This is a genomic window from Kitasatospora sp. NPDC091276 (assembly GCF_040684355.1).
GTDB lineage: Bacteria > Actinomycetota > Actinomycetes > Streptomycetales > Streptomycetaceae > Kitasatospora.
This window is the reverse complement of sequence record NZ_JBFBFU010000005.1, coordinates 283,498-338,573: the sequence shown is the minus strand read 5'-3', so window position 1 is coordinate 338,573 and position 55,076 is coordinate 283,498. Positions and strand designations below refer to the sequence as shown.

General features: G+C 72.1%; 53 protein-coding genes and 2 tRNA genes (2 of these 55 only partly in view). 22 read left to right on the top strand and 33 right to left on the bottom strand.

Annotated elements, in window-relative coordinates; genetic code table 11:
• Both AB0O19_RS09115 and AB0O19_RS09110 read right to left on the bottom strand, forming a co-directional pair.
• A protein-coding gene (locus AB0O19_RS09115; protein WP_363618827.1) for a cellulase family glycosylhydrolase crosses the window boundary here: on the bottom strand, positions 1-1,199 show its 5' portion. The gene continues 250 nt to the left of window position 1, outside the view; the window shows 1,199 of its 1,449 coding nt (coding positions 1-1,199); it begins with the start codon at positions 1,197-1,199; its stop codon lies off the left edge, out of view.
• 85 nt (positions 1,200-1,284) lie between these two features.
• Positions 1,285-1,917 (bottom strand): TetR/AcrR family transcriptional regulator, encoded by a 633-nt coding sequence (locus tag AB0O19_RS09110; protein WP_363618826.1) that lies wholly within the window; start codon positions 1,915-1,917, stop codon positions 1,285-1,287.
• Positions 1,918-2,044: 127 nt separating this feature from the next.
• Between AB0O19_RS09110 and AB0O19_RS09105 the strand changes: the two genes are divergently transcribed.
• Positions 2,045-3,271, top strand: a complete 1,227-nt coding sequence (locus tag AB0O19_RS09105; RefSeq protein ID WP_363588595.1) for an acyl-CoA dehydrogenase family protein — start codon at positions 2,045-2,047, stop codon at positions 3,269-3,271.
• Positions 3,272-3,340: 69 nt separating this feature from the next.
• Here the strand turns inward: AB0O19_RS09105 and AB0O19_RS09100 are convergent, their stop codons facing one another.
• The 3 genes from AB0O19_RS09100 to AB0O19_RS09090 form a co-directional block, all read right to left on the bottom strand.
• The gene (locus AB0O19_RS09100; protein WP_063349403.1) at positions 3,341-3,943 is read right to left on the bottom strand and encodes a hypothetical protein; all 603 of its coding nucleotides are present in this window, start codon (positions 3,941-3,943) and stop codon (positions 3,341-3,343) included.
• 241 nt (positions 3,944-4,184) lie between these two features.
• Positions 4,185-4,994: an enoyl-CoA hydratase/isomerase family protein gene (locus tag AB0O19_RS09095; protein ID WP_363618825.1), complete on the bottom strand. Its 810-nt coding sequence runs from the start codon at positions 4,992-4,994 to the stop codon at positions 4,185-4,187.
• A gap of 35 nt (positions 4,995-5,029) precedes the next feature.
• Entirely contained in the window at positions 5,030-5,719 is a 690-nt protein-coding gene (locus tag AB0O19_RS09090; protein ID WP_363618824.1) for a TetR family transcriptional regulator, read from the bottom strand.
• A 151-nt stretch (positions 5,720-5,870) separates the two neighbouring features.
• On the opposite strand from AB0O19_RS09090, the gene AB0O19_RS09085 reads away from it, so the two are divergent.
• Positions 5,871-7,355: an MFS transporter gene (locus AB0O19_RS09085; protein ID WP_363618822.1), complete on the top strand. Its 1,485-nt coding sequence runs from the start codon at positions 5,871-5,873 to the stop codon at positions 7,353-7,355.
• Between the two features lie 129 nt (positions 7,356-7,484).
• On the opposite strand, the gene AB0O19_RS09080 is transcribed toward AB0O19_RS09085, so the two are convergent.
• Positions 7,485-8,033, bottom strand: coding sequence for a GNAT family protein (locus AB0O19_RS09080; protein ID WP_363618821.1), 549 nt, complete (start codon positions 8,031-8,033; stop codon positions 7,485-7,487).
• Positions 8,034-8,124: 91 nt separating this feature from the next.
• Here AB0O19_RS09080 and AB0O19_RS09075 point away from each other — a divergent pair, with 91 nt between their 5' ends.
• Positions 8,125-8,742, top strand: a complete 618-nt coding sequence (locus AB0O19_RS09075) for a TetR/AcrR family transcriptional regulator (RefSeq protein ID WP_363618820.1) — start codon at positions 8,125-8,127, stop codon at positions 8,740-8,742.
• A gap of 336 nt (positions 8,743-9,078) precedes the next feature.
• Here AB0O19_RS09075 and AB0O19_RS09070 read toward each other — a convergent pair.
• Positions 9,079-9,154: transfer RNA gene (locus AB0O19_RS09070), tRNA-Arg, on the bottom strand.
• A gap of 643 nt (positions 9,155-9,797) precedes the next feature.
• On the opposite strand from AB0O19_RS09070, the gene AB0O19_RS09065 reads away from it, so the two are divergent.
• The 5 genes from AB0O19_RS09065 (at position 9,798) to AB0O19_RS09045 (ending at position 15,401) form a co-directional block, all read left to right on the top strand.
• The gene (locus tag AB0O19_RS09065; RefSeq protein WP_363618847.1) at positions 9,798-10,397 is read left to right on the top strand and encodes a single-stranded DNA-binding protein; all 600 of its coding nucleotides are present in this window, start codon (positions 9,798-9,800) and stop codon (positions 10,395-10,397) included.
• A gap of 353 nt (positions 10,398-10,750) precedes the next feature.
• The gene (locus AB0O19_RS09060) at positions 10,751-12,244 is read left to right on the top strand and encodes a Cys-Gln thioester bond-forming surface protein (RefSeq protein ID WP_363618819.1); all 1,494 of its coding nucleotides are present in this window, start codon (positions 10,751-10,753) and stop codon (positions 12,242-12,244) included.
• Between the two features lie 213 nt (positions 12,245-12,457).
• The gene (gene ettA / locus AB0O19_RS09055) at positions 12,458-14,122 is read left to right on the top strand and encodes an energy-dependent translational throttle protein EttA (protein ID WP_079135893.1); all 1,665 of its coding nucleotides are present in this window, start codon (positions 12,458-12,460) and stop codon (positions 14,120-14,122) included.
• 109 nt (positions 14,123-14,231) lie between these two features.
• Positions 14,232-14,675, top strand: a complete 444-nt coding sequence (locus AB0O19_RS09050) for a thioesterase family protein (protein WP_063349408.1) — start codon at positions 14,232-14,234, stop codon at positions 14,673-14,675.
• Between the two features lie 33 nt (positions 14,676-14,708).
• Positions 14,709-15,401, top strand: coding sequence for a hypothetical protein (locus AB0O19_RS09045; RefSeq protein WP_363588613.1), 693 nt, complete (start codon positions 14,709-14,711; stop codon positions 15,399-15,401).
• 48 nt (positions 15,402-15,449) lie between these two features.
• Here the strand turns inward: AB0O19_RS09045 and AB0O19_RS09040 are convergent, their stop codons facing one another.
• The 10 genes from AB0O19_RS09040 to AB0O19_RS08995 form a co-directional block, all read right to left on the bottom strand.
• Positions 15,450-15,854, bottom strand: coding sequence for a globin (locus AB0O19_RS09040; RefSeq protein ID WP_363618818.1), 405 nt, complete (start codon positions 15,852-15,854; stop codon positions 15,450-15,452).
• A gap of 98 nt (positions 15,855-15,952) precedes the next feature.
• Complete coding sequence (locus AB0O19_RS09035; RefSeq protein WP_363618817.1) at positions 15,953-17,101, bottom strand: ABC transporter permease; 1,149 nt, start codon at positions 17,099-17,101, stop codon at positions 15,953-15,955.
• Positions 17,098-18,015 (bottom strand): ABC transporter ATP-binding protein, encoded by a 918-nt coding sequence (locus AB0O19_RS09030; RefSeq protein ID WP_363618816.1) that lies wholly within the window; start codon positions 18,013-18,015, stop codon positions 17,098-17,100. The genes AB0O19_RS09035 and AB0O19_RS09030 overlap by 4 nt, the downstream gene beginning before the upstream one ends.
• Positions 18,016-18,158: 143 nt before the next feature.
• Positions 18,159-19,391 (bottom strand): FHA domain-containing protein, encoded by a 1,233-nt coding sequence (locus AB0O19_RS09025; protein WP_363618815.1) that lies wholly within the window; start codon positions 19,389-19,391, stop codon positions 18,159-18,161.
• A gap of 73 nt (positions 19,392-19,464) precedes the next feature.
• Positions 19,465-20,823, bottom strand: coding sequence for a VWA domain-containing protein (locus AB0O19_RS09020; protein ID WP_063349411.1), 1,359 nt, complete (start codon positions 20,821-20,823; stop codon positions 19,465-19,467).
• A 122-nt stretch (positions 20,824-20,945) separates the two neighbouring features.
• Positions 20,946-22,274, bottom strand: a complete 1,329-nt coding sequence (locus AB0O19_RS09015; protein WP_363618814.1) for a protein phosphatase 2C domain-containing protein — start codon at positions 22,272-22,274, stop codon at positions 20,946-20,948.
• Between the two features lie 3 nt (positions 22,275-22,277).
• A complete protein-coding gene (locus AB0O19_RS09010; RefSeq protein WP_363618813.1) occupies positions 22,278-24,869 on the bottom strand; it encodes a tetratricopeptide repeat protein in 2,592 nt (863 codons plus the stop codon).
• A 5-nt stretch (positions 24,870-24,874) separates the two neighbouring features.
• A complete protein-coding gene (locus AB0O19_RS09005) occupies positions 24,875-26,230 on the bottom strand; it encodes a hypothetical protein (RefSeq protein ID WP_363618812.1) in 1,356 nt (451 codons plus the stop codon).
• Between the two features lie 192 nt (positions 26,231-26,422).
• The gene (locus AB0O19_RS09000; RefSeq protein WP_363618811.1) at positions 26,423-27,397 is read right to left on the bottom strand and encodes a transporter substrate-binding domain-containing protein; all 975 of its coding nucleotides are present in this window, start codon (positions 27,395-27,397) and stop codon (positions 26,423-26,425) included.
• A 15-nt stretch (positions 27,398-27,412) separates the two neighbouring features.
• A complete protein-coding gene (locus AB0O19_RS08995) occupies positions 27,413-28,906 on the bottom strand; it encodes a hypothetical protein (RefSeq protein ID WP_363618810.1) in 1,494 nt (497 codons plus the stop codon).
• Positions 28,907-29,278: 372 nt separating this feature from the next.
• Here AB0O19_RS08995 and AB0O19_RS08990 point away from each other — a divergent pair, with 372 nt between their 5' ends.
• The gene (locus AB0O19_RS08990; protein WP_363618809.1) at positions 29,279-29,854 is read left to right on the top strand and encodes a nucleosidase; all 576 of its coding nucleotides are present in this window, start codon (positions 29,279-29,281) and stop codon (positions 29,852-29,854) included.
• A gap of 160 nt (positions 29,855-30,014) precedes the next feature.
• Here AB0O19_RS08990 and AB0O19_RS08985 read toward each other — a convergent pair whose 3' ends face one another.
• Positions 30,015-30,935 (bottom strand): sigma-70 family RNA polymerase sigma factor, encoded by a 921-nt coding sequence (locus tag AB0O19_RS08985; protein WP_363618808.1) that lies wholly within the window; start codon positions 30,933-30,935, stop codon positions 30,015-30,017.
• 168 nt (positions 30,936-31,103) lie between these two features.
• Here AB0O19_RS08985 and AB0O19_RS08980 point away from each other — a divergent pair, with 168 nt between their 5' ends.
• Complete coding sequence (locus AB0O19_RS08980; RefSeq protein ID WP_363618807.1) at positions 31,104-31,634, top strand: hypothetical protein; 531 nt, start codon at positions 31,104-31,106, stop codon at positions 31,632-31,634.
• A 146-nt stretch (positions 31,635-31,780) separates the two neighbouring features.
• Entirely contained in the window at positions 31,781-32,578 is a 798-nt protein-coding gene (locus AB0O19_RS08975; protein WP_363618806.1) for an SDR family oxidoreductase, read from the top strand.
• 126 nt (positions 32,579-32,704) lie between these two features.
• Here the strand turns inward: AB0O19_RS08975 and AB0O19_RS08970 are convergent, their stop codons facing one another.
• Complete coding sequence (locus tag AB0O19_RS08970) at positions 32,705-33,223, bottom strand: hypothetical protein (protein WP_363618805.1); 519 nt, start codon at positions 33,221-33,223, stop codon at positions 32,705-32,707.
• A 368-nt stretch (positions 33,224-33,591) separates the two neighbouring features.
• Here AB0O19_RS08970 and AB0O19_RS08965 point away from each other — a divergent pair, with 368 nt between their 5' ends.
• The gene (locus AB0O19_RS08965; RefSeq protein WP_363618804.1) at positions 33,592-34,053 is read left to right on the top strand and encodes a nuclear transport factor 2 family protein; all 462 of its coding nucleotides are present in this window, start codon (positions 33,592-33,594) and stop codon (positions 34,051-34,053) included.
• On the opposite strand, the gene AB0O19_RS08960 is transcribed toward AB0O19_RS08965, so the two are convergent.
• From AB0O19_RS08960 to AB0O19_RS08935, 6 genes are all read right to left on the bottom strand, one after another.
• Entirely contained in the window at positions 34,037-34,294 is a 258-nt protein-coding gene (locus AB0O19_RS08960; protein WP_363588636.1) for a hypothetical protein, read from the bottom strand. The genes AB0O19_RS08965 and AB0O19_RS08960 overlap by 17 nt on opposite strands.
• A gap of 170 nt (positions 34,295-34,464) precedes the next feature.
• Positions 34,465-35,610 (bottom strand): ATP-grasp peptide maturase system methyltransferase, encoded by a 1,146-nt coding sequence (gene tgmC, locus AB0O19_RS08955; RefSeq protein ID WP_363618803.1) that lies wholly within the window; start codon positions 35,608-35,610, stop codon positions 34,465-34,467.
• Entirely contained in the window at positions 35,607-36,572 is a 966-nt protein-coding gene (tgmB, locus tag AB0O19_RS08950; RefSeq protein ID WP_363618802.1) for an ATP-grasp ribosomal peptide maturase, read from the bottom strand. The genes tgmC and tgmB overlap by 4 nt, the downstream gene beginning before the upstream one ends.
• Positions 36,572-36,847 carry a putative ATP-grasp-modified RiPP gene (tgmA, locus tag AB0O19_RS08945; protein ID WP_363588642.1) on the bottom strand — a complete coding sequence of 92 codons (276 nt, stop codon included), beginning with the start codon at positions 36,845-36,847 and terminating at the stop codon, positions 36,572-36,574. Before tgmA ends, tgmB begins: the two co-directional genes overlap by 1 nt.
• A gap of 147 nt (positions 36,848-36,994) precedes the next feature.
• Positions 36,995-37,555 (bottom strand): hypothetical protein, encoded by a 561-nt coding sequence (locus AB0O19_RS08940; protein ID WP_363618801.1) that lies wholly within the window; start codon positions 37,553-37,555, stop codon positions 36,995-36,997.
• 13 nt (positions 37,556-37,568) lie between these two features.
• Entirely contained in the window at positions 37,569-38,015 is a 447-nt protein-coding gene (locus AB0O19_RS08935; protein WP_363618800.1) for an ATP-binding protein, read from the bottom strand.
• Positions 38,016-38,175: 160 nt separating this feature from the next.
• On the opposite strand from AB0O19_RS08935, the gene AB0O19_RS08930 reads away from it, so the two are divergent.
• From AB0O19_RS08930 to AB0O19_RS08905, 6 genes are all read left to right on the top strand, one after another.
• Complete coding sequence (locus tag AB0O19_RS08930; protein ID WP_363618799.1) at positions 38,176-39,126, top strand: helix-turn-helix transcriptional regulator; 951 nt, start codon at positions 38,176-38,178, stop codon at positions 39,124-39,126.
• Positions 39,086-39,220, top strand: coding sequence for a DUF397 domain-containing protein (locus AB0O19_RS08925; RefSeq protein ID WP_363618798.1), 135 nt, complete (start codon positions 39,086-39,088; stop codon positions 39,218-39,220). Before AB0O19_RS08930 ends, AB0O19_RS08925 begins: the two co-directional genes overlap by 41 nt.
• Positions 39,221-39,238: 18 nt before the next feature.
• Complete coding sequence (locus tag AB0O19_RS08920) at positions 39,239-39,490, top strand: DUF397 domain-containing protein (RefSeq protein ID WP_363618797.1); 252 nt, start codon at positions 39,239-39,241, stop codon at positions 39,488-39,490.
• Positions 39,491-39,511: 21 nt separating this feature from the next.
• Positions 39,512-39,760, top strand: coding sequence for a DUF397 domain-containing protein (locus AB0O19_RS08915; RefSeq protein WP_363618796.1), 249 nt, complete (start codon positions 39,512-39,514; stop codon positions 39,758-39,760).
• Positions 39,761-39,906: 146 nt separating this feature from the next.
• A complete protein-coding gene (locus AB0O19_RS08910) occupies positions 39,907-41,235 on the top strand; it encodes a hypothetical protein (RefSeq protein ID WP_363618795.1) in 1,329 nt (442 codons plus the stop codon).
• A gap of 62 nt (positions 41,236-41,297) precedes the next feature.
• Positions 41,298-41,381: transfer RNA gene (locus tag AB0O19_RS08905), tRNA-Leu, on the top strand.
• 241 nt (positions 41,382-41,622) lie between these two features.
• Here the strand turns inward: AB0O19_RS08905 and AB0O19_RS08900 are convergent.
• Positions 41,623-42,294 carry a TetR/AcrR family transcriptional regulator gene (locus AB0O19_RS08900; protein ID WP_363618794.1) on the bottom strand — a complete coding sequence of 224 codons (672 nt, stop codon included), beginning with the start codon at positions 42,292-42,294 and terminating at the stop codon, positions 41,623-41,625.
• Between the two features lie 140 nt (positions 42,295-42,434).
• On the opposite strand from AB0O19_RS08900, the gene AB0O19_RS08895 reads away from it, so the two are divergent.
• Positions 42,435-43,238, top strand: coding sequence for an alpha/beta hydrolase (locus AB0O19_RS08895; RefSeq protein WP_363618793.1), 804 nt, complete (start codon positions 42,435-42,437; stop codon positions 43,236-43,238).
• A gap of 317 nt (positions 43,239-43,555) precedes the next feature.
• Positions 43,556-44,350: an alpha/beta hydrolase gene (locus AB0O19_RS08890; RefSeq protein WP_363618792.1), complete on the top strand. Its 795-nt coding sequence runs from the start codon at positions 43,556-43,558 to the stop codon at positions 44,348-44,350.
• An 813-nt stretch (positions 44,351-45,163) separates the two neighbouring features.
• Here the strand turns inward: AB0O19_RS08890 and AB0O19_RS08885 are convergent.
• The gene (locus tag AB0O19_RS08885) at positions 45,164-46,399 is read right to left on the bottom strand and encodes a hypothetical protein (protein WP_363618791.1); all 1,236 of its coding nucleotides are present in this window, start codon (positions 46,397-46,399) and stop codon (positions 45,164-45,166) included.
• Between the two features lie 839 nt (positions 46,400-47,238).
• Between AB0O19_RS08885 and AB0O19_RS08880 the strand changes: the two genes are divergently transcribed.
• Positions 47,239-48,492 (top strand): serine hydrolase, encoded by a 1,254-nt coding sequence (locus AB0O19_RS08880; protein WP_363618790.1) that lies wholly within the window; start codon positions 47,239-47,241, stop codon positions 48,490-48,492.
• 445 nt (positions 48,493-48,937) lie between these two features.
• Here the strand turns inward: AB0O19_RS08880 and AB0O19_RS08875 are convergent, their stop codons facing one another.
• On the bottom strand, positions 48,938-49,591 hold the full coding sequence (locus AB0O19_RS08875; RefSeq protein ID WP_363618789.1) for a TetR/AcrR family transcriptional regulator: 654 nt from the start codon (positions 49,589-49,591) through the stop codon (positions 48,938-48,940).
• Positions 49,592-49,705: 114 nt separating this feature from the next.
• Between AB0O19_RS08875 and AB0O19_RS08870 the strand changes: the two genes are divergently transcribed.
• Positions 49,706-50,758 carry an alpha/beta hydrolase gene (locus AB0O19_RS08870; RefSeq protein WP_363618788.1) on the top strand — a complete coding sequence of 351 codons (1,053 nt, stop codon included), beginning with the start codon at positions 49,706-49,708 and terminating at the stop codon, positions 50,756-50,758.
• A gap of 149 nt (positions 50,759-50,907) precedes the next feature.
• Here AB0O19_RS08870 and AB0O19_RS08865 read toward each other — a convergent pair whose 3' ends face one another.
• The 5 genes from AB0O19_RS08865 to AB0O19_RS08845 form a co-directional block, all read right to left on the bottom strand.
• Positions 50,908-51,258, bottom strand: coding sequence for a hypothetical protein (locus tag AB0O19_RS08865; protein ID WP_363618787.1), 351 nt, complete (start codon positions 51,256-51,258; stop codon positions 50,908-50,910).
• Between the two features lie 185 nt (positions 51,259-51,443).
• On the bottom strand, positions 51,444-51,734 hold the full coding sequence (locus AB0O19_RS08860; protein ID WP_363618786.1) for a hypothetical protein: 291 nt from the start codon (positions 51,732-51,734) through the stop codon (positions 51,444-51,446).
• 187 nt (positions 51,735-51,921) lie between these two features.
• Positions 51,922-53,112: an alpha/beta hydrolase gene (locus AB0O19_RS08855; protein ID WP_363618785.1), complete on the bottom strand. Its 1,191-nt coding sequence runs from the start codon at positions 53,110-53,112 to the stop codon at positions 51,922-51,924.
• A gap of 767 nt (positions 53,113-53,879) precedes the next feature.
• Positions 53,880-54,716: a barstar family protein gene (locus AB0O19_RS08850; protein ID WP_363618784.1), complete on the bottom strand. Its 837-nt coding sequence runs from the start codon at positions 54,714-54,716 to the stop codon at positions 53,880-53,882.
• A 321-nt stretch (positions 54,717-55,037) separates the two neighbouring features.
• Positions 55,038-55,076 carry the 3' portion of an RHS repeat-associated core domain-containing protein gene (locus tag AB0O19_RS08845; RefSeq protein WP_363618783.1) on the bottom strand. 960 nt of this gene lie beyond the right edge of the window, so only the last 39 of its 999 coding nucleotides appear in the window; its start codon lies off the right edge, out of view — the gene reads right to left on this strand; it ends in the stop codon at positions 55,038-55,040.

Here is a 55,076-nt window from a genome sequence, read left to right as displayed (position 1 = left end):
GCCGGGTACGGGCCGAAGGCGGGCTCGTCGCCGGGGGCGGGGCGCCCGGCCGGGTCGAGCGCGCAGTAGCCGCCGGTGCCGCGGCACCAGTACCACATGGTCCAGCCCTCGGCGAAGCCGTCCATCGCGGCGATCTGCCGGCGGACCAGCAGGGTGTTGCCCGGCCTGCGGGAGTCGGGCGGGCCCCATTCGCCGACCAGGACGGGCAGGCGGTGGGCGGCGGGGTAGGCGGTGACGGCGGCGGTGTAGCGCTCGACGAAGCCGTCGGCCGGGTCCCAGTCGGCGCCGTTCTCGACCGCGGTGTCGTAGAAGTGCGGTGCGTAGCCGAGCCGGGGCGGGCCGGGGCGCGGGTCGTCGAAGCCGGGCAGCCGGGTGGGCACGCCCTGGCCGACCAGGACGGTGGGTTCGACGAGCAGCCAGGCGCGATGGTCGACCCGGCGCACGGCGGCGATCAGGCGGCGGTACATGTCGGCGAGCCGGCCCTGTTCGAGGGCGGCGGAGGCGGCGGCGAGCACGGCCGGGTCGCTCGGGTCGCCGTCCACCGGGCCGAACGGCTCGTTGAACAGGTCGTAGCCCAGCAGCGAGCGGTGGCCGCGCAGTTCGAGGGCGAGCCGGGTGTAGAAGTCGGCCTGCCAGGCGCGCAGGTCGGGGTCGTCGTAGAGGTGGCGGAAGGCGGCCTGGACGGCGGGCTGGAAGTAGCCGGCGAACCAGTCGTTCGGGTCGGGGGTGAACGGCAGGCCGTCGTCCCGGGTGGCCCAGGGCGGGATGCCGCGGTCGCCGCCGCCGAACGCCGGCCCGTAGACGTCCTGGTGCAGGTCGACCAGGGCGAGCAGGCCGTACCGGTCGGCCCAGCCGAGGAGTTGGCGCAGCCGGTGCAGTTCGGCCGGGTCGAGGCGGCCGCGGACGGGCTCCAGCCTGTTCCAGGAGACCGCCACCCGGATCAGGGTGAAGCCCTGTGCGGCCAGGGACTTGAGGTCGGCCTCGGTGGTCTCGGCGTACTTGTCGAGGTTGAAGCCGCGCAGTTGGAGGCGGCGGCCCTGGGCGTCGGTGAAGGCGGTGCGGCCGTCGGGGCCGGTGGCCGTCGCGGTGGGGAACCGCGCGGGCGGGCCGGTGTGCGCGGCGGCGGGGGTGGCGGGGGCCGCGGTGAGGGCCGTGGTGGCGGCGAGCAGCAGGGCGGCGGCGGTGCGGCGCAGGCGCATCGGGACCTCGTACGGCGCGGGGGTGGGGGCCCGATGATGCCCGCGGTGCCGCGTGTCGCACAAGGGCCTCGCGCGGAAGGGGAGTTCAGTCGGCGTCCGGGGTCGGGGCCGGGGTCGGGGCCGGGGTGGCGGGGGTGGGCAGGTCCGCGGCGGCGGCCAGGCGGCCCCAGAGCAGGTCGGCGAGCGCCTGCACCATGCGGGTGCGCGAGCAGGGTCTGGTCTCCAGCCACCAGTCGCCGGCCGCCAGCACCATGCCGGTGATGCCCCGGCCCCAGGCCTCGGCGAGCAGCTCGCGGTCCGCGCCGAGGTCGACCTGGCTCTGCACGGCCCGGGTGATCTCCGCGGCGATCTGGCGCAGCGCGGGGGCGAGCGCGGTGCCGGCGCCGCTCGGGTCGCCCGGTTCGGGGTGGGTGAGCAGCCGGTAGACCTGCGGGCGGGCCTCGATCCCGGCCAGGTAGGTGTCCAGGACGTGTTCGACCCGGTCGCGGCGCTCCAGCGGTGCGGCGAGGGCGGCCCGGACGGCGGCCAGCAGGCCGCCGGTGTGGCGCTCGGTGAGGGCTGTGATCAGGCCGTTCCGGTCGCCGAAGTGGCGGTAGAGGATCGGTTTGGTGATGCCGGCCTCGGCGGCGATGGCGTTCATGCTGGCGGTCGGGCCGTCCCGCTGGATGACCCGGTCGGCGGCGTTGAGCAGCTGCTCGCGGCGGGGCTCTCGGGACATGTGCTGCTCCTCGGGGTCGGGGTCTGACCGGGCGTTGACACCAGTTACCAATCAGTAGCAGACTCCGACGATGTTACCCGAGGTAACCCCCCTGGTCGGCCGTACCCCTTCTTCGGAGGCAAGCACCATGAGCAGCACGTTCTCGCTGGACCCGGGCGCGGACCAGCTCGCCGTACGCGACTGGCTGCACGGCTTCGCCGCCGACGTCGTCCGCCCCGCCGCGGCCGAGTGGGACGAGCGCGAGGAGACCCCCTGGCCGATCATCCAGGAGGCCGCCAAGCTGGGCATCTACTCGCTGGACTTCTACGCCCAGCAGTACTTCGACCCCTCCGGCGTCGGCATCCCGATCGCCATGGAGGAGCTGTTCTGGGGCGACGCGGGCATCGGGCTGTCCATCGTCGGCACCACGCTGGCCGCCGTCGCGGTGCTCGCCAACGGCACCGACGAGCAGATCGGCACCTGGACCCCGCAGATGTTCGGCACCCCGGACGACCTCAAGGTGGCCGCGTTCTGCTCCTCCGAGCCCGACGCCGGCTCCGACGTCTCCGCGCTGCGCACCCGGGCGGTGTACGACGGGGCCAAGGACGAGTGGGTGCTCAACGGCACCAAGACCTGGGCCACCAACGGCGGGATCGCCGCCGTCCACGTCGTCGTCGCCACCGTCGACCCGGAGCTGGGGGCGAAGGGCCAGGCCTCCTTCGTCGTCCCGCCGGGCACCCCCGGACTGAGCCAGGGCCAGAAGTTCAAGAAGCACGGCATCCGCGCCTCGCACACCGCCGAGGTGGTGCTGGACGACGTCCGGGTGCCCGGCAGCTGCCTGCTCGGCGGCAAGGAGAAGCTGGACGAGCGGCTGGCCCGGGCCCGCGAGGGGGTCAAGCGCCCGGGGGGCAGGGGCAACGCGGCGATGGCCACCTTCGAGGCCTCCCGGCCGGCCGTCGGCGCGCAGGCGATCGGCATCGCCCGGGCCGCGTACGAGGTGGCGCTGGACTACGCGAGGACCCGCGAGCAGTTCGGCCGCCCGATCATCGACAACCAGGGCGTGGCCTTCCAGCTCGCCGACATGAAGACCCGGATCGACGCCTCCCGCCTGCTGGTGTGGCGGGCCTCCTGGATGGCGGCCAACAACCAGCCGTTCACCGCGGCCGAGGGCTCGATGTCCAAGCTGTACGCGGGCGAGACGGCCAAGTGGGTCACCGCGCAGGCGATGCAGATCCTCGGCGGCAACGGCTTCACCCGGGAGTACCCGGTGGAGCGGATGCACCGGGACAGCGCGATCTACTCGATCTTCGAGGGGACCAGCGAGATCCAGCGGCTGGTGATCGCGCGGGCGATCTCGGGGATGCCGATCCGCTGAGCCCGCTGGGTCCGTCGAGCCTGCTGGGCCCGCTGGGCTACCGGGCTGTCGGGCCGGCGGCCCGTCGGGCTACCGGGCCGCCCAGAAGGCGAGTCCGGCGGTGAGCGCGCCCACCGCCGCGCCGACGATGGTCTGCGCGGTGGTGTGGTCCCGCAGCACCACCCGGGACCAGCCGATCGCCGCGACCAGCGGGGCGAGCAGCAGCCACAGCGGGCCGAGCGCGATCCCGAGGCAGACCACCGCGCCGGCGGCGACGGCGGTGTGCACGGAGACCTTCCACCAGACGGTGATCACCAGGATCGGGACCAGCGAGGCGAACATCGCCAGCACCATCGCGGTCAGGTCGGCCGGGGCGTCCAGCCAGAGCATCACGGCGAAGCTGGTCGCGACCGAGCCCATGATGAACGGGATGACGGTCAGCCGGCGCTGCCGATGGCCGACGTGGCGGTCCTCCAGGGTGCCCTTGCGGATGCCGCGCTGGATGAACATGGTCGGGATGACGGCCGCGAACAGGGCCGCGAAGGCCGCCCAGCCGAGGCCCGTCCAGCCGTAGCGGATGACGCCCATCAGCGGGAGCATCGCGATGATGACGTTCTTCGGCTCGACGCCGTCGGTGACCCGGCGGGCCCAGATCGTCCGGCTGGTGGGGGCGGTCGTGGCCTCGGTGGTCATCGGGGTGTGTGCTCCGGGTGCGCAAAGGGGTCGGCGTGAAGGGGCGGTGCGAGGGATCGGCGTGACGGGTCGGCGTGACGGGGGCGTCAGGGCGGGGGTGTCGGGACGGCCCGGCACCGATCGGATGATCGTACGCGAGCCCGTCCTCGCGGCCGGTGCCCGGACCCGGGGCCCGGTCCCGGTCGGAGCCGACGTCCGGTCCCGGTCGGAGCCGACGTCCGGACCCGGCGCCCGGCCCCGGTCAGAACCGCCCCGGGCGGCCCTCCAGGAAAGCGGCCAGCCCCTCGGACACGTCCGAGGTCTCCCGGGAACGGCGCTCCCAGGGCGCCAGCGCCTGTGCCGCCCGCTCCGCCGGGACGGCCAGCGCGGCCTTCACCGCGCCGATGGTCTGGGCCGAGCGCCGGGTCAGCAGCCGGGCGAACTCCAGTGCCGCGGCGTCCAGTTCGGCGCCCGGCAGGACGCGCTCCGCCAGGCCCAGCGGCAGCGCGTCGCGGCCCGTCACCAACTCGCCGGAGAACAGCAGGTACTTGGCGCGGGCCGGGCCGACCAGCCGGGCCAGCCGTACGGTCGGCACCGCCGGGTAGACCACGCCGAGCTTGGCCGGGGTGATCCCCAGCCGGGCGTCCTCGGCGACGAACCGCAGGTCGCACGCGACGGCCAGCTGGCAGCCGCCGCCCACGCAGGCGCCCTGCACCACGGCGACGGTCGGGTGCGGGAAGGCCGCCAGCGCCTCCTCGGCGGCGACGTTGACCGCGTGGTAGGCGTCCGCGCGCTCCGGATCGCCGTACACCTCGGCGAGTTCGGCGATGTCCGCGCCCGCGCTGAAGGTGCCGCCGGCGCCGGTGACCAGCAGGGCGCGCACCCCCGGCCGCTCGGCGAGGCGCAGCAGCACCTTCGGTAGCGCCTGCCAGATCTCCAGGGTCACCGCGTTGCGCCGGTGCGGTCGGGCGAACTCCAGGACGGCGACGCCGTCCTCGCCGACGTACGCGTGCAGGCCCTCGGCGTGGGCTGGCAGGGTGGAGCGGTCCCGCGTGAGCAGCGGCTGGTCCATGCGCACCTCCGGGCGGTCGTGGTGCGCCCACTCTCTCAGGAGGCGACGGCGCAGTAGTCTCCGAGGCCGCCCTCGACCAGGGCGAAGGCGCGCGCGGCCCGGTCGAGGGCGCCGGGCAGGGCGGCCGCGGCGCGTTCGCCGGTCAGCATCCGGCGCTGGTTCTCGGTGGTCAGGGCCAGCCGGGCGGCGAGCAGTTGGGCGGCGGCGATCTGTGCGGTGAGCTCGTCGTGGGCCGGGTCCTGGGCGAGGAGTTCGGTGGTCAGCAGGCCCTGCGCGTGCCGGCCGAAGCCGGCGGTGGCGCGCATCGCCAGGGCCGGTGTGCGGTGGATCAGCCGGACCACGTCGAGCACGAGCGGTTCGTCGCTCAACCCGGTGGCCGGGTCGTGCTGCTCCAGCGCGGCGAGGTACTGCTCGCGCAGCGCCGCCACCGCCGAGGCGCCGGGGGCGCGTTCGCGGACCACCCGGGCCGGCTCGTCGAGGTGCTGCTCCATGGGGGCCATGACCAGGTCTTCCTTGGTGGGGAAGTAGTTGAAGACGGTCATCTTGGACACCTCGGCGGCGGCCGCGATCTCGGCCACCGAGACCTGGTCGAAGTCCCGCTCGGCGAACAGCCCGATGGCGGTGCGCCAGATCCGGATGCCGGTCTGGATCTTCTTGCGCTCGCGCAGCGGAAGGGCGTCGAGGTCGCGGTCGTCGTCGGGGCTGAAGCCGGTGTGCGTCGCCATGGTTCGACTGTACCAGGATCAAAGATCGACCAGGATGAAGATTGAGCCAAGCTTAAGAATTGACCAGGTATAAAAAAACTGCCATGGTGGGGACGTGCCGCCGGCCGCACCGGCCCGGCCCGAACTCCACCGACCCTGGGGGGACTTACCGATGGCACCCGCTGCCCTGATGACACCGGCCCAGCGCAACCTGGGCATGCTGCTCTGCCTGGTCACGATCGTGCTGGCCGTGCTCGACATGAACATCGTGTCCGCGGCCACCGTGCCGATCGTCCGGGAGCTCGACCCCGTCCACGGCGTGGACCGACTGCCCTGGCTGATCAGCTCGTTCGCTCTCGCCGCGACCGCGCTGCTGCCGCTCTACGGCAAGCTCTGCGACCTGTACGGCGCCAAGCGCGTGCTGCTCGGCGCGGTCGGCACCTTCCTGGTCGGCTCGGCGCTCTGCGGGTTCGCGCAGTCGATGGGCCAGCTGATCGCCTTCCGGGCCGTCCAGGGCATCGGCGGCGGCGGGCTGATGAGCGTCACCATGGTGGTCATCGCCCACCTCAAGGACCCGGCCGAGCGCGGCAGCGGCAAGGGCGGCGCGATGGGCGGGGTCGTCGCGGGCATCGGCATGGCGGTCGGCCCGCTGATCGGGGCGCTGTTCACCGACCACCTCAGCTGGCGCTGGATCTTCTACATCAACCTGCCGCTCGGCGTGCTCGTCCTGGTCGGCACCGCCCTGGTGATCAAGCTGCCGCCGGCGGCCGGCCGCCGCAGCCTGGACTTCCTCGGCGCGGCCCTCGCCGCCGCCTTCGCGACCGGGCTGCTGCTGGTCACCGAGTGGGGCGGCAAGGACTACGCCTGGACCTCCCCGGTGATCCTCGGGCTCGTCGCCGCCACCCTGGCCGCGCTCGGCCTCTTCGTGTGGCGCCAGGCCACCGCCGCCGAGCCGGTGCTGCCGCTGTCGCTGTTCCGGATCAGCGTGGTGCGCCTCGGCTTCGCGATCCAGGGCCTGGTCGGGATGGGCATGACCGGCTCGATCGTCTACGTGATGCTCTACCTGCAGATCGCCCGCGGCATCGACCCCACCTCGGCCAGCCTCTACCTGATCCCGATGGCGGGCGGGATGACGGCGGCCGGCCTGCTGGCCGGCCGGCTCACCGCCCGCGGCCACGCGGAGCGCACCTTCCTGGTGGCCGGCGCGGGCTGCGCGGCGATCGCCCTGCTCCTGCTCGGGCTCAGCGGTCCGACCACCGGGTTGTGGGCGGTCTGCGGCGAACTCGTCCTGCTGGGCTTCGGGATGGGCCAGCTGATCGGCCAGCTGATCACGGTGGTGCAGGAGTCCGTCCCCCGGCACCAGCTCGGCGTCGCGACCACCGGGATCCGCTTCTTCCAGACCCTCGGCAGCGCGCTCGGCGCGGCGCTCTTCGGCACCGTGCTGGCCCGGGCCTTCGCGGACGGCGAGCCCGGCCTGCCGCTCGGCGCCGTCCGGACGCTCGGCGGCGCGGCCCGCGAGCACGCGCTGCGCAGCTTCACGGACGCGGTCGACGTGGTGTTCCTGTCGGCCGGCGGTCTGCTGGTGCTGGTCCTGCTGCTCGCGCTGCGGGTGCCCAGGACGGTGGTGGCGGCGGAGCCGCCGGTGCTGGCGGCCTGAGGGTCTGAGGGGCCTGAGGGGCCTGAGGGGCCTGAGCGGCCTGAGGGGCAGGGGCCCGGGGGCGACGGAGCGGGGAGCGGCGGGGTCCGGTGGGACACGGGGGTGTCCACCGGACCCCGCCGCGTCCGGTCAGGCCCCGGGCGTCCACTCCGGGGCCAGGATCGACCAGATCTGCTTGTCGTGGCGGACCCCGTTGTGCGGGTACCACTCGCGCAGGGTGCCGTCCAGGGTCATGCCGACCCGCTCGGCGACGGCCCGGCTGCGGGCGTTGCCGGCGGAGCACCACCACTCGGCGCGGTGCAGGCCGCGGGTGGTGAAGGCGTAGTCGAGCAGCCGCCGGACGCCGGCGGTGATCAGTCCGCCGCCCTCGCCGGCGGGCTCGGTCCAGGCGCCGATCTCGCAGACGCCGCTCTGGGCGTTGAAGCTCACGAACATCACGCCGCCGACCAGCGTGCCGTCCCGCCAGACACCGTAGATCCGGCCGCTGTCGGCGGCCTGCTGGTCGGCGTAGCGCTGGAGGGTGGCGCGGGCGGAGTCGAGGTCGGTGGAGCGGGTGGCCCAGGGGATCCACGGGTCGGTGTGGGCGCGGGCGCGGTCGATGTGGGCCAGGAACTCGGCCGCCTGCCACGGCTCCAGCGGGCGCAGTTCGGCGTTCTCGGCGAGCGGTACGGCAAACATGGGCTGGCCTTTCACGGGATGCACGGTTCACGGGATGCGCGGTGTGCTGGGAACCATACATAACAAACGTTTGGTATGTACGATGACCCCCATGACACCGGCCCGTGGAGACCATGACGCCCGCCGCCTGGAAGTGTCCGAGGGCGTGTGGCGGGTGCTCTCCAGCCGCGGCTTCGAGGGGCTGACCCTGCGTGCCGTGGCCACCGAACTGGGCGCCTCCACCGGTCTGTTGACGCACTACTTCCCCAACAAGCGGGCCCTGCTGAGCCACGCGCTGGACGAGCTCGACCGGCGCTCCGGCTCCCGGCCCCGGCGCACCGCCCCCGCCGACGGCACCCCGCCGCCACCTCCCGGACTGGCCCGGCTGCGGGCCGCGCTGCTCGACGTCCTGCCGCTGGACGGGGCGGCGGTGGCCGGCAACCGGATCTGGGTCGGCTCCTGGGACGTCGCCCTGTCGGACCCCGCGCTCGCGGCCGCGCACGCGGGTCGCTACGCCCGCTCGCGCGAGGCCCTCGCGGTGCACGTCGCGGACGCCCAGCGGCTCGGGGAGCTCCCGGCCGGGGCCGACGCCGCCGCGCTCGCGACCGGCGCGCAGGCCTTCGTGCTCGGCCTGGTGGTGCAGGTGCTGTTCGCCCCGGCGGAGTTCCCGCCCGAGCGGCAGACCGCTCTGCTGGACGCCTACCTGGCCGGGCTCGCCACCGCCGGCTGACTCGCCACCGCCGGCTGAGCGGTCGGCCGGGTTCGCGATCACGGGCCGGGCGGACTGCCGGGTTCGCGACCGAGCTGTTCCCGGCCGGGTCGGTGGGGCGGATCGTCCCCGGGGCGTGATTCGCCCGGAATTTCGGTTGTCCGGGTCTTCTCCCGCATCCGGTCCGCAGTGGCGGTCATCCGGATCGGCCGGTTATCGCAGTGGCCATGACACGGATAGTCACGGGTTAGGTGCGGTGGGTACGGGGAATCGGGCGGCGGGCGGACGGGATTTCCGGGAGCCCGTGGCAGCCGGGCAATGCGGCCGCCGGCCTGGCGGCCTGCGGGAATGGCGAGGTGGTGCCCCCAGCAGGATTCGAACCTGCGACCTACCGCTTAGAAGGCGGGTGCTCTATCCGCTGAGCTATGGGGGCGGGACGGGCTGCGCCCGGGCGGGCGTGACCGTGGCCGGGTCGGGCGACGAGCGCTGGGGGCGCGCGTGTCCGGCCCCGTACCGTGAGGGTGGGGGTGGGGGTCGGTGGGCCCTCGCCCTGTCGGGGACAGGATAAGGGTGCCCAGTTCCTCGGCCGAGTGTGACGACACCGCCGTTGGTGTGTCGGTTCGGTGGAGCGGTCCGATAATCGCAGGTGAACGCCGTGAGTGCAGCGGTCTGGGAGTGTTCCGAGCCGGACGTTGTGCAGTCGTTACGGGGCTGCCGCCCCACCCGTTATGGATTCGGCACGGAGAATGTGTCGTCACCGGTGCGGGTGGGGGGCCGTATTCGGCTTCCTCCGGTCGGATGACGTGCGCGGACGGTCGGCCGGCGCTGTTCCGGGGCGTGTCGGTTGGGGGCGACGAGCAGTCGGTTTGTTGTCATGGCCGCGATGAGATGGGCGCGAAGGGGTGCCGAAAGGCCGAAATTCACCCCTGCGAGTGACGTCGGTTTTCCGGGGCATCGAGTTGTCCACAGGATTTCAGAACTTCCTGGCGGGGATTTCCCGCGAAGCACACTCTCAACGCGCGCCGGTCGATTCCGTACGGTGCATCGGCGAGAGCGGAGAGTGCGCTGTGAACGAGATGCAGGTGACGATCGTCGGCATTGTCGCGACGGAGGTGACCTACGGCGAAACGGGCAGCGGGGTGCCGATGGCCAAGTTCCGGCTCGGCTGCACCGAGCGCCGGTACGACCGGCAGCGCGAGTGCTGGGCGGACGGCGAGACGCAGTGGCTGACGGTGACGGCCTGGCGGGGGCTCGCGGTCAACCTGATCGGTTCGCTCGCCAAGGGGGATCCGGTGCTGGTGAGCGGTCGGCTGCGGCTGCGGGAGTGGGTCGACGGCGAGGTGAAGCGCACCGGGGCCGAGATCGACGCCCGATCGGTCGGACACGACCTCACCCGTGGTACCTCGGCGTTCCGTTGGGCGGCGGGGGTGCGCGGGCAGCCGCCGGGCGCTGCCGGGCCGACCGGGGCGCAGGCCGGCGGAGGGGTGGTGCCGGGGTGGATCGCCGACGCGCTGGAGGCGCGGAAGGCCTCGGCGGTGGCCTCGGCGCCGCGCCCGCCGGAGCTCCCGCCGCCGGTGCGGCCGGTGTCGGGTGGGGCGTCGGAGGCGGAGGTGGGGGAGCGGGGTCGGGTGGCCGAGGGGGATCGGGGAGGTGGCGAGCAGGCTGCGCTGATCTGACGGGTCGATGACCTTAACTGTCGACAAATATGTTGATCGAGACTGTTGTTGCTCCCGCACGCGCAATCTCGCCCGGATAACGAAAAGTCGCGGGGAGATTCTGGCTGCTCGTCAGCTTGTGTCGAAACTGAGGGGGTTGATAACGATCCAGATACGGAATCGTCCTGATTTCGCATGGGGGTTTCGGGGCCTGCGGGGCTCAATAGGATTCGTCTGGTTCATACCCGCAGCAGCGCCACAGGGGGCGCGCGCGGCACGGCAAGTCGGCGGGCTGTCCATCGGTGCGGCCCGGCCCGGAGGGATCCCAGATGTTCCAGAGGCAGGCGCGGAGTCTCCCCCGCATAACCACTGTCATGCTCACGACCAGCCTGGTGTTGGGCGGGGGCCTGTTCGCGGCCGGTGCGGCGGCCGCGGCGGACACCCCGGGTGCGGGCGTCAAGGCCGTCCTCCAGAACACGATGTTGGGCGAGAAGATCGACGTCGAGGGCAAGGGGACCGTCGACGGCGGTCTGTTCACCCTCAAGACGTCCAACGGCGAGATCCAGACCTACTGCATCGACTTCGACAACCCGGTCTACCTGGACAGTGCCGCGAAGTACCAGGAGTCGGACTGGAAGTCGAGCTCCCTCGGCGGCAAGAACAAGGTCGAGGCGGCCTCCAAGATCCGCTGGATCCTGGAGAACTCCTACCCGCAGGTCAAGGACCTGACGGCGCTCGGCAAGACCGTCGGCGTCGACGGCCTGACCGCCGAGGACGCCGCCGCGGGCACCCAGGCCGCGATCTGGAAGTTCTCGGACAACAAGAACGCCACCCCGCGCAACGCCAAGGCCAAGAAGCTGCGCGACTACCTGCTCAGCGACGCCAACAAGGGCATCGCCGCCGAGCCCAACCCCTCGTTGACCCTCAACCCGGACTCCGTCTCCGGCAAGTCCGGCAACAAGCTCGGCCCCTTCACCCTCAAGTCCAGCGCGGCCGAGGTGAAGCTCACCGTCACCGGTGACGCCGCCGACAAGGTCAAGGTGGTGGACAAGGACGGCAAGCCGGTCGGCGCCACCCTGACCGGTCCGATCAAGGACACCCAGCTGTTCCTGGACGTGCCGGCCGGCACCCCGGACGGCTCGGTCGCCCTCGCCGCCGCCGCCGACACCGTCGTGCCCAGCGGCCGGGTCTTCCTCAGCGAGGGCTACGACCCGAAGCGGCACAGCCAGAGCATGATCCTGGCCGGTTCCAGCAAGCTCAGCGTCTCCGCCGGCGCCAAGGCCACCTGGAAGCAGGGCGCGGGCGCGCTGGTCGACAGCACCGCCCAGGTCGAGTGCGAGAACAACGGCGTGCGCGTCACCGTCACCAACGGCGGTGACGAGGCCGCCACCGTCACGGTCAAGCCGGGCAAGCAGCTGACCGTCCAGCCGGGCAAGACCGAGAACGTGCTCGTCCCGGTCGCCGAGAAGGCCGCCTACGACATCAACGTCACCGGCCCGAACGGCTTCGCCAAGGAGTTCAAGGGCGTCCTGGACTGCAAGACCGGTGTGACCCCGCCGACCTCCGGCCCGTCGACCCCGGCCGCGACCGGCACCCCGAGCACCGCCCCGAGCACCGCCCCGACCGGCACCCCGAGTGGCACCCCGAGCCAGGCCGGCACCCCGTCGGCCGGTGCCAGCACCGCCGCCGGCGCGCACCCGAGCCCGGCCGCGACCAGCTCCGCCCCGGGCACCGGTGGCCTGGCCCAGACCGGTGCCAGTGACTCGACCCCGATCCTCGCCGCCGTCGCCGGTGGCCTGGTCCTGGCCGGTGGCGCCGCGGTCTTCGTCCTGCGCCGCCGTGGCCGCCACGGTCGCACCGCCGCCTGAACCGCCCCGCAGGCCCGGAGGCGCTGACCTCCTGAGGCCCGGACGGCACCCGGCCCGGCCCCCGCACCCGCTGCGGGGGCCGGGCCTTCGCCGTTCAACCCCGCGCTGCGGATACCCCCGTGGGGCACACCGGGCGTTCGGGGCTCCCGGCCGGGTGCGGCACAATGGAAGGCTGCAAGCCGAATACTCCCGACGACGCCGGAGCGATCTCACGTGGCGGAATACATCTACACGATGCGCAAGGTGCGCAAGGCGCACGGAGACAAGGTCATCCTTGACGACGTGACGCTCAGCTTCCTCCCCGGGGCGAAGATCGGCGTCGTGGGCCCCAACGGCGCGGGCAAGTCCACCGTGCTGAAGATGATGGCCGGCCTGGAGCACCCCTCCAACGGCGACGCCTTCCTCTCGCCCGGTTTCACCGTCGGCATGCTGCTCCAGGAGCCGCCGCTCGACGAGACCAAGACCGTCCTGGAGAACGTCGAGGACGGCGTCAAGGAGATCAAGGGGAAGCTCAACCGCTTCAACGAGATCGCCGAGCTGATGGCGACCGACTACTCGGACGCCCTGCTGGACGAGATGGGCAAGCTCCAGGAGGACCTGGACCACGCCAACGCGTGGGACCTGGAGGCCCAGCTGGAGCAGGCCATGGACGCCCTGGGCTGCCCGCCCGGCGACTGGCCGGTCACCAAGCTCTCCGGTGGCGAGAAGCGCCGCGTGGCGCTCTGCAAGCTGCTGCTGGAGTCCCCCGACCTGCTGCTGCTCGACGAGCCCACCAACCACCTGGACGCCGAGTCGGTGAACTGGCTGGAGCAGCACCTGGCCAAGTACCCCGGCACCGTCGTCGCCGTCACCCACGACCGGTACTTCCTGGACAACGTGGCCGGCTGGATCCTGGAGCTCGACCGCGGCCGCGCCATCGGCTACGAGGGCAACTACTCCACCTACCTGGAGTCCAAGCAGTCCCGCCTCAAGGTCGAGGGCCAGAAGGACGCCAAGCGCGCCAAGCGGCTCCGCGAGGAGCTGGAGTGGGTCCGCTCCAACGCCAAGGGCCGCCAGGCGAAGTCCAAGGCCCGTCTGGCCCGCTACGAGGAGATGGCGGCCGAGGCGGACAAGATGCGGAAGCTGGACTTCGAGGAGATCCAGATCCCGCCGGGCCCGCGTCTGGGCAGCATCGTCATCGAGGTGGAGAACCTCTCCAAGGCCTTCGGCGAGAAGATCCTGATCGACGACCTCAGCTTCACCCTGCCGCGCAACGGCATCGTCGGCATCATCGGCCCCAACGGCGCCGGCAAGACCACGCTGTTCAAGATGCTCCAGGACATGGAGACCCCGGACTCCGGCGTGGTCAAGGTCGGCGAGACCGTCAAGATCAGCTACGTCGACCAGAGCCGCGCCAACATCGACCCGAAGAAGACCCTCTGGGAGGTCGTCTCCGACGGTCTGGACTGGATCAACGTCGGCCAGGTCGAGATGCCGTCCCGCGCCTACGTGTCGGCCTTCGGCTTCAAGGGCCCGGACCAGCAGAAGCCGGCCGGCGTGCTCTCCGGCGGTGAGCGCAACCGCCTGAACCTGGCGCTCACCCTCAAGCAGGGCGGCAACCTGCTGCTCCTCGACGAGCCCACCAACGACCTCGACGTCGAGACGCTCTCCTCGCTGGAGAACGCCCTGCTGGAGTTCCCCGGCTGCGCCGTGGTCATCTCCCACGACCGCTGGTTCCTGGACCGGGTGGCCACCCACATCCTCGCCTACGAGGGCGAGAGCAAGTGGTTCTGGTTCGAGGGCAACTTCGAGTCGTACGAGAAGAACAAGATCGAGCGGCTCGGCGCCGACGCGGCCCGCCCGCACCGGGCCACGTACAAGAAGCTGACCCGCGGCTGACACCCAGCCGTCACGGCGGCCCGGCAGACTGCCCCTCGGGGCGGCCTGCCGGCCGCCGGCCCGCCGCCACCGCACGGCGGCGGGCGACCGGACGTCGAGGAGAACACCTGTGGCCCGCCACATCTACGCCTGCCCGCTGCGCTGGTCCGACATGGACGCGTTCGGCCACGTCAACAACGTGGTCTTCCTGCGCTACCTGGAGGAGGCCCGGATCGACTTCATGTTCACCCAGGCCGCCGAGGCCGGGGCGGGGGAGTTCGCGGGCGGCTCGGTGGTGGCCCGCCACGAGATCGACTACAAGCGCCCGCTGGTGCACCGGCCGGAGCCGGTCACCGTCGAGACCAGGGTGACCCGCATCGGCGGCGCCTCGCTGACCGTGTCCTACGAGATCAAGGACGTCGCCGAGGACGGCACCGAGACGGTGTACGTCCAGGCGTCCACCGTGGTCGTGCCCTACGACCTGGCGGAGGGCCGGCCGCGCCGGATCTCGCCCGTGGAGCGGGAGTTCCTGTCCCGCTTCATGGACGAGGAGCCCGCCGTAGTCGCCGCCTGAGCACCCACCTCCGACGATTCGAGCTGACCCGCGTTGACCATCACCGCCCGCCTCGCCCTCACCGACGCCGGGGAGGCCGCCGACCTCTCCGCGTTCCTGCTGCGCCTGCTGCGCTTCGACAAGGCGGCGGCCGTCCGGTTGCAGGCGGTGGCCCCGGCCGGGGAGGACGGCGTGCTGGCGGTCTTCGGCCGGCTGCCGCTGGGCGGTTCGGGCGCGCTGGCGATCCGCACCGCCCGGCTGACCGGGCCGGCCGAGCCGACCGATCTGACGGTCTCGGCGGGCCAGCTGCTGGACGGCGTGGACGCCGGGACGGGTGCCGTCGAGCTGCCCGCCCCGGTGACCGGACCGGCCTGGGCCGGGCTGCTGCCGCCGCGCACCGGCTGGCGGCCGGTCGGGGCGCCGCCGGCGGCCGAGGTGTACCCGGAACTGATGGCCGGGGTGCGGGAGTTCCGTGAGCGCAGCGAGGCGGTCCCGGCGCACCACCGCGGCCGTGCGGTGCTGGACGCGCTGGCCGACGAGATCTGGTCCCGCCCGGTCTCCGTGCTGCCGGAGCTGCCGCTGCGGGCGGTGCACGCGGCGTACGTGATCGGCTTCCTGAAGCCCGGGGCCCCGCTCACCGTGCACCGGGCGGGCGGCTGGCTGCGGCTGAGCGCCCCGGCCGGTTCGGTGGCGGTCCGGACGGCGGCCGCGCCCGGCGCGGGGCTGGGGCTCAGCGCGCTCCGGTGACCCGGCCCGGGGCTCAGCCCGATCCGGTGACCGGGCCCGGCCCGGGGCTCAGCCCGGGGTGTTGATCATCGAGGCGGCGGCGTAGGTGAGGTAGTCCCAGAGCTGCTGCTCGGCCTCGGCCGGCAGGGCCAGGTCGTCCACGGCGGCCCGCATGTTCCTGAGCCAGGCGTCGTGCGCGGCGCGGTCGACCTTGAACGGCACGTGCCGCATCCGCAGCCGGGGGTGGCCGCGCTGCTCGCTGTAGGTGCGCGGGCCGCCCCAGTACTGCATCAGGAACAGGGCCATCCGCTCCTCGGCCGGGCCGAGGTCCTCCTCGGGGTACATCGGCCGGAGCAACTCGTCCTCGGCGACGCCCTGGTAGAACCGGTGGACCAGTCGCCGGAAGGTCGGTTCGCCGCCGACCTGGTCGAAGAAGGTCTCCTCGCTGAACGTTCCTCGCCGGATCTCTTTCACCCGACCATGGTCGCAGACGCCGACGGGGTCGTACACCGGGACCAAAGGCGTACGACCCCGCAGGGCGTGTGTCGGGGCTCAGGCGACCGGGGCGGCGGTCACACGTCCTCCCACTTGAACAGCTTCCAGGCGACGCCGGTCAGCACGGCCGCGAAGAGCAGCAGCCCGCCCATGGTGGGCAGGGCGTCCATGACGCCGCCGCCGCGGGTCAGCACCGACTGGGCGGCCGTCACCAGGTAGCGCAGCGGCATGACCTTGGAGATGGTCTCCAGCCAGCCGGGCGCGCTGTCCAGCGGGATGAACGCGCCGGACAGGAAGGACATCGGCAGCACGATGATCTGCGAGATGCCGTTGGCCGCCTCCTCGGTCTTGGCGACCGAACCGGCCAGCAGGCCGATCGACATGAAGGCGAGCGTCGCGCAGGCCACCAGCGGGATGACCAGCCACCAGTTGCCGGTGAGCTTGAGCCCGAAGAAGTTGGTGGCGACCGTCAGGAAGACGGTGGTCTGGAGGAGCGAGGTCAGCAGCGAGACCAGGATCCTGGAGCTGATGACCGTGCCCGCACTCACCGGGGCCAGCCGCAGCCGGCGCAGCACCTTGCTCTTGCGCCACCCGACCAGGGTCAGCGCGGCACCGAACACCGCGCCGGTGGCGACGGCCCAGCCGAGCAGGCCGGGGGTGAGGAACTGGATCGGCTTGAGCGACTGGTCCTCGACCTGCTGGGCGTCCAGCACGTAGGCCGGCTTCTGGCCGGTGGCGGCCTGGTTGGCGCTCTGGACCACCGAGTTGACGATGCCCTGGAGCGCGCCGGCGCGGACCGTGTCGGCGGCGCTGAAGCGCAGCTCGACCTTGCCGTCCGGGCCCTGCTCGATCATCGCGTCGAAGTCGCCCTTGCGGACCTTCTCCAGTGTGGCGGCCGCGTCGTCGGTCCTGGTGATGGTGAGGACCTTGTCCAGGTCGACCCGGCCCTCGCCCTGGATCGAGTCGAACAGCTTCACCGCGCCGACCTGCGCCACCTTGGCGTGCGGGCTGCCGGAGCCCTTGCCCACGGTGCCGAAGAACACCAGGAACACCAGCGGGAAGAGCAGGATGAAGAAGGTCGCGGTGCGGTCGCGCTTCATGCCGAGCAGCATCGCGCGGGACAGGCTCCAGAACGCGCTGACCCGCTCCCGCTCGGCGTTCGCGCCGCCGCTCGACCCGTCGCGCCGGGCGGGGGTCTTCGGCTCGGTGGACGTGCTGGCGGTCATGCGCGGTACTCCCGTCCGGTCAGCTGGAGGAAGACGTCCTCCAGGGTGGCGCCGCGCACTTCGAGGCCGCGCAGCGCGTTCTGCTCGGCCAGGACGCTCAGGACCGGGCCCGGGAGACGGGTGGAGACGGAGAGCGAGACGCTGTCGTCCTCCAGGGCGGCGACGTCGGCGCCGGCCGCGGTGAGCAGGTCACGGGCGCGCTCGACGGACAGCTGGCCGGACGCGACGCTGATCCGGACGGTGTCGTCGATCTCGCGGATCAGCGTCGCCGGGGCGCCGGTGTGCAGGATCTTCCCGTGGTCCATGATCGAGACCCGGTCGCAGAGGACCTCGGCCTCGTCCAGGTAGTGGGTGGTCAGGACGACCGTGCGGCCCTCGCCGTTGATGTCCCGCAGGAGGTCCCAGAGGTTGCGCCGGGCCTGCGGGTCGAGGCCGGTGGTGGGCTCGTCCAGGAAGACGATCTCCGGGTCGTGGGCCAGCGCGCAGGCGATCGACAGGCGCTGCGCCTGACCGCCCGACATCTGGTCGGTCATGACGTCGGCCTTGTCGGTCAGGCCGACCCGCTCCAGCATCGCGTCGGCCCGCTTGGGGCCGACCCCGTAGAACGACGCGAAGGTGCGGATGGTCTCCCGGGCCGTCAGTTTCCGGAAGAAGGCGGATGCCTGGAACTGCACGCCGATGCGCGGCAGCAGTTTCGGATTGCGCGGCCAGGGCGCCAGCCCCAGCAGCTCGACCCGGCCCTCGTCCGGCTTGCGGACGCCTTCCAGGATCTCCATCGTGGTGGTCTTCCCGGCGCCGTTGGGGCCCAGGATTCCATAGAATTCGCCGGCCTCGACGGTGAGGGACACCCCGTCGACGGCCTGCACGTCCCCGTACCGCTGACGGATTCCGTCGGCGGATATAGCTGCAGTCATGTGGCCTGAGCCTAGGGCTTGCGAAGGTCCCTGTGCACGTCGGTGGCGACGAATTTGTGGATCGTTTGAGGAATCGGGAACAAGCCGGGCCGGGCGGAAGTTGAATTCCGCCCGGCCCGGCCGGAGTTATTGCCGACGGCCTTTCAGGCGCGGTGCACCGTGATCGTCGTCCAGGCTCCGATGTGGATCCGGTCGCCGTCGTTCAGCGGCACGGCGGTGTGCGGGGCGATCGGCTCCGCGCCGCCGTTCACGGTGGTGCCGTTGGTCGAGTCCTGGTCCACCAGGACCCAGCTGCCGTCCGCCTGTTCGGCGAGCATCGCGTGCTGGTGCGAGGCGCCCGGGTCCTCCGGCGGCACCGACAGGTCGATCTCCGGCACGGTGCCGCGGTGCTGGCTGCGCCGCCCGATCCGCAGCTGGCCGCGGCCGGTCAGCGGGATGCGCCGCTCGGGGCAGTACGGCGGGAAGAACAGGCCGGCCGCCTCGGGGCCGCTGCGGGCCATCATCTCGGTGAAGTACTCGCGGTCGGCCGAGACCACCGCGATCCAGTTGGCCCGGAGCGGCTCCGCGGGGGCGGCCGCCGGCTGCGGCTGCTGGGGTTGCTGCGGCGGCTGCTGCTGATGCGGCGGGGCGAGGTGGAACGAGGTGCCGAAGTCGCCGCCGCGGTTGTTCGGGCCGGGGGGCTCGGCGTACACCGGGCCGGAGTCCTCGCGGACGGGGGCCTCGGGGAACGCGCCCTCCGGCGTGGGCCCCTCCTGCCCGTTGGCGGGCGGGGAGGGAGGGTAGCCGTAGGTGTGCGCGGGCGCGGGGGCCTGCTGCGGGTGCTGGGTGTGCTGCGGCTGCGGCTGCTGCGGGAGGGGCGGTTGGCCGTACGGCGGTTGGCCGTACGGCGGCTGGGCGGCCGGCGCGCCGCCGTACGCCGCCGGGATGTTCAGCGGCGGCTGGCGGCGCGAGGGGGTGGAGAGCTCGTAGTCGTACCCGCACTCCTCGCAGAACCGTCCGGTCTGCGGGCTGCGGCAGATCGGGCAGACCGTCAGGCCCTCGGTCAGGTTGGGGTGGCCCTGGGCCGGTGGCGGCGGCATCGCGCCGGGCTGCGGCGGAACGCTCCCCGGCGGCATCGGCGGAGGCGACAGCGGCGCGCCGTAGGGCGTGCCGCGGTGGTCCGGGTGCTTGGACTGCTCGAACGAGTCGGGTGCCTCGGGCGAGGCGGGTGCCCCGGGCACCGGGTGGGAGCCGTACGCCCCCGGGTGGGCCCCGTGGGCCCCGTGGGCTCCCGGGTGGGCTCCGGGCGGCGTAGGGGCCGGCGGAGTCATCGGGAAGCCGCAGAAGTCGCACCAGTCCTCGGCCTGCGACTCGTGGCCCCTCGGGCAGATCGGCATCAGTTCCCCCTCACATCGAGCCGGCTTGGGGCGGCGTCGCACCGGGTCGTCGGCCCGGTCACGTCTTCAGCGGTCACTTCTTCACACGCACCGTCTTGGTCGACCGGGTCTCAAGGGTCATCGAGTCGGCCTCGCTCACGTTCTTACGGAACCGAACCGTACCCTCCTTCGGGTCCACCACGTCCACCACCTTCTGCAGCAGTTTGTAGGTGCCCTCGTTGCCGGTCGCGTGCGCGATCCGGACGGCGGCGCCCAGCTTGGACGTGGCGGTGTCGACGTCCCCGGCCCGGTGGGCCTCCAGGCCCTCCTGGATGGAGGAGGCCAGCTCGGCCTGCCCGGTGTAGTGGGCGACCTGCGGGCTGATCCGGGTGGAGGAGGCCAGGTCGTCGGTCCACACCGCCTTGACCAGGCCCTGGGAGAGCACCTCGGGGGTGCCGCTGCCGACCTGCGGGGGCAGCACCAGGCTGATCCGGGCGGCGAGCATCTCGTTGCCGATGGAGGCGGCCGGGACCTCGACGCAGACGTGGTAGTCGCGGCTCTCGTCGCCCCAGGAGCCGGTGGGGTAGTCGCCGGCCCGGGGGCCGGCCTCGGCGCGCCGGGCGGTGAGGTCCTCGACCGCGGGGGCGACCTGCTTGACGAACTTGACCGCGGCGTTGGCCGGGGTCCAGATCCGCAGCGCGACGTCGGCGACCTGCTTGCCCATGGCGCCGGCCATCATCGAGCGGAAGTCCTCGGCCAGGCCGGAGGGTTCGGCGACGATGTCGACGGTGCCGAGCAGCGCCGAGGAGATCTTGCGCAGCTCGTCGATCCGCCAGTCGGTGCCGACGCCGCGGCAGTCGGCGGTGAAGTGTCCGGTGACCCGCTCGATGGCGCGTTCCAGGTCGACCGCCGACTCGTGCTCGTTGTTGCCGTCGGTGAGCAGGACGGCGTGCCGGATGGCGATGTCGCGGCGGGTCAGGAAGAGCTTGTCGGCCTTGGCCAGCCAGGTGCCCATCGCGGTGCCGCCGGCGGCGGTGAGGCGGCGCAGGGACTCCTTGGCGTGGCCGCGGGTGGTGGCGGAGGCGGTGGCGAGGGTGCCGTCGCCGGGGTAGATGTCGCGGGCCTCGTGGGTGCCGGCGACCACGGCGAAGGCGGTGCCGTCGCGCAGCGCGTCGATGGCGGCGGCGGTGGCCTCGCGGGCGCCGTTGATCTTGGTCTTGGGGTAGTCCATCGAGCCCGAGCAGTCCACCAGGATCACCACGGCCGCGGCGGTGTCGGCGCTCTGCGGGCCGCCCGCGTCGGCGATGCCGAGCGGGCGGCCGCCGGAGGTGCCGCCGCCGGTCGCGGTGACCGTGACGATGGCGTTGACCTCGCGGGCGCCGTCGGCAAGGTACTCGTTCTGGAAGATCTCCACGTCGAACCTGGGCAGGTTCGGCTTCGCCAGTGTTGCCATGGGCCGGTGGCTCCCGTCGGAAGGGTCGTCGGTACGGATCGGTCGGTGGGGGCCGGCCGCGTCGGGGGCGGGCCGGCGGACCGGGTGACCGCCGGGGTCGGCCCCGGGCGGGCGGCGTCCGGTCAGGCCGTCGGCGGGTGCGGCGGCTGCGGGGGGACGGTGGGTGCGGCGGGAGCGGTGGGCGGTGCGGGGGACGCCGGCGGGGCGGCGGGGGGCAGCGGGGCGGCGGGGGAGCCGATCACCGGGAGGTCCGGCAGGGTCGGCTCGTAGTCCTCGTCCTCCTCGGCGGCGCGCCTGGCACCCGCCGCGGTGATCAGCGGCAGGTCGAGCGCGGTGGCGGTCCGGGGGTCGTCCTCGTCCTCGCCCTGGTCCTCGGCATCGACATCGGCACCGACGCCCGCGGCCGGCGGGTCGATCGGCAGGACGGCGACGGTGATGTTGTCGTGGCCGCCGGCGGCGATCGCGAACTTCACCAGGGTCTGTGCCGCCGCGAGCGGTTCGGTGCGGGCGTCCGGCCGGACGAAGTACGCCAGGTCGGTGGCGGCCTCGGCGTAGTTCCACAGCCCGTCGGTGCAGATCAGCAGCACCCCGGGGACGTGCGGCGTGAAGTCGAGGGTGTGCGGGACGACCTCCTCGGCGTCGGCGCCGAGCCACCCGGTGATCGCGTGGGCGCGCGGGTCGGCGTACGCCTCGGCCTCGCTCATCAGCCCGGCCTCGACCATCCGGGCCGCCCAGGAGTCGTCCTGGGTGAGCCGGAAGGGCTCGGCGCCGGCGCGGTCGTCCGGGATCCAGTAGGCGCGGGTGTCGCCGACCCAGCCGATGGTGATCCGGCCGCCGGAGGCTATGGCGCTGACGTAGGTGCAGGCGGGCGCGTTGAGGTCGGGCCGGGCGGGCCCGGGGCCGGCCTGGGCGAGGTCGGCGACGGCCCCGGCGGCGTCGGCGATGGCCTGGCGCATGGCGGCGGTGGGTTCGCGGCCCGCCTCCAGGGCGCTCAGCAGCGACTCGGAGGCGGCGTCGACGGCGGTCTCGGAGGCCTCGTCCGGCCGGTCGGAGGAGGAGACGCCGTCGCAGACCACGGCGACCACGACCGGCTCGCCGCCGGGCAGCGAGGTGGCGGCGATGGTGAAGGAGTCCTCGTTGCGGTGGTGGCGCACGCCGCGGTCGCTGACCCCGGCGACGCCCGCGAGGGACTTCTCCATGTGGTCGCGCGGGCGCGGCTGGGCGCCGCCGCACGCCTCGCAGTAGCCGTCCGCGGTGACCTGCGGCAGCCCGCAGTGCGCGCAGACCGGCCCGTGCTGGGGCGGGACGCCCTCGGCCCGGCCGGTGGCCCAGTTCGCGGGCATCGCGCCCGGGGCGGTCCGGCCGTCCCGGCTGGCGCCGCAGGCGCCGCAGTAGGCGTCCTCCGGCTCCAGCGGTTCGGAACAGCTCGGGCACACGGTCTGCTGCGGCATCGGCTACACCCACGTCCTGGGGCGGGCGCGGTTGGCCCGCTCCACCATCTCGATCCTGGTCTCGGCCCGGTCGGCCAACCGGGCGAGTACCCGGTAGGACTGTTCCAGGGCGAAGCGCAGTTCCCGCTCCACCGCAGGTCGTCCCAGCACCGTGGTGCCGCCGCCCTGCTGGGCGCCGGTCGAGCCCGCGGTGACCCAGCCGAGGGCGGCGCCGAGCAGTTCGACGGCCAGTTCCTCGCGGCGGCGGTCGTCCAGGCGCAGCGCGGTCAGCTGGTCGGAGCTGGCGCCGAGGTCGGCGGCGAGCGGGTCGGTGGCGGGCCGTTCGCGCAGCCGGGCGCGGACGGCCGCGATCCGGGCGGCGGTGTACTGGTTGGAGGTGGCCGGGACGGACTCCAGGACGCGGACGGCACCGGGCCGGTCGTCCTCGGCCAGCCGGACCCGGGCGAGCCCGAAGGCGGCGCTGAGGTAGGCCGGGTCGGTGGTCCAGACCAGTCGGTAGAACTCGGCGGCGTCGCCGCCGTCGCCGAGGAGCTCGGCGCAGATGGCGAGGGCCAGCTTGGGGGCGGCCTCGCCGGGGAAGGCGTCGTAGACCGCGTCGAAGGCCTCGGCGGCGGCGCGCAGCCCGGCCTCGTCGGGCGAGGCCGGGCCGTCCGGCCCGTGCGCGGCGCCGACGAGGGCGATCGAGCTGCCAGGGCCGTCCGGGCCGTCCGGGCCGTGCGCGGCGCCGACCAGGGCGACCAGGCCGCGGTACCAGACGACCCGCCAGTCGTCCGGGTACTCCCGCTCCAGGGCGTCGAGGGCCTCCTCGGCGGCGGCGCGGCGGCCGAGTTCGAGGTGGGCGCGCAGTTCGCGCAGCCGCCGTTCGATGGAGAGGGCGGGCGCGCCGGCCAGGGCGGCGAGCGCCTCCTCGGGGTCGGTGGCGAGCAGGGTGGCGAGGAAGCCGGCGTTGGGGTCGCCGGGGTCGACGCGCGGGACGGGCAGCGCCAGGGCGGCGGCGGCCGGGTCGAGGGCGGTCACCAGGAGCTGTCCGGGCTGCTCGGTGGGCATGACCAACTCGGTGTCCACGACGCGTAGTTCGGGGCCGAAGAGGGTGGACAGGGCGGGCCGGGCCCGGCCGTCCTGGAGGGCGAGGATCTCGCGCAGCACGCCGGTGAGCTGGTCGGCCATCTCGTCGGCGGAGGAGAACCGGCGGGCCGGGTCCGGGTCGGTGGCGCGGACCAGGAAGCGGTAGTACGACTCGTAGCGGGCGAAGACCTCGACGTCCTCGGGGCCGGGCAGGGTGTCCCGGTAGGTGGTGCTGTAGCCCTGGAAATCGAAGGTGAGCACCGCGAGGGTGCGGGCCACGGTGTAGAGGTCGGAGGCGGGGGAGGGGCCGTGGGTGGCGATCTCCGGGGCCTGGTAGCCGACGGTGCCGTAGATCGGGCCGTCGTGGTCGAGGCGGCAGACGGCGCCCATGTCGATGATCTTGAGCGCGTCGCCGCTCTGGATCACGTTGTCGATCTTGAAGTCGCAGTAGATCAGGCCCCGGCTGTGCAGGTACCCGAGCGCGGGCAGTGCCTCCAGCGCGTACGCGATCGCCTGCTCGACGGGCAGCGGCTCGCGCCGGCCGTCCGGGGTGCGGCGGTCGTTGGCGATGTCCTTGAGCGACTTGCCGCCGACGTACTCCATCACGATGTAGCCGTCGGTGGAGCCGGAGCCGAGGTCCAGGTGCTCGGCGAAGTTGATGATCCGGACGATGTTCGGGTGGTCCACCTCGGCCAGGAAGCGGCGCTCGGCGACGGCCACGGCGAGCGCGTCCTCGTCCCCGGTGTCCAGCAGGCCCTTCAGGACCACCCACTTGTCGTTGACCCGCCGGTCGATCGCCAGGTAGATCCAGCCGAGGCCGCCGTGCGCCAGGCAGCCCACCACCTCGTACTGCCCGCCGACCAGGTCGCCGCGGCGCAGCTTGGGCGTGAACGAGTACGGCGTGCCGCACTTGGTGCAGAAGCCGTCCGGGCGGCCCGGCCGGCCGTTCTTCTCCCGGCCCACCGGGGTCTCGCACTTGGAGCAGAACCGCTTGCGCTCCGGGACCTCCGGGTTCTCCAGCACCGCCAGCGACGGATCGGCCGTCTCGACGGTCGGCACCGTCACCAGGCCGGCGCCCAGCCGGTTGCGGGTGCCCGCGCTGACGCTGCCGCGGGTGCTGCGCACCGAGACCGAGCGGCTGCTGCCGGTGCGGGTCGAGCGGTGCGAGCGGGAGCGGCCGGACATCGAGCGGGCCGAGCCGGTGCGGGTCGAGCGGATCGAGCCGCTGCGCGCCGAGTCGGTGGAGAGCCGGGAGGACGGGACGTAGGGCTGGGTGACGCCGGTGTCGCCGCCGGGCGGGGTGAGGCCGCACTCGTCGCAGTAGCCGTCGGCGTCGATGGTGCCGGAGCAGTCCCTCGGGCAGGGCGCGCCGGGGCCGGCGGCCGGCGCCCCGGTGGCCTTGGAGGCCCCGGAAGCCCCGGAAGCCTTGGAGGACACCGCGGCCGGGGCGAGCCCGCACTCGTCGCAGTAGCCGTCCGCGTCGATCCTGCCGTTGCCGGAGCACTCCGGCCGTACGCACGTCCCGCCCATCAACCTCAGCCCCCCTGGACCTGTCCGTCGACCGGCGTCTGGCCGGTCGTCTCCTGTGCGGCCTCGGCCTGCGCCGGCCGCAGCGACTGCTGGAAGCGGGCCACCGCGGCGGCCGCCGCCCGCAGGTCGCAGGGCGCGCTCCACAGCAGCCAGCGCGCCTTCTCGTACCGCTCGATCACTTCAGGGTCCTCGGAGACCCGCAGCCGGGCGGCCATCGCCTTGTACGCGTCCAGCCGGCCGCGCAGTTCGGCGCGGACGGCCAGCGGCTGGGTCACCTCGGTGAGCGACTGCCGGGCCCGGGCCAGCTCCTTGGCGGCGGCGTCCTCCAGCGTGTCCAGCAGCGGCGCCAGCCGGCCCCACTGCCCGCCCTGGCGCAACTCCAGTGCCGTCACGATCCGTTCGCGCAGCGCCGAGGTCGGCCCGGGCACCGCCGGGACGTCGCTGGAGGCTATCTTCGCCAGCACCTCGCCGCGCGCCCGGCGGGCCTCGGCCAGGGTGGCGTCGGCCCGCTGGAGCAGGTCGCCGACGCCCTGGAGGCGCTCCTCGGCGTCGTCGCGCAGCCGCAGCAGGTTCTCCAGTTCCAGCCGGACGCCGTCCAGCGCCCGCCCGGCCCGGTCGAACCGCTCGGTGTCCACCACCCCGGCGGGGGTGGCGAAGGCGCCGCCCTCCGGCACGGTGCCGCGCTGGGCGGGCACCCGGGCCGGGCGCCACAGCGCCAGCGGGTCCTCGCGCACCTCGGCGCGCAGCCCGGTGAGGTCGGCGTCCAGCCCGGCCAGGTCGTCGGCGAGCGGGTGGCCGCCGGCCCGCACGCCGAGCGAGGCGGCGAGGTTGCCCACCCGGTGGAGTTCGGCCAGCAGCAGGTCGATCCGGGCCGGCAGCGCCGACCAGACCGCGTCGGCGGCGCTGACCACCTCCAGCACGGTGGCGTACCAGGAGTTCATCCGGGTCATCAGCGTGTCCAGGCTGATCCGCTCGACCAGCCGGGCGGGCGCGCCGAGCAGCTGCGGGCCGTCCGGCAGCGCGCCGCCGGGGACGGTCACCGCGTCGCCGGTGAGCAGTTCGCTCAGCTCGGCGAGTTCGGGCGCGCCGGGCTTGGCCTTGCGGGCCCGTACCGCGCGCGCCGAGGCCAGTGCCTCCGCGTAGCGGTCGAACAGCGCCCAGAGCAGCGGCAGGCCCTTCCCGGCGACGGACCAGCGCTCCAACGTGCGCCCGGCCAGTTCGGCGCCGTCGAGCAGTCGCAGGCCCGGATGGTCCTGGAGGGCGAGCAGCGCCGACTCGACCGCGTCCCGCTCCGCGCCGAGGCGCGCCAGCGCGCGGTCCACCTCCTCCCGGCTCAGTACCGGGCCAGCCGAAGCCGCCAACGCCGTGTCCTTCCTTCCTCGCGTGCGATCCCGACGTACCTGACGTGCGATCCCACGACATCCCCCGTGCCCACCACCGGTCTCCCCGTGGTGATCGTCCCGAACCCTAGCCGGTGGCCGTTCGGGCGGAGCGGGCGGTGGGCGTCAAGACCGCGTCAACGGCCTGCTGACGCCCGTGCGCCGCCCGGTGCGTCAGCGGGCCGGCCAGTACAGGCCGGGGTCCTTGGAGTTCTCGGGCAGGTAGGGCTGGACCCACTGCTCGAACGACTTCTGCCAGCCCTTGTCCTTGTCCGCGTAGTAGTCGGAGATCACCTGGTTGACCCGGGCGGTGAGGTCGGTGCTGTTCTGGCGCATCGCGACACCGATCGTCTCCGGCTGTTCGAAGCCGTCCACCACCTTCACCGTCTGGTCCTGCGCGGCCTGGCCGACCGCCAGTTCGTCGTCGGTCATGGTGGCGTCGACCTTGCCGAGCTGCATGCGGACCAGGCAGTCGAGCTGGTTGGTCACCAGGACGAGCTGCTTGGCGCTCTTCTTCGCGTTCAGCACGTCCTTGGCCACCGAGCCGTCCGCGGCGCAGACCGTCCTGCCGCTGATCGCCTCGTCGAGGTTCCTGGCCGTGGACGACCGGGGCACCAGGACCCGCTGCTTGATGTTGAAGTACGACCGGGAGAAGGCGACCTTCTTCAGGTTGGCGCAGCTGATCGTCATGGTGCGGACGATCAGGTCGACCTGGTTGCCCGTGAGGGCGTCGACCCGGCCGGCGGTCGACACCGGCTTGAGCACCACCTTGGCCGGGTCGCCCATGACGGCCGCGCCGATCGCCCTCGCGAGGTCGATGTCGAAGCCTTCGAGCTCACCGGTGTTCGGGTTGCGGGCGCCCCAGCGGTAGCTGTTCTGGTCCACGCCGATGATCAGGGTGCCCTTGGCCTTGATGGCCTTCACCGCCGGGCCGTCCACGGTGCTCGGCGGCACGGTGCTGGTCAGGTCGCAGGACTCGGCCTGGTCCTGCCCGGCCTGTTCCTGCCCGGTCGACCGGACGGCCTGCGGTGCGCCCGTGGCGGACGCGGGCGCGGCGCCGGACGGCCCGCCCCCGCCGAGCACGGCCGCGCCGGCGGCCAGCAGCGCCAGCACGACGGCCGACCTGGTGCCTGCGGTTCTCCTGCGCATGTGTCCGTTCCCCCTCTACCGGTACTCGGCCAGTCGGCGGCCCAGGCCGCGCAGCGCGGCGGCCGCGGCCACCACGCCGAGCAGCGCGGCCGCGAGGGCGGCGAGCCGGAGGTCGCCCTCGGTGCCCCTGGCGGAGCGCTCGAAGTGGTCCTGTTCGGTGGTGGCGGCCTGGTCGAGCGCCTTGTCGGTGGCCTTGAAGGCGCCGTCCGCGGTGTTCGCCTCGGCGGCCGGGTCCGCCGTCACGGTCGCCTGCAGCGCGCCCTGGTAGTCGGCCTGCTGGGTCTCCAGGGCGTGCGCCGCGTCGTGCCGGGTGCGCCACGTCCCGTACTGCCGGTCGGCCTCGCCGATCTGCTGCCGGGCGTCCGCGGGGGCCAGGTCGAGGGCCTGGCGCAGCGAGCCGGAGTGCTGCTCCATCGGGACGTTCGCGGGCTCGCCCCCGGCGAGCTGCCGGGTGATCGTCGTCCACTGGTCCGCGTACGCGGTGGTGGAGCCGCGGGCGACGAGGTTCAGGTTCTCCGCCAGCCGGGCGGAAAGCACCTGCACCCGGGCGGTGTTGAGGGCCCGCAGCGGCTGCGCGCCCTGCTTCCAGCTCTGCTGGAGCGCGGCGTTGGTGGTCAGGCCGGTGACGGCCAGCCAGAGCGCCCCGGCCAGGACGGCGGCGGTGGCCCCGAGCAGGCCGGGGTTGAACACCCGATTGGTGCGGCGGAACAGCGTCAGCTGCACCCAGACCAGCGCGCCGAGGGTGAGCACCCCCAGGCCGTACGCGGCCCACGGGCTGGACTTCGCCTCGGCGTAGTCCTTGTCCAGCTCGTCGTTCTCGATGGCGGTCAGCTCGGCGGCGCGCGGCAGCAGGGTGCCCTGCATCTGCTCGGAGGCGTACCGCAGGTAGGCGCCGCCGAGCGGCAGGCCCAGCCGGTTGTTCGCCCGCGCGGTCTCCACCAGGCCGGCGTAGACGGGGAGTTGCTTGCTCAGCTCGGTGAGCTTCTGGTACGCGGGGGAGCCGATGGTGGTCTGCGCGGCGGCCTTGGTGATCAGGTCGGTGGCCGAGGCCAGATCGTCCTCGTAGTCGCCGCGCACGGTCTTCGTCTCCGCCCCGGCGAGCAGGAAGCCGGTGGCCGCAGTGGTGTCGGCGCGGGCCAGCAGGCGGTGGATGTCGGCCGCGTCCTTGCTCAGCGGCTGGCTGTGTTGGACCACCCGGTCGGCGGCCTCCGCCTTGCTCTCCAACTGCCAGGCGGTCAGCGCGCCGAAGGCCACGGTCAGCACCGCGAGCACCGCCCCGGCCAGTCGCAGCCGGCCCGGCGCCGTCCGGGTGGCGTTCGCCAGCCGGGCCCGCAGGCCGGACAGGCCGCGCGGCGCGGGCCCGGCCGACGGCCGCCGGGCCGGCGCGGCGCCGGGTCCGGACGCCGGGACGCCCCGGACGCCCGGCACGGCCGGCGCCGTGCCCGGCGGGCCGCTCGGCCGTGCCGGGACCACGGCGCCCGGTGCGCCGTTACCTACTGGTGTTGCCACCCGCCTCATCCTCCCCAGGGGTCGGGCCCGCTGTCCGGGGCCCGGCCGATGCCAGCAGTATGGCCGTGACTCCCCGTGGCCACACCCGAATTGCGCCGATCTTGAGCTTGCCCCGCGCGTGCCGCGCACGGGTCCCGCACGCCTCCGGGGCCCCGCCGCCCGGCGGCCGGCGGTGAACCGTCCGACGCGGGATGCACCCTATGCGGTTCCTCGGACAGGCCGGAACGGCGAGGTCCGGTTGCCGCGTCGGCGCGCGGGGAGCCGAGGACGGACCCCAAGGCCGGCGGCGGGGGCGGTCCCGCCGTGACGCCACCGGCCCCGGCTCGGTCGGTGCACCCGGTTTCGGCGGACACCCTCCGTACGATGGGCGGCATGCGCCTGCTTGGAACGATCACGCCCGACCGCCCGCTGCTCGTCGTCGCCGTGCGCGAGGAAGCCGCCCACCTCGACGACCGGCTGCCCGTCCTGCTCACCGGAATAGGGAAGATCAACGCCACCGCCGCGCTGGCCACCGTCCTCGCCCAGGGCGAGAAGCCGTCCGAGGTGATCAACCTCGGCACGGCCGGCGCGCTGCGCCCCGGCTGGGAGGGCACCCACCACGTCGTCCAGGTCATCCAGCACGACCTCGACACCCCGGCCCTGCTGGCGCTCACCGGCCGCAGCTACGGCGCCCCGCTGGTGGTCGGCAAGGGCGACGGGCCGGTGCTGGCCACCGGCGACCTCTTCGTCTCCGACCCGGCGGCCCGCGACCGGCTCGCCGAGCACGCCGACCTGGTCGACATGGAGGGCTACGCCGTCGCCGCCGTCGCCCACCGCTTCGGGGTGCCGGTGCGCCTGGTCAAGCACGTCAGCGACGAGGCCGGCGAGGGCGCGAGCCACACCTGGCGCGAGTCGGTCGACGCCTGCGCCCGCCACCTCGCCGACTGGGCCGTCGCGCAGGGCTGGTGACGGCGCGTCCCGGGGACGCGCGGCGCCGACCGGCGCGGGCGGGTGAGAGGGCGGTCGGCCTCCCTCTCGCCCGCCGCGTTCAGTCGCGGAACCTCGCCCGCCAGGTTCAGCCGCGGAATCTCGCCCGCCAGGTTCAGCCGCGGACCGTCGCCCGCCGCGTTCAGCCGCGGAACGCCGAGAGGTCCAGCGCCGCCAGCCGCTCCGGATCGGTGAGCACCTCGATCGCCGCGATCGCGCCGTCCACCACGGTGAACGCCATGACCGACAGCGGACGCCCGCCCTCCCCGATCGCCACCGCGCCCGCGGCGCCGTTGACCAGCGCCGGGCGGGCGAACGGCGACAGCCCGCCCCACAGCACCGGCTGGTCGGCCACGGCGGCCGCGCCCGCCAGCACCACCGGGTGCCCGGACCGCACCGCGCCGCCGTCCGAGCGCAGCACCACGCCCGGGGCGAGCACGGCCACCAGCGCGCCCAGGTCGCCGGCGCGGGCGGCCGCGAAGAAGCCGTCCACGGCGGCCCGCTGACGGCCCGGGTCCGGGTCGGGCGCCGGTGCCTGGTCCTGAACCCGGCGGCGGGCCCGGTCGGCCAGCTGGCGGGTCGCGGCCGCCGTCCGCTCGATCAGCGGGGCGATCTCGGCGAACGGCACCGCGAACAGGTCGTGCAGCACGAAGGCGACCCGCTCGGCCGGGGCCAGCGACTCCAGTACCACCATCAGCGCCAGGCCCACCGAGTCCCCGAGCAGCACCTCCTGCCCGGGGTCGGCCACCCCCTCGCGCCGCAGCAGCGGGTCCGGGATGCGCGTCGGGCCCGGCTCACCCGCCTCGGCCTCCGGCGGCTCCTCGCGGCGCAGCTCCCGGCCGCGCAGCAGGTTGAGGCAGACCCGCGAGACCACCGTGGTCAGCCAGCCGGGGAGGTTCTGCACGTCGGAGGCGTCGGTGCGGTCGTAGCGCAGCCAGGCCTCGTGGACGGCGTCCTCGGCCTCGCTCACCGAGCCGAGCATCCGGTACGCCACGGCCCGCAGCCGGGGCCGCTGCGCCTCGAACAGTGCGGCCCGCTCGTCCGGAGGTAATTTCTCGTCCACCGTGTCACATTCCTTCGCCGCTGGGGGTCAGAGCAACAGGAGCCACCCAACAACGGCTGCGCCGTGGAGATCAACTCCCCACCCGGGGCGAGTCGGAGGCGAGGGCTGGCGAACACCCCCGATCTGCTGCCGTCGTGGGTGTCACCGCCGAGTTCTAGGCTGGCCGCCATGCCGACGACCCCGCTGCTCGACGCGATCCGCGCCAACCCCGCCGCCCTCGACTACCTGGCCTGGCCGGGCGACCTCAGCCTCGACCACTACCCGCACGTCGAGGAGGTGGTGCTCGCCTCCGGGGAGGCCCTGGAGCCGGTGGCCAAGGACGGCGCGGGCGGCACCTTCTTCCTGTGCGGGGAGGGCGGCGAGGAGCGTCCCGTCCTGTACGCCGACTCGGAGGGCGGCGCGGCGGTGCTGGCCGTCGGGCTGCCGGAGCTGGTCCGGCTGCTGCTGGCCGTGCCGTGGTGGCGGGACTGCCCGCGGCTGACGGTGGAGGAGAGCGCGGAGGCCGCGGAGGAGTACCTGGAGGACGAGCCCGGCCTGTACGCGGAGCGGGACGCGGCCGCCGCCGCGCTCGGCCTCGAAGTCCCGGGCGTGGCGGCGGCGTTGGCCCGGCTGCGGGAGGTCGCGGTCGGACTCGGGCCCGCGTACGTCCTGCTCAACGCCGAGGAGGGCGGCGCGTACGAGCCGTTGTTCCGGGCCTGAGCGGGTGGTCGTGCGGGTGGTCGTGCGGGCGGGTGGCATCAGCTCTCCGGCCCCGGGCATACATGAAGGGTTGTCCGGCATCGGGTCGTGACGGCGGGAGACCGGCCCCGGATCCGACCGGGGGCGGCACGAGGAAAGAGGCGATCGTGGGCGAACTGGACGGCAGGACGGCACTGGTGACGGGCGGCTCGCGCGGGATCGGGCGGGCGGTGGCACAGCGGCTCGCCGCCGACGGGGCGCTGGTCGCGGTCCACTACGGCGGCAACGAGGCGGCCGCCGCGGAGACCGTGGAGCTGATCGCCAAGGCCGGCGGCCGGGCGTTCGCGGTGCGGGCCCGGTTCGGCGAGAGCGGCGCGCTGGACCAGCTGTTCGAGGGCCTCGCCGCCGGGCTGGCGGAGCACGGCGAGCCCGGTGGGGACGGCGGGGCCGGCCTGGACATCCTGGTCAACAACGCGGGCATCCACCTGGCCGGGGCGATCGGGCAGCTCACGGAGGAGGAGTTCGACCGGTTGATGGCGATCAACGTGCGCACGCCGATCTTCGTGATCCAGCGGGCGATTCCGCTGCTGCGGGACGGCGGGCGGATCGTCAACGTGGCCTCGGCGGCCACCCGGATCGGCTCCCCGGTGCAGATCGGCTACACCGTCAGCAAGACGGCGCTGGTGGCCCTCGCCGCACCGCTCGCCAACGAGCTCGGCCGGCGCGGGATCACCGTGAACACCGTCAACCCCGGGGTGATCCTGACCGACATGACGTCCCAGTGGACGGGCGTCCCCGAGGCGATGGCCGGGCTCGAATCGATCACCGCACTCGGCCGGATCGGCCAGCCGGAGGACGTTGCGGACGTGGTGGGCTTCCTGGCGGGCCCGCAGGGCCGCTGGGTGACCGGCCAGACCATCGACGCCTCCGGCGGCACCTTCCTCGGTCCGATCCCGCCCGCGTGATCCCTCGGGGTGTCGAAAGGTCGGCGGGGTGGCAGCCCTCAGCGCCGCCACCCCGTTCGCTTCTCGGCACGGAAGGTGGGGTTCATTGAGCCAAACCCCACCTTGGGGTAATGCGTTGAGTTAGCGTCAGAACGCCGACGGGGGCTGAAGGGCCAGATCGAGGACGGACGCCCAGTGCTCGTTCGGTGCGGTGACGATCACGTAGCCCTCCTGACCGGGGAGGCGGGGGATCAGGGCGCTGCGGCAGCCGTGGCTGTGGTGGATCTCGACGGGGACGGGCTCGCCGTCCAGGCGGATCTCGCCGGCGCTGATGGATTCGGGGTCGAGCGGGCCCAGGTGGTGGCGCGGGTCGATGCGGCCGGAGTTGCCGAGGAAGTTGAAGAGCTGCGATCCGGGGGTGGTCAGGGACTTCACCCGGAAGCCGTCGGGGACGGGCCGGGAGGTCTGGACGATCGCGATGAACTCGCGTTTCAGGTGGTAGTTCAGATCGACGTGGCAGAGGTAGCCGTCGCTGCCCATCCGCCCGAGAAGGACGAACCACTCGGGCGGCGCGTCGCGCAGGACGGCGATCCGCCCGCCCCACTCCTCGGCGGTCTCACGGTCGGTGGGGATGTGGAACTTGCGCGGCTCGCCACTGCGGAACACGGGGATCCCCCAACTAATCGGTGAAAAAAGGCTGTTGAGTCACCAGTAGACCGCGACATGCCCGCGCGCGAGTGAATTCCCGCCCGGCGCCCGCCCGGGCCCTGCGATGGGATGACGGATGTCCCCCTGTTGTCCCGCCGGCTTCGGGCCGGCCGCCGAGTGCGGAGCCGCTCGACCGGGGCGGTCGTCCCGTCCGCCGCGTTCCTCCGATCCCGTTGTCGACCTTCACGTAGGGTGCGATCAAGCGGTCCCCAAGCCGGGCTTCAGAAGCGGATCTTGGAGGCCGTGGCCACATCCGCACACCCGAAGTCCCGGCCCATCGCTCGAAAGAGCTCGGCCGCGTGGTGACCGAACGGAGCCCAAGCGCCATGTCGGATACAACCTCCGCCAGCCCCGGCCCTCGTGAGGTCCTGGCCTGCTACCAGCGGGCGATGCTCGACAAGTCCGCAGACGACCTGGCCGATCTCTACACGGTCGACGCCGTCCACGAGTTCCCGTTCCTCTCTCCCGGCATGCCGGCGCGCTACGAGGGACGCGAAGCGGTCCGCGCGGGCTACCGGGCGGCCTGGGGCGCCAGCCCGGCGCAACCGCAGGAGATCCGCGAAGTCGCCGTACACGAGAGCACCGACCCCGAGGTGATCACCGTCGAGCAGGTCGTCACCGGGACCGTGACCACGACCGGCCAGGCCTTCAGCATTCCCGGCCTCCTGGTGATCCGGGTCCGCAACGGCCGGATCGTGCACGTCCGCGACTACATGGACGGGCTCGGTGTGGCCCACGCGATGGATCGACTGGCCGCCTTGGTCACCAGCCTCAGCGACCGCCACTGAAACCCAGCGGCCAGGTGGCCAGCACCTTCGTCAGCGACGCCACGTCGTACACCGTGTCCGGGCCCGGTCGGGCGTCGCCGCACTCGGGGGCGACGACGCCGGAGGCCAGGTAGCCGGGCTCGGTGTCGTGGGTGCCGTGGGCGATGACGCCGCCGGGGACGGTGGTGTCGGCGGTCATCAGGTCCAGGCAATCGCGCAACTCGGCGAGCGCGGTCGGGTTCCACGGCACGGTGAGGGTCATGGCCGCTCCTGGTGGACAGTCAGCTGGTCTCCGGGAGCGGCCAACTTCGGCAGTGGACTGCTGCATCCGTGCCGCAGGTGGTACGTGCCTCGGATCGTAGAGGCGCCGTCGGCCGCCAGGCGCCGGCTGATCGGCGTGGCGGGCTGGTCAGCGTGCTGCTGGGGCCGGGTTCAGATCGGCAGGTCCCAGCCCGGCCCGGTCTCGCTGCCGATCCAGACGCGCTGCCCGGAGGGGGAGACGGTGATGCCGAACTCCTCCTGGTGGGGTTCGCCGGCTGCCCGCCAGGTCTCGACGGCCTGTTCGACCCGGTCCCAGAGGGGCAGTGGGCCGCGTTGGATCACGGTCCATCCGCCGCCGTCGGGGTCCGGCGTGGTCCGGGCCTGGGAGCCGGTGGCTACGTCGGAGAGGATCTGGTGGCCGTCCGCGCCCATGCGTTCGGCGGAGGGGGCGGCGAGTTGGGCGATCCAGCTGCCGGTCCAGGTGCCGATGACCGCGGGGTCGATGCGGGTCGGCCGCTCGGCGCCGGGCAGCAGGGACAGGCTCGGGCGGGGCGGCCGGTCGTGCGGGCGGGCGATCATGAAGCTGGTGTGGCCGGGCAGGAACCGGCCGGTGGCGCTGCCGGGGCTGGTGACGGTGAGCAGGGCGAGGCCGGAGGCGTAGCTCCAGCCGGAGAGCGTGACGAGGATCTTGCCGCCGGGCTTCACCTGGTGCAGCCAGGGCAGGGGGAGGTAGCGGACCGCGCAGGTGGCGATGAGCCGGTCGTAGTCGCCGCCGTCGGGGTCCCCCCGAAGGCCGTCGCCGACGATCAGCCGGGGGGCGTAGCCGGTGGCCTTGAGCGCGGATGCGGCGGCCTCGGCCACCACCGGGTCGTATTCGATGCTGGTGAGGTGGGTGTCCCCGAGGCGGTGCGCGCCGAGGGCGGTCGAATAGCCGGTGCCGGTGCCGACCTCCAGGACACGGTGCCCGGCCCTGGTGTCGAGCTGGTGCCACATGCGCAGGACGAGGGAGGGGAGGGTGGACGAGGAGGTGGGCGAGCCGGGGACCGGGGCGCCGTCGACGTCGCGGGGGCGGGTCCGGCCGTCCAGCTGGGTGATCAACGTCCGGTCGGTGTAGATCCCGGCGAGCCACCCGGGCGAGGTGTCGAGCACCGCCCGGTAGCCGGTCGGTGAACTGCCCGGTACGGCCTCGAAGTAGGCGCCCGCGAAGGCCTCGCGCGGGACGGCCTCGGCGGCCTCGCGCCACGCCGGGTCGGTGAGCGCACCGTCCGAGGCGAGCCGGTCGACGAGGGCTGCGCGCAACTCGGTGGACTGGTTCACGGGTTGGGTCCCTTCTCTAGCTGGTTGGCGATGGCCTGGGCGATGGCGTCCGTCACCTGCTCGGGTTGCCAGGCCCATTGGCCGTTCGGGTTGCACTCCAGGAACTGCCAGGAGCCGTCGGGTGTCACGGCGAAGTCGAATGCGCCGTACACGAGGCGGAAGTCGGCGAGGTAGCCGGCGATGGACCGCGCGACGGGCGGGGGGACCGTGACCGGCGTGCAGGACATCAGGTTCTGCCGGCGCCGCCAGTCGAGGTCCGGGCTGGCGATCCGGAGCCCGAACAGCCGGTCGCCGACGGCCGTCACCCGGGCGTCGAACGCCTTCACCACCGTGGCCTGGAACAGGTGGGGGCAGACGGCGACCGCGTCGGTGATCTCGCGGGGTTCCACCTCGCGCACCCACACCGTCCGGGGCGTTCCGTTCACGGTGTACGACGTGTTCCACAGCGGTTTGTAGACGACCCCGCCGGTGTGCTGGGCAGCAAAGGCGCGCGCCTCCGCCGGGTCGTTCGTGATCAGGGTGTCCGGGAGCGTGAACCCGAGCCGCTGCGCGCTGGCCAGTTGCGCCGCTTTGTACTCCGCGGCCCGATTGTGCCAGGGGTGGTTGACGTAGTGCGCCCCCGGAAGGGAGGCGAGGATGCCCCCGGCACCCCACAGGGACTGCGTGGCGGCGAAGCGCCGGTCCTGGCCGTGCAGTTCGGGCGGTCCCTCGTAAGGGGAGGGACGTCGGACCCAGACCGAGCGCACGTGGGTCAGGTCGAGTTCCCGGCTCGGGGTGCGCAGGGTGCCCCGTCGGCCGCCCGTGCGGTACGCGGCGGTCAGCGAGGCACCCGTGTGCAGGTCGGTGCCGGGGTCGAGGCGAAGCACGCGAACGCGGCGCTGCGCGAGGATGCGCAGGACCACGTCGGTGGTCACGTCGTGAGGGTTGGTCAGCACCAGCACCGACCCGCGTTGGTGGGTCATCAGCCGGCGCTCTGGTCCTGGTCGTAGGACTCGGTGGTGTCCGAGTCGGTGGACCCGCCCGGTCCGGCCCCGTCACCGGGCCTGGTCGTGGTGGGCGTGAGGCCGCTGGTGCTGGTTCCGTGAGCGCCGAACTCGACCGTGCGGCCGCTGCCGTCCACGATCACGGCGATCTGCGTGTCGGGGTCGATGACGGGGGTGCCCGAGGGGACCGTGGTGGTCTCCGGGAAGGGGCGCATCCTGGTCGTGCCCCACGGCGGGGCGAGGGTGTGTGCCATCTGGCGTCTCCGTTTCGGTGTGTCGGTGTCCGTCCGGTGTGTCCGGTGTGTTGCGGGGCCGCGCCGGGACGGACGGCGGAGATCGGCCTGTTCGACGCCCGATGCTCCTGTAACGCGCTGGCGGGTCGTGGGTGTTGGGGCGGCGCGTCAGCATGGCGTGGCGGCCTTGGCGCGGGTGCGGCAGTGGGTGAGGGCGGGTTTGAGGCGGGGGTCGGGGTTGGGGGTGGCGGTGAGGAGTTCGCCGGCGGTGGTGAGGGTGGTCCAGTAGTGGGTGGGGTCGCCGGTGGTGGGGTGCGGCTGGGTGGCGGCGAGGGAGAGGTAGGCGGTGGTGAGGTTGCCGGTGGTGAACCAGCGGGTGAGGCCGTGTTGGTGGCCGGCGCGGATGCTGCCGTGGGCGTCGATGGCGGTGAGGAAGAGTTCGATGACGGCGAGGTCGCGGTCGTCGGGGGTCTTGGGGATGTCGAAGACGCCGAGGGCTTCGAGGAGTTCGCCGGTGTCGTTCTCGGAGCCGGGGCGGGGGTTGGCGAGGAGGGCGTCGTAGCAGTCGTCGAGGCGGCGTTGGGTTTCGGCCGCCGGGATGCCGAGGGCGATGCAGACGGCGCGGGCTGAGCGCAGGGGCTCGCGGGTGCGGCGGGCGAGGGTGGCGTAGGCGTCGGCGGGGGTGGAGCCGGTGTCGAACAGGTGGCGGGCGGTGAGGGGGAGTCGCATGGTGGGTGCCTGTTCAGACGGTGAGGAAGGTGGCGGGGGAGGGTGCGGGGGCGATCAGGGCCCAGACGAACTTGCCGACGCCGCCGGCGCGGGGGCAGCAACCCCACTTCTCGGCGAGTTCGTTGACGAGGAGGACGCCGCGTCCGTGTTCGTCCTCGGGCGTGGGGGTGTGGAGGGAGGGGCGGCCGGTGCCGGCGTCGTGGACTTCGAGGCGCAGGCGGTCGCGGACGAGGGCGAAGCGGACCTCGATGAGCCGGTCGGCGGGGGCGTCGGTGTGCTGGACGGCGTTGGCGAAGAGTTCGCCGAGGAGGAGTTCGGCGGTGTCGCGGTAGCGGTCGCCGGTGGGGAGGGCGGCGAGGTAGGCGCGGAGCAACTGCCGGGCGACGGGGGTGGATTCGGTGCGGGAGTCCAGGCGCGCGGCGAACGTTCGGGGGCGGGGCGCGGTACGGATTTTGAGCATGGCGGGGCACCTCAGGGGGGCGAATGGGGGAGCGCGAGGGTAGTGCGCAATCACGCTGTGCATGCAAATGATTGCGTTCTGGTGTCAATGGTCGGGGCTGCGGAGGTACGGTGACGCCAAATCGGCGTGTGGGACGTGTGACGCACAACTGGGGGCAGCGATGACACAGCGGAAGGTCAAGCGGGGGACGACGGCGAGCTCCGCGATCATGTTCGGCGCGGAGATCCGCTACGCGCGTGAGTCGGCGGGCTACACGCAGGAGGAGCTGAGCAAGCTCCTGCACTGCGACCGGACGGTGATCTCGCGGACCGAAGGGGGTAAGCGGAAGCCGTCGGTCGAGGAAGTCGAGGAGATCGAGCGGCTGTTGAACTCCGGCGACCTGCTGACGCGGCTGTACGGGCGAGTCGACTGGAACGCGTCGATCGAGCACCCGGATTGGTTCCAGGAGTACGTGGACCTGGAGGCCATCGTCGTCGGGATGCGGGTGTACCAGGACGGCGTGATGTACGGTCTGTTGCAGTGCTGGTCGTACGCGCGTGCGCTCTTCGCCGCTGGCGATGCGGCTGGCAACTCGGAGGAGATCGAGGAGCTGACCAGGGCTCGACTCAGTCGGCAGAGCCGCTTTCTCCTGCCCGACGGGCCGCTGTTGCTGGTTATTCTCGATGAGAGCGCCATCCGCAGGGTTGTGGGCGGACCCGGCGTGATGAGACGCCAGATGGAGCACCTCTTGAAGGTGGCCCAGCTTCGGAACGTCGTCATTCACGTGATGCCGTTCTCGAATCAGCGGACTCTCATCGACACGGCTATGGTGTTGTTGGAGCTGCCGGACGGCCAGCGCCTGGTGTACTCGGAGAGCCTCGATCGAGGGCATCTGAGCGATGATTCCGCCAACGTGGCCAGGCATCAGCGTCGCTATGATCGGCTCCGTGGCGAATGCCTGTCAGAGAGCGACTCGCTTCGGCTGATCGCCGAGGCGCTGGAGGGTTACAGGGATGATGAGCAACGAGCTCGCCGCAGCCGCCTGGCGGAAGAGCAGCTACAGCGGCACCAACGGCGGCAACTGCATCGAGGTGGCCCCCGGATTCCTGCCCGGCGCCGTCCCAGTGCGTGACTCCAAGGACCCGCAGGGCCCGGTCCTCGTTTTCTCTGCCGTCGCCTGGGAAGCCTTCGTGTCGGTCGTTCGTGAGGGCGGCTTTCCGGCGTAAGTCTCCAAGGAGGCGGCTGTGTTGACCTGGCGCAAGAGCAGCTACAGCGGCAACAACGGGGGCAACTGCATCGAGGTTGCCCTCGCCTGGTGTAAGAGCAGCTACAGCGGGGGCAATGGGGGCGAGTGCATCGAGGTGGCCCTCGGATCCCTGCCCGGCGCCGTCCCAGTGCGTGACTCCAAGGACCCGCACGGCCCGGCTCTTGTTTTCCCTGCCTCTGCCTGGGAAGCCTTTGTGTCGGCCGTCCGTGAGGGCGGCTTTCCGGCGTAAGTCTCCAAGGAGGCGGCTGTGTTGACCTGGCGCAAGAGCAGCTACAGCGGCGGCAACGGCGGCGACTGCATCGAGGTCGCTCTCGCCTGGCGGAAGAGCAGCTACAGCGCGGATCACGGGGGCGAGTGCATCGAGGTGGCCCCCGGGTTCCTTCCCGACGTGGTCCCCGTCCGTGACTCCAAGGATCCCGACGGCCCGGCCCTCGTCTTCCCCGCCGCCTCCTGGGACTCCTTCATCGCCTCCGTCCGGGCCGGGGACTTCCCTGCCTGACCGGTCAGTTCCGATCGCCTGGCAACCCCTCTCGAACAACTTCGACCACTCTGCGTGTTCTGTCGATGCGGTGCGTAACTGTGCAGTTACAGTCACCCGCAGTGCACGAGTGGTCCCTGTTCGACCCAACAGAGGCGGTAACAGTCATGGCACCAGAACCCCGTATCGACGTAGCGCCGGCGGCCCTCAGTGAAGGCCAGGCGGAGCCCAGCAAGGCCGAGTTGGCGGAGATCGCCAACTCGCTCACGCCCGGCGTCTGGTTCACCAGCGCGCTGTCGGGCGAGGTCGCCGGTCGCGCCGCCGACGTGACGTGGGAGCTGACCGGCTCGCCCTACGAGGGGCAGACGGCGACCGGGCAGGCGGCGGTCTACTACGCCAACCCGAAGTTCGGCCTCCGCAAGCCGTTCCTCTTCGCGGACGGCTTCAACTACGGCCCGAGCGACCTCCCCGGCCTCTTCGCCTACTTCAACACCGTCGCCGACGGCGGGCCGGGCCTCTTCGACCAACTTCTCAGTGCGGGCTACGACATCGTCCTGGTCGGCTTCACGGAGCGCCACACCCACATCCAGGCCAACGCCGAGGTCGCGATCGCGGCCATCCTCCGGGCCATTGCCGAGCGCAAGGGCGACGAGCGGCTGACCGTCGGTGGGGTGAGCATGGGTGGCATCATCACCCGCTACGCGCTCGCCAAGCTGGAGACGGCGACCGTGGACCACGAGACGGCGACGTACCTCTCCTTCGACTCCCCGCACAACGGCGCCTGGATCCCGCTGATCCTCCAGCAGATGGCCTACTTCTTCGAGGGCTTCACCCCGGCCGGCCCGGACGGTGTCAAGCAGGCCGACCTGATCCGCAGCCCCGCCGCCCAGCAGCTGCTCTGGGCGTGGGTCGAGAACTCGAAGTACGAGGGCCCGGTGGCCACCTCCAGCCAGCTGCGCAAGGAGTTCCTCGCCGACCTCGACCGGGTCGGCAACTTCCCGCAGATCCCGCGCAAGCTCGGCGTCTCCAACGGTCGGCGCGACGGCGTCGGCCTCCCGCTGCCGGCGGGCGAGGTGGCGTTCGACTGGCAGGCCCTGTTCGCCAGTGCCACGGCCCGCTTCCAGCCGAACAAGGGGGAGAAGCAGCCGGTCGGCGGCATGCACCTCGCCCTCACCGTGCGCCGCAGCACCACCACCGAGGTCCCGGCGCTGGACGCCGTCCCCGGCGGCACCCTGGACTCCTTCGGCAAGGTCGCGACCGCCCTCAAGGCGAAGATCTCCGAGGAGTACCGCAGCGGCACCTTCGTCCCGGCCGTCAGCGCGGTGGCGCTGGACTTCGACCCGGTGAAGTGGGACGTCGACCCGGCCGCCGCGATCACCGACGCCGCCCTGGAGAACGCACACCTGGACGCCGTGAAGTTCGACGACGCCAACACCGAGCACAGCCACGTCTCCCGCGTGCTGGTCGACTGGATCGTCGAGCAGCTCGCCCGCTGACGCCTCCCACCTGGTTCGGAGCACCCCCGCGGATGGGCTAAGCTATTCCACATCACCCAGATGCGCGGGTGGCGGAATAGGCAGACGCGCTGGATTCAGGTTCCAGTGCCCGAAAGGGCGTGGGGGTTCAACTCCCCCCTCGCGCACATAGGTCAACCGACCCAATGCGGCCGGTCAACTCGACAGTATGTCGGGTTGACCGGCCGTTTTGCTGTCGGTGCATGCGTTCGGCCCCTCGCTTGGTTGCGAGGGGCCGTTGGTGCTTTGGCTGGTCAGGTGGGGTTTGTGGGGTGGGGTGGGTTAGGTGGTGGTGTGGTGAAGCACGCACGAAATCACCGAACACCCGTGTGACCTCGGGCCGGTTGAGCAACTCGACAGTCACGGACATCACCGGGTCGCGACCGGCGACCCATCGTCCGAGAACCGGCCGGCTGCCTCCTGTCGCGGCATTGAGGGCGGTCGACGTCGAGGCAGGCCAGTCCGGGGCGCGCCGGCTCCCGCGTGAGCCTGCTCCAGGACGGCGGACACCGCCCCGGACAGCGCGCTCCGCGCGGCCTGGGGCGTGGTGAAGCGGCTGTGGTTCATCGCACCGTGGCGCAGGATCAGCAGCGTGTCGGCCGCGCTCTCCGGGTCCGGGTGGCCGACGGCGGTGAGGAGTTCCAGCAGCCGCGCGCGGAACCAGTCCATGTGTTCCTGGATGGCCTGGCTGACGGGATGGTGCGGGTCGGGGTAGTCGGCGGCGGCGTTGATGAGCGGGCAGCCACGGAAACCCGGTGCGCAGAACTGCTCCGCGATCCCCGCGAACAGGGCCTCGACCGTCTCCCGCGGGGAGCGCCCGGTGGCCGCGGCGGCTTCGCGGAACGCCCGGTCGTGCTCGTGGACGTAGGCGAGCTCGACGTCGTCCTTGGACGGGAAGTGCCGGTAGAAGGTCGCGTTGGCGACCGCCGACTCGCGGATCAGCCGGTCGATGCCCACCCCGCGCACGCCCTGCGCGTAGAAGAGCCGCATCGCCGCGGCCAGGATGCGCTCCCGCGGCGGACTGGAGTCCTTCGTCGTCATGGCTTGACGCTAACAGAAGGAACGTTCTACCTTGAGTTGGCAGAGAGAACGCTTCTTCTACTTCACGGGCTGGACCGCCGTGCCCCGGTCGGCCACCACCCCGGACCCCCGCACCCCCCTTCGCCAGGAGAGACCCCGCCATGCCCAGCAACCGCACCCCGGTCATGTTCATCCACGGCCTCTGGCTGCACTCCACGAGCTGGCAGGGCTGGGCCGACCGGTTCCGCGACGCCGGCTACGAACCGATCCTCCCCGAATGGCCCGGCGTCCCCGCCACCGTCGCCCAGGCCCGCAGGAATCCCGACCCCCAGGGCGGAATCGGCCTCGCCGAGATCTCCGCCCACCACGCCCGCATCATCCGCGACCTCGACACCCCGCCCGTCCTCGTCGGCCACTCCGTCGGCGGCTTCATCGCCCAACACCTCCTCGGCCAGAACCTCGCCCAGGCCGCCGTCGCGATCTGCCCCGGCCAGATCAAGGGCGTCAAGGCCGTCGGCCCCGCCCAGGCCAAGTCCGCCTTCGCCTTCCTGCGCAACCCCGGCAACACCAAGCGCGCCGTCTCGCTCAACCCCGCCCAGTTCCGCTACGCGTTCGCCAACGCCGTCTCCCAGCAGGAGTCCGACGAACTCTTCGACGAATGGACCATCCCCAGCCCCGCCCGGCCGCTCTTCCAACTCGCCCTGAGCAACTTCGCCCCGCACTCCCCCGCCAAGGTCGACACCCGCAACGAGAGCCGCGGACCGCTCCTCCTCCTGTCCGGCAAGCTCGACCACACCGTGCCCGACGTGCTGACCCGCTCCACCCACAAGCAGTACCGCAAGTCCCCCGCCGTCACCGACTACCACCGCTTCGACGACCGCGGCCACTCCCTCACCGTCGACCACGGCTGGACCGAACTCGCCGACCACACCCTCACCTGGCTCGACCAGCACCACATCGGCTGAACAGCCGGCCCACCCCCAGGTGCGGCGCCCTGCCCCGCGTGCCACGGGCAACGGCATCAAGGTGACGCCACGCGTCGAACCGCCGGACCGCCTCCCGGGGTCGGTCGAGCAGACCCACGCCTGCCGCCCGCACTCCAAGCCGGCCCACGGCAACATCCCGGCCCCTCCGGCCGTCGAGTAGCCGCTTCCGTTGACCGACGGCGGTGCGCGCCACGCTGCGCACCCGCCGTTTTCCCCCTACGCCCGGCCGCCTTCCCGGCCAGGTCATCTCCTCCCTAAGGAACATCATGCGTAATCGCCGTGTCCGTGTACGTACCGTGGCCCTCGCAGCAGTCGGGGCAGCCCTTCTCGGGGCCACCCTGACCCCCCTCGCGTCGGCCGACTCCGGCCCGGCCAAGGCGAAGCCGACCGTCGTGCTGGAGCACGGCGCGTTCGCGGACGCCTCCGGCTGGAACGGCGTGGCCAAGCGCCTTCAGCACGACGGCTACACCGTCATCGCCCCCGCCAACCCGCTGCGCGGACTGCCCGAGGACTCCGCTTACCTCACCAGCGTCCTCAAGAGCGTCCAGGGACCGGTCGTGCTCGTCGGCCACTCCTACGGGGGCGCCGTCATCACCCAGGCCGCCGCCGGCAACCCCCAGGTCAAGGCACTGGTCTACATCGCCGCGCTGATGCCCGAGAAGGGAGAGGTCCTCGGCGCGCTGACCGCGAGGTCCACTCAGGCGCAGTTGCAGCCCGCGCTCAAGCCCGTCCCGTACGCCAACGCCGACGGCACCGGCGGGACCGACCTGTACATCGATCCCGCCCGGTTCCACGACGTCTTCGCAGCCGACGTCCCCACTTCCGAGACCAACCTCATGGCGGCCGAGCAGCGGCCCGTCACCGCCGCCACCTTCGCCTCCACCGCCAGCGCCGCCGCCTGGCACACCATCCCCTCGTGGGCCATGATCGCCACCCAGGACAAGACCCTGGGCGCGGACGTGGAGCGCTTCGAGGCCAAGCGCGCCGGCTCCCACACCGTGGAGGTCGACAGCTCACACGTCGCGATGATCTCCCACCCCGCGGCCGTCACCCACCTCATCGAGGACGCCGCCCGCTCCACCTCCCACTAGCCTCACACTTCGTGACGGCCCGTCGAATTCACCTCATCCGGCGGGCCGTTCGGCTTGTCGAGGTCATAGCGGGCGGGCGACCCGGGAACGGCACTGCCGCAGCCGGGGCACCGTGCACGCACAACCCGCGTCAAGCCGTAGTGGCCTCGCAGGTCACGCTCCCGACGGACGTGGATGCCACCCCCGTGAGTGTCGTCCCGTACCGCTCGCCACCAGGGTGTCCCAGAGCGGGTCGGGCTGGCCGGGCACCGTCCTGTCCATCGCCCGCCACGCGGCGGCCAGCTCCGCGTAGATCGGTTCGCCGGGCGGGGCCAGGGCCGTTTCGGCCGCAGGCTGTGCGCCGGCGGCGATCGACTTCCCGGTCGCGTCGTACCGGCCGGGTGCCGGCGCGGGGCGGTGACGGCCCGCTGGCGGCAGTGCTGTGCTCACCTGCGTTTCAACGAGCCGGCCGGGGCGCGGGTACGCGCCCCCGGCCATACAGGGGAGGCGGGTCATGGGGTGGGGCCGCTGGTGGCACGAGCGGATGCCTGCCGTCCCCGTACGCCTGCCCCCCCCACGCTCTGCGGCGTGGCCGAGTTCGTGAGTGACCGACAGCGCGGTCTGGCGGACGCGTCCTCGGGAGCGGGTTGTGCGCGAAAGGTTCCGTGTGCGGGCCGAGGGTTGCTGAATCGAAAGACATCTCCCGCCCGGGGGCCTGGTGCGCGGGTGTGGGCGGTCGTGCTGAACACGACCGCCCACACCCCGGTGCCGGAACCGGGTCCGCATCGCGGCGCGATCGTCGCGGTGCGGGACCGGTGGGCCTGTCGCGCGGTCCTAGCTCAGGATCGCGGTGATCCTGACGAAGCCGTTGCCGCCCGGCGCGCCTGCCGCGCCCGCACCGGCGGCCGCGGCGGCGCCACCCTTTGTGGGGTCGATGCCGGAGGTTCCACCGGCACCTGCTGATCCACCGGTGGTGCCGGTCCCGCCGGTGCCGCCGTTACCGCCGATACCGACTCCCGGTACCGGAGCGGCGGGGCCGGTCGGCACCCCGCCGGCCGTGCTGCCCGGCCCGCCCGCGCCGGTTGTCACCCTGTTGTTTCCGCCCGTGCCGTCCGTGCCGCCGCCACCGGCGGTGCCGCCGAAGAACGTCGTCGCGGAACCTTCGGGGCACACTGCTCCCGGCCGGGTGGCGGGTGCTCCGCCCGTCCCGCCCGTCCCACCGTTGCCGTTGGCGCCGCTCGCGCCGGGTGTGCCGTTCGAACTGGTCAGGATGCTGCCTCCACCGCCGCCGCCGCCCGCGCCGCCGGGCCGCCCTCCGGTGCCCTGGTGGCCGCCGCCGCCAGGGCCGGCGAACGCCAGTTCCAGGGTGTGAGGCGGAACACCTCCCCGGAAGAACACGCGTGACTCGCCGCCGTCCCCGCCGAAGACGCCTTGCGTGCCGCCGGCGCCGGTAGTGCCGTTGCCGCCGTTGACGCCGAGGTTGTTGGTTCCCTCTGTCCCCCCGGTGCCTCCCGTCCCACCGGGGCCGCCGGCGCCGTCACGTGCGGCGACCCGCCCGGATCCGACGTGCACCGTCACGGTGAGGGGCTGGGTCTCGTCCAGCGGGAACACGCACTTGGTGTAGGCGCCGCCCCCGCCGGCCCCACCCCCGCCGCCGCCCCCGGCATTGCCGCCGCGGCCCCCGTCGCCGCCGTCGGTGCGGGTGGTGATGGACAGGCCGGTACCACCCCCGCCTCCTCCTCCGCCGCCACCGGCCCCGCCGCCGCCGCCCGCGCCGCCGCCACCCGCGCCCCATGCCTCGATCTGCAGGGAGGTGACGTTCGGCGTGATCACGTACGAGCTGTCACCCGGCGTCGAGAAGTCGGTGACCTGCTGGTTCTGCCGGGGTGTCGCCTGGGCGGGCGTCGGCGCGATCGCCCCGGCGGTCAGCACGCCGCCCAGCGACAGCGCGGCACCGACCCGCACCCACCCCCGCTGTCCGTTCTTCGACAGCCCGCCTGCGGGGCAGACGGCGGGTAGCTGCGGCAGCGCGATCTCGCCACCGGTCCGTTCCTTGCGCTTCCTGATCATCTGTGGCCAGCACTCCGTTCATGGTTCTTCGAACCGCTGCCACCCGGCAGCGCAGACCATCCCTACCTCCAAGGAGCCCGCGCCGCGGCACACCGAGATCCGAACACCGCCCGCCGTCCACCCGGATGACGCAGCGGCATCGACCGAACGCCCGTTCCCCTGCTGCGTCCGGGTCTTCGGGCGGCCGTCCAGCCGTGAGGCCGACGTGCCTGGGCCGGTGAGGGACGGGTGTTGGCAGGTGAGCGGTGACAGGGGCCGGGCGAAGCGGAAGGGGGTCGCGGCCGAATCGCTGGAGGTCGTCGCGAGCCTGCCGGGGTAGGTGATGTCCCCGATCGCTTTCCAGTAGACGCTCATCGGCGACACGTTGAAGACGGTGAACCTCCGGGCCGCCACATCCTTCCCCGTGACATCGACGCTGACGAAGATCAGATAACCCTCTGCCGCGCAGGACAGCGCGGTCGGCGAATTCCCGGGAGGGGACCTTGGCGGAGGGGGCGCTGTCGAGGGGAGCGTTTCCGGAAGAACCACCCTGCGCCGGGAATCGACGGCGTCACCGGGTGATCGGGGCGGGACGACAAGCGTGTGACACTCGCGGACAGCGGGCTGATATGAAGATCGGCGACATCGGCAACATCGGCGGCAACCCGGCCCGGCCTGGCGATGCACCGGCCCGGCGGCCAGGGGCTCGTCTTCGACGTCGACGCGGTGGGGACCATCCACCAGCAGGTTCCCGGAACCCGTGGCCTCGCGTGAACAAGTATGGTTCGCAGCACCAGAGTTGCATCGATCGCCGAGAGCGGGACCGCCTCCCTCGGCCCTTACCCTGCGGAGGGGCAAAAATGATCGAAACACCCGGTACGGACGCGCCACCGCCGACCGCCCAGGCCCAGGTGGGCTGGCTTGTGGACGCCTCGGCCCGGGTGCCGATGACGGACACCGAGATCCACGACCACATAGCGGCGCCACTCCTGGCTGCCAGCGGTGGTCCGAACGCTTTCAACGCAGTGCTGCACCAACTGGGTCCGCTCACCCTGAACAAGATCGTCGAGTCGGGTCGGGATCACGCGCAGGCGGCGGTCAGCGGCCGTGACGGCGACTACCTTCTACGGGTGTGTGTGGCTCCCTCGGGCCTGGTGAATGATGTGAGCCTCACTCCCGACGCGGCGCCGCTCTCGTCGTGGACCCAAGTCGACGACATGCTGGCCGAGTTGGGAGCCCGCGTGTCGTTCGCAGCATCGCGGATCGGCCCGGATGGGCGCTGCGAGCTGGTGCACGGTGTGCGCGCCGACACCCAACGGCCGATCGGCTCGGCGTTCAAACTGTATGTGCTGGGCGCGCTCGCGCAGGCCGTCAGCGAACAACGAGCGTCCTGGGACGAATCGCTGGTCATCCGCGATGACCACAAGAGCCTGCCCTCGGGCCGACTGCAGGACTACCCGGCCGGCACCGCGGTCACGATGGCCGAGTCCGCCGACTGCATGATCTCCCTCAGCGACAACACCGCGACCGACCACCTCATCCACCGGCTCGGCCATGACGCGGTGGCGCACCAAATGGACCTGTTCGGCCACCAGCAGCCCCGAGCGAACATTCCGTGCCTGACCACCAAGGCGTTCTTCCAACTCAAGGCCAACCAGTACCCGGCCCGCGCGGACGAGTACCTGGCACTGCCCGAACAGCACCGCTCCGCCGCGCTGCGGGAGCTTGAACGACTCCCCCTGCCCGACGTTCGCGAGACCTGGCCCCAGCCGAGGAAGATCGACCAGATCGAATGGTTCGCCTCACCGATCGACATCTGCAACGCCTACGCGGCGCTGTGGCGGTTCGACCAGCCCGAGATCGAGCACGCACTCACCCTTAACGACGACGGACTGAATCTGGCCCCGTCCCGATTCCCGACCGTCTGGTACAAAGGCGGCAGCGAACCCGGCGTCATCACGCTGAACTACCTGGCACGCACGAGCGACGACCGCACTCTGGTCACCAGCCTGATGGTCTCGGACGCCGGTACAGCCCCTGACAAGGTCGCCATGGCGCTGAAAGGGCAGGCCATCATCCGAGGTGCATTCGACTTGCTGACCTCACAGGATTGAATCCTGTCCTGTCCTGCCCCGGGCCTTGAGGCCTTGCGTGAGCCACGGTCGCTGCGCCACCGCCGAACCGCCACCCGGCTCCTGCTGAGGGCCTCACTTGGGGCACGCCTGCCGACCTGGACATCCGCCGTACCGCCGCGTACGGGACTGCGGGGCGCCACGCTCGAACCGCCGTATCCACTGCCGTTGGAGATTGACGATCGCTCTGTCGACTTCACCGCGGGCCGGACCTCGCCCAGGACCTCACGGCTCAGCGGTGGGTCGATCCGCATGCGGCAGCGGACGAGTCACAGGTCGTCGGACCATGAAGAGGCCGGTCGAGCCGACATGGCGTCGGATCGACCGGCCTCTTCGCTGTCCGGAGGCCCCGGGGGCCTCCTCGTGGTTTCGAGGGGCCCTCGGGGATGGCGCCGCCCCGGCGGGGCCGGCTCCCGGCGGCTGAGGGTCAGCCCTTGGTTCCTCCCCGCAGGCCGTCCAGCACCATGTCCGTCAAGCGCTCCGGCAGATCCGGCTCGATCGGGCGGTGGCCGAGCAGGCAGCGGGTCTGGAGCGGGGCGCAGAGCAGTTCCAGTGCCAGGGCCGTGTCGGTGTCCGTCGGGAGTTCCCCGCGTTCGACGGCCCGGCTGACGATGACGCCGGCCTGGTCGAGGCGGGACTGCCAGAAGGTCTGCCAGGCCTCGGCGAGGTCGGGGTCGTCGGAGCTGAGTGCGGCCGCCCGGGCGACGGACCGGCCGGTCGGGGTGGCGAGATACCCGGCCAGCGCGCGGGCGAAGGCGGCCAGGTCGGTGCGGACGGTTCCGGTGTCGGGGACGGGGATGCCTTCGTTGCTGCCGGTGAGCAGGGCGTCCAGCACGAGCTTCTCCCGACTGCCCCAACGCCGGTACACCGTGGTCTCGTTGACCCCCGCGCGGGCCGCGACCCCGGCGATGCTGAGCCGGTCGATGCCCTCCTCGGCCAGCACCTCCGTGGCGGCGGCCAGGACGGCCTGGCGGACGCGCGCGGCACGGCCGCCCGGGCGGCGGCGGATCGGCTCCGGTGTCGGCTCCGGCTCCGGCTCCGACGTCGGCTCCTGCGCTGGCTCCGGCCCTTCTTCGGTCATGTGTCGATCACCTCGGCCACCACATTAACGCAAGAGTGCTTGCATTAGGCGCCGCTCGGGCGCATAGTCGCTAATGCAAGCGTCCCGGCTTTAAGCGCAGCAGGAGGCACCACTATGTCCTTCACCTGGCCCCTGGACCCGCAGGACCTGTTCGTCGAGCGCTACCCGCAGATGACCCTCGGCCTCCCCGCCGACGAGGTGGACGCGGTCCGCGCCGCCGTCACCGAGATGTGGCCCGACCGGCCCGGCGGCTGGGTGTATGAGTGGTCCGCCCTCGCCGCCCGGCACGCCGAGGCCGGGCGCCACCGCCTGGCCGCGCAGGCGTACGGCTGGGCCAAGTTCCCCTCGCTCGCCGACGAGCCGAAGCGCACCGCGCTTGCCCGCCAGGTCGAGCAGTACGTCCTCGCCGCCCCCGGCTTCCCGGTGGAGTTCGAGCGTCGCACGCTCACCGTCCCGTACCGCGGCGGCGACGCCACCCTGCCGATCCACCTGATGGCTGCCCCCGGCCTGCCCGCCGACGCGCCGGTCGTGCTGGCCAGCGGCGGCGTGGACTCCTGGAAGACCGACCTGCACGGCATGTGGGAGCAGCTCGCGTTCACCCTGCCGGCGCGGCTGCTGCTGTTCGACCTCCCCGGCACCGGCGAGACCGCCCACCTGCCGATGACCCCGGACGGCGGGGCCGAGGTGATCGCCGGACTGGTCTCCTTCGCCCGCGCGGCCGGCAACGGGAAGGTCGGCCACTTCGGCATCTCGATGGGCGGCTACTACTCCGCCCGGACCGGACTGACGGGATCGGTGGACGCCTCCGTGGTGCTCGGCGGCCCGGTGGAGCGCTCCTTCGCTCCCGGTCGCGGCTTCGCCTTCGGCATGGACGGCATCGTCGGCAACGCCCTGGGCTTCGACGCCGCGCCGAGCACGGCCGAGCGCGAGGAGGCCTTCGCGGCCTTCGACCTGCGCCCGCTGCTGGACCAGGACGCCAACGGGCCGATGCTGGTGGTCAACGGCACCGAGGACGTCCACGTCCCCCTGGACGACACCCTGGTGTTCCAGGGCCGCCGGGACACCCGGGTCGAACTGATCCCGGACGCCGGCCACTGCGCCATCTCGCGCTTCGGCGAGGCGATGGCCGTGATCGCCCCCTGGCTGAAGGACGCCCTGGGCGGCTGATCCGGCGCGGGGGTGGATCGCTGCTGGTCAAAGGATTGTGCCGATTCGCCGCACCAGAACGGCCGGTCGACTCGACAGCCGACCGGCCGTTCTGGTTCCACAGTGGCGACTGGGTGTCGATCGCGCCGACACCCGGAGCCGACCGCCGATCAGGCGGGGATGGGGCGGCAGTTCTGGCCGTTCACCCACAGGGAGCCCTCGGCCCAGCCGGTCTGACACTGGTACGCCGCGCGCGTCGTCCGGTCCATGACGACGAAGTCGCTCAGCGGGCCCCAGGTGGTGCTGTCGCAGGAGCGGCCGAACACGTTCGGCGGCTCGCTGCTCACCTCATCGCACCGGATCACTCCACCGACCCGCTTGCCCGGGGCGCCGTGCACGCCCCCGTCGGCCCCGTCGGCCGCGTCGGCCGCGTCGGCCGCGCCGGCGGCGCCGGCGGCGCCGACACCGGTCAGGCTCAGGACGGCGGTGGCCATGCCGGCGGCGAGGAGCAGTCGTTTCATGAGGGGACCTCCTGGGTGGGGGACGGGACTCCGCAGACAGTTCCCCTGCGATCCACCTGCGTATCGGCCCATTCGCATGAACACGTCATGATGTCGCCGCCCCGGTGACGACGGGAGCGAACCGAGGAGGCCGGTCGACCCGACATCACGTCGGGTCGACCGGCCTCGTTGCGTGTCCGGAAGGGTCAGTCGATTTTCACGCTCGCGCCGAATTCGAACGTCCCGCTCTCGCCCGGCGGTACTACAGCGATGACGGACCCCGCGCAGCCCGGCTGGTCGTAGACCTGGGCGGACTTGTCGGTGCGGTTCTCGACGATGAGGGGCCAGATGTCGCTGCCGTAGCAACCCGAGGGGTTGTTGTAGGACTTGAAGCCGACCCGGAGCTGACCGGTGGCCGCCTGGGCCGAGCCGGGCACCGCCACTGCCACCACCGCGGCCAGGGCCACCGCGCCGAGCGCCTTGCTGATCCGTCGCATGTCGTCACTCCAGAGTGTCCGGGGAACCGCCGCGGATGGCGGCTGCGCCGGAGGACTGCCCCGATTCGCCGCAGGTCACGGCCCTGCGGCGGCCGAATCACCTGATCGGGTGCCCCGGCCCGCCGCGCGGTTTGCGGCCCACCCGCCACCCGCCACCCGCCATTTGCCACTCGCTAATCGCCACTTGCTACTTGGCGAAGCGAACCTCCGGGAAGGCCGTCGAGGGCCCGTCCAGCAGTCGGCTCGGGCGGTTGAGCAGGTGCCGGTCGAAGAACGCGCCGAGGTACGCCCGGGTGGCGGCGAGCGCGCGGTCGCCCTTGATGGTGCCGTACTGCTCCGGGGTGGTGTCGGGCGGCAGCTGGTCACGGACGCCGAGGGAGTCCACCAGCCAGTGCATGTCGCAGAACGACAGGTGGCCGGCCTCCGGCAGGTCCAGCCAGCGCTTCCAGCCGGTCAGGCGCTGCCAGGTCTCGTCCCAGTTGGCCGTCGCGGGCCTGCCGGCGTGCCGCTGGGCGCCGAGCAGCAGCACCGGGCGGGCGAGGCCGTCGGCCGGCAGCGGGGCGAAGAAGTCGCCGTCCAGGTTGGCGGCGGCGCGGATCCGCCGGTCCTCGCTCATCGCCTCGATGGCGCTCGCGCCGCCGATCGAATGGCCGGCCGCGCCGATCCGGGAGCGGTCGACCTGCAACCCGCGGACCAGCCCCGGCCCGGGCGCGGTCAGTTTGTCGATCAGGAAACTGATGTCCTTCGCCCGACTGCGGGTGACCTCGGCCGCCCGCCGGTCGTCCACCTGATCGCAGATCAGGCAGGTCTCCACCCGCCCGTCGGGGAACTGCACGACCGTCTCGTACGTGTGGTCCAGCGCGGCCACCACGTAGCCCCGGGCCGCGAGGTCCTCGGCGAGGGCGGTGAGCGAGGTGCGGCTGTAGCCGTAACCGGGGGAGAGCACCACCACGGGGTGCCGCCCGGGCGCGGGCACCGTACGGGCCTTCACGCCCGTCCGCACCTCGCTGACAGCCGGGGTGCCGAACAGGGCGGACGACACCTCTGGCGAGACGTAAGGCAGTTGCTCCCCGTGCTCCCCGCGCGGGGACTGCGCCGGGTACCAGAGGGTGGCCATCAGTTCACGGCTGGCGGCGTCCGCCCGCCAGGGGTCGTGCCGGGCCTTGTCCACCAAGTGGACGGACGTGGCACCGATCGCCCGTCGCGTCGTCGGCGCGGGCACCTGCGGTACCTGTGGCACCTCGGCCGCCGCACTCAACGAGAGCGTTCCGACCGTCGGGGAAGCCGCCAGCGCGGCCTGCGGACCGGCCAGCGAAACCAGGACGGCAATAGGCGCGGCGAGCAGAACAGCATTCCGCCACCGAGAAGTTGTCGACATACCGCCACGCTAGGCCCGCCCCCACCCCCACCGCGTCCTGCCCGCGACGTAACCCCCTCCACCCCAGGTCGCACCCGCCACACCGCCCACGCCCCCCACCCGGACACCCCCACCTCCACCTGCCCGCCCTTGCGTAAATCGCCCGCCTTTGCGCAGAGTTGAGCGCCCCGCCGACTGCGCCATCGAATCCGCGCATCAGCCTACGGTCCTTCCGGAACCGTAGGCACGCGAATCCTGAGCCCCGTCCGACCGACTTACCACTCATTGGCCCGGGGAACACCCCCTACGGCTCCCCCGCCGTCCGCCGACATCGTGCCCAGAGTTGAAAACGATTCCAGCGGGGCCAGGATGACTAATTGATCCACGCTCCCAGAGCCTACGAAAGATATCCGGGCTGCCAGTTCAAGATTTCGAGCTCGCCTAACAGGTTGATCCTCTGCAGCCCCTTAGAATAGCAAAGATGCCCCGCTAAATAGGCTCTGGCGGGGCATCTCCATTGCACAATCAAGGCTCCTCGGCAAGGCGCCCTGATGTCAGGTGTCTGTATATCGCCGCTCGCTGGAATTCATCACATCCCGAAAATGGATGCACAAATTCCAGGCTGGGGGTTTATTCTTCACATTCCCCCTCCGTGTAAATTTGGCAGACGTTCATTCCCTGTACATAAACCACTTCGGAATTTATAGAGTCCTCGTGGCTGAAAATCAATGCCGCGACGCATGGCACGCATTGGCCGCATCTGAGGGGTGATGGACTGGAAGCTCGTCTCACGCTAGCTCGACGGCAACACCGCGACGCTTGAAGCATTCGAGAATCAAACTCATTACAGTTTTATTCTTGCTGTAAGTGGGCAGGGCGTCGAGCGTGTTCGCTGCAATCGAAGAGTCCTGCCAAACGAGCTTGAACGGGGCTGCTGGGCCACACCCGCCGAATAGACAGTCATCGAGCGCAGCCAAATTGCTGCCGTAATACCCGCCGGGGCCGTTCATCGCCTCACCGATGGCGCAGTAGAAGCTTGCAAGATCATGAATGTTGGTTCCGATAAGAACGTACTCGCAGTCGGCACCGTTTGCTCGGTGGGACGTTTTTCCATACATTCGAGCAACTTCGATCCAACCTTCCCTCTCTCCCAGGGGAAGATTTACCCAATCATTCATAGATGGCGCGTGGTGGCTCCAGGTTTTCCATAGGGTGCTGGCACTTCTCTCGGGAAGTATGCCGACCCAGCAGGAAAGGGTAGCTGTTACGGTCAGATCCGGACTCTCTATCCAGTCTTCCAGTGTCACGGATCCCAGAAAATATGAGCCGATTATCTGCCCATGTACATCGTGGATATTGATCCGCACATTTCCTAGCGACCTTTCGCCGACCGATGCGGCGTTCCAGAACCCTTTCAAGGCTTCGGATGGGAGGAGGCCGGAAATCCGGGGCTGCAGCCAGGCTCCGCTGCCGTGTAGCTCGCCTGCGGCTTCATCGTCGAATTCGGATAGTGCACTGGATGACCCAGTGAAGAAATTATCAAGGTTGGAAAAATTCCCTAGGTAGGTTTCTTCGTCATCGTCTACATGGAATGAAAATGTGAAGGATGTGGCCGATGTAACCATCGAAAGGAGTCCATTCAATGAGGGTGACCCCGAGGGGCCCGTGGTATGCGCGAGGCCCCTCGGGTGAGCAGATGTAGATTTTCTAATACGCGCGGCTAGTCGCCGTAACCCTCAGGGAATTCTTGAATCGTAGTGTAGTGGTTTTCGCTCCACCCCATGTGGCCCGTCTCTTCATTCTGTAGGATTCTCAGGCCGTTCCCCGGTCGGTTCGACGGCACGACCCACTCCTTTGATCCCACCCACTGCCTCTGGGACGGCTTGTCGCCGCGACATATCTTCTGCATGCCCTCGTTGTCGAGTTGAGGAATTCCATTTCCTCGCTTAATAGCTGTATAGTGATACTTGACTTCCTTGGGGATC

What these genes read in the sequence shown, in the direction of transcription:
- AB0O19_RS08940 (WP_363618801.1), bottom strand. Translation starts at nt 37,555, where the DNA reads ATGCGACTCCCCCTCACCGCCCGCCACCTGTTCGACACCGGCTCCACC.
- AB0O19_RS08965 (WP_363618804.1), top strand. Translation starts at nt 33,592, where the DNA reads ATGTCGGATACAACCTCCGCCAGCCCCGGCCCTCGTGAGGTCCTGGCC.
- AB0O19_RS09065 (WP_363618847.1), top strand. Translation starts at nt 9,798, where the DNA reads ATGCAGGTGACGATCGTCGGCATTGTCGCGACGGAGGTGACCTACGGC.
- AB0O19_RS08980 (WP_363618807.1), top strand. Translation starts at nt 31,104, where the DNA reads ATGCCGACGACCCCGCTGCTCGACGCGATCCGCGCCAACCCCGCCGCC.
- AB0O19_RS09085 (WP_363618822.1), top strand. Translation starts at nt 5,871, where the DNA reads ATGGCACCCGCTGCCCTGATGACACCGGCCCAGCGCAACCTGGGCATG.
- AB0O19_RS08870 (WP_363618788.1), top strand. Translation starts at nt 49,706, where the DNA reads ATGTCCTTCACCTGGCCCCTGGACCCGCAGGACCTGTTCGTCGAGCGC.
- AB0O19_RS09080 (WP_363618821.1), bottom strand. Translation starts at nt 8,033, where the DNA reads ATGTTTGCCGTACCGCTCGCCGAGAACGCCGAACTGCGCCCGCTGGAG.
- tgmA (WP_363588642.1), bottom strand. Translation starts at nt 36,847, where the DNA reads ATGGCACACACCCTCGCCCCGCCGTGGGGCACGACCAGGATGCGCCCC.
- AB0O19_RS09090 (WP_363618824.1), bottom strand. Translation starts at nt 5,719, where the DNA reads ATGGCGACGCACACCGGCTTCAGCCCCGACGACGACCGCGACCTCGAC.
- tgmB (WP_363618802.1), bottom strand. Translation starts at nt 36,572, where the DNA reads ATGACCCACCAACGCGGGTCGGTGCTGGTGCTGACCAACCCTCACGAC.
- AB0O19_RS09110 (WP_363618826.1), bottom strand. Translation starts at nt 1,917, where the DNA reads ATGTCCCGAGAGCCCCGCCGCGAGCAGCTGCTCAACGCCGCCGACCGG.
- AB0O19_RS09020 (WP_063349411.1), bottom strand. Translation starts at nt 20,823, where the DNA reads ATGGCAACACTGGCGAAGCCGAACCTGCCCAGGTTCGACGTGGAGATC.
- AB0O19_RS09105 (WP_363588595.1), top strand. Translation starts at nt 2,045, where the DNA reads ATGAGCAGCACGTTCTCGCTGGACCCGGGCGCGGACCAGCTCGCCGTA.
- AB0O19_RS09000 (WP_363618811.1), bottom strand. Translation starts at nt 27,397, where the DNA reads ATGCGCAGGAGAACCGCAGGCACCAGGTCGGCCGTCGTGCTGGCGCTG.
- AB0O19_RS09035 (WP_363618817.1), bottom strand. Translation starts at nt 17,101, where the DNA reads ATGACCGCCAGCACGTCCACCGAGCCGAAGACCCCCGCCCGGCGCGAC.
- AB0O19_RS08850 (WP_363618784.1), bottom strand. Translation starts at nt 54,716, where the DNA reads ATGGTTACATCGGCCACATCCTTCACATTTTCATTCCATGTAGACGAT.
- AB0O19_RS09060 (WP_363618819.1), top strand. Translation starts at nt 10,751, where the DNA reads ATGCTCACGACCAGCCTGGTGTTGGGCGGGGGCCTGTTCGCGGCCGGT.
- AB0O19_RS08895 (WP_363618793.1), top strand. Translation starts at nt 42,435, where the DNA reads ATGCCCAGCAACCGCACCCCGGTCATGTTCATCCACGGCCTCTGGCTG.
- AB0O19_RS09100 (WP_063349403.1), bottom strand. Translation starts at nt 3,943, where the DNA reads ATGACCACCGAGGCCACGACCGCCCCCACCAGCCGGACGATCTGGGCC.
- AB0O19_RS09010 (WP_363618813.1), bottom strand. Translation starts at nt 24,869, where the DNA reads ATGGGCGGGACGTGCGTACGGCCGGAGTGCTCCGGCAACGGCAGGATC.
- AB0O19_RS09030 (WP_363618816.1), bottom strand. Translation starts at nt 18,015, where the DNA reads ATGACTGCAGCTATATCCGCCGACGGAATCCGTCAGCGGTACGGGGAC.
- AB0O19_RS08880 (WP_363618790.1), top strand. Translation starts at nt 47,239, where the DNA reads ATGATCGAAACACCCGGTACGGACGCGCCACCGCCGACCGCCCAGGCC.
- AB0O19_RS08860 (WP_363618786.1), bottom strand. Translation starts at nt 51,734, where the DNA reads ATGCGACGGATCAGCAAGGCGCTCGGCGCGGTGGCCCTGGCCGCGGTG.
- AB0O19_RS08855 (WP_363618785.1), bottom strand. Translation starts at nt 53,112, where the DNA reads ATGTCGACAACTTCTCGGTGGCGGAATGCTGTTCTGCTCGCCGCGCCT.
- AB0O19_RS08935 (WP_363618800.1), bottom strand. Translation starts at nt 38,015, where the DNA reads ATGCTCAAAATCCGTACCGCGCCCCGCCCCCGAACGTTCGCCGCGCGC.
- AB0O19_RS08875 (WP_363618789.1), bottom strand. Translation starts at nt 49,591, where the DNA reads ATGACCGAAGAAGGGCCGGAGCCAGCGCAGGAGCCGACGTCGGAGCCG.
- AB0O19_RS08960 (WP_363588636.1), bottom strand. Translation starts at nt 34,294, where the DNA reads ATGACCCTCACCGTGCCGTGGAACCCGACCGCGCTCGCCGAGTTGCGC.
- AB0O19_RS09075 (WP_363618820.1), top strand. Translation starts at nt 8,125, where the DNA reads ATGACACCGGCCCGTGGAGACCATGACGCCCGCCGCCTGGAAGTGTCC.
- AB0O19_RS08990 (WP_363618809.1), top strand. Translation starts at nt 29,279, where the DNA reads ATGCGCCTGCTTGGAACGATCACGCCCGACCGCCCGCTGCTCGTCGTC.
- AB0O19_RS09015 (WP_363618814.1), bottom strand. Translation starts at nt 22,274, where the DNA reads ATGCCGCAGCAGACCGTGTGCCCGAGCTGTTCCGAACCGCTGGAGCCG.
- AB0O19_RS08885 (WP_363618791.1), bottom strand. Translation starts at nt 46,399, where the DNA reads ATGATCAGGAAGCGCAAGGAACGGACCGGTGGCGAGATCGCGCTGCCG.
- AB0O19_RS08910 (WP_363618795.1), top strand. Translation starts at nt 39,907, where the DNA reads ATGGCACCAGAACCCCGTATCGACGTAGCGCCGGCGGCCCTCAGTGAA.
- AB0O19_RS09025 (WP_363618815.1), bottom strand. Translation starts at nt 19,391, where the DNA reads ATGCCGATCTGCCCGAGGGGCCACGAGTCGCAGGCCGAGGACTGGTGC.
- AB0O19_RS08865 (WP_363618787.1), bottom strand. Translation starts at nt 51,258, where the DNA reads ATGAAACGACTGCTCCTCGCCGCCGGCATGGCCACCGCCGTCCTGAGC.
- AB0O19_RS08900 (WP_363618794.1), bottom strand. Translation starts at nt 42,294, where the DNA reads ATGACGACGAAGGACTCCAGTCCGCCGCGGGAGCGCATCCTGGCCGCG.
- AB0O19_RS08930 (WP_363618799.1), top strand. Translation starts at nt 38,176, where the DNA reads ATGACACAGCGGAAGGTCAAGCGGGGGACGACGGCGAGCTCCGCGATC.
- AB0O19_RS09095 (WP_363618825.1), bottom strand. Translation starts at nt 4,994, where the DNA reads ATGGACCAGCCGCTGCTCACGCGGGACCGCTCCACCCTGCCAGCCCAC.